Source organism: Dolichospermum compactum NIES-806, assembly GCF_002368115.1.
GTDB classification, from domain to species: Bacteria; Cyanobacteriota; Cyanobacteriia; order Cyanobacteriales; family Nostocaceae; genus Dolichospermum; species Dolichospermum compactum.
This window is the reverse complement of the sequence record NZ_AP018316.1, coordinates 1,519,136-1,576,806: the sequence shown is the minus strand read 5'-3', so window position 1 is coordinate 1,576,806 and position 57,671 is coordinate 1,519,136. Positions and strand designations below refer to the sequence as shown.

Annotated in this window: 51 protein-coding genes, 2 tRNA genes and 3 pseudogenes (1 of these 56 cut by a window edge); 27 read left to right on the top strand and 29 right to left on the bottom strand. The window is 39.0% G+C overall.

Annotation, left to right across the window (positions count from 1 at the left end; translation table 11 throughout):
* From CA730_RS07720 to CA730_RS07695, 6 genes and pseudogenes are all read left to right on the top strand, one after another.
* Window positions 1-721: the 3' portion of a sugar kinase gene (locus CA730_RS07720; RefSeq protein ID WP_096665892.1), read on the top strand. It extends 143 nt beyond the left edge of the window; only the last 721 of its 864 coding nucleotides appear in the window; the start codon falls outside the window, past its left edge; the stop codon is at window positions 719-721.
* A gap of 9 nt (window positions 722-730) precedes the next feature.
* Window positions 731-931, top strand: coding sequence for a hypothetical protein (locus tag CA730_RS07715; RefSeq protein WP_197705506.1), 201 nt, complete (start codon window positions 731-733; stop codon window positions 929-931).
* Between the two features lie 49 nt (window positions 932-980).
* Window positions 981-1,835 (top strand): 3'(2'),5'-bisphosphate nucleotidase CysQ family protein, encoded by an 855-nt coding sequence (locus CA730_RS07710; protein ID WP_096665889.1) that lies wholly within the window; start codon window positions 981-983, stop codon window positions 1,833-1,835.
* A gap of 205 nt (window positions 1,836-2,040) precedes the next feature.
* Window positions 2,041-2,355, top strand: a complete 315-nt coding sequence (locus CA730_RS07705) for an RNA recognition motif domain-containing protein (protein ID WP_096665886.1) — start codon at window positions 2,041-2,043, stop codon at window positions 2,353-2,355.
* A 121-nt stretch (window positions 2,356-2,476) separates the two neighbouring features.
* Window positions 2,477-2,674, top strand: coding sequence for a 30S ribosomal protein S21 (gene rpsU, locus CA730_RS07700; protein WP_015078697.1), 198 nt, complete (start codon window positions 2,477-2,479; stop codon window positions 2,672-2,674).
* A 290-nt stretch (window positions 2,675-2,964) separates the two neighbouring features.
* Window positions 2,965-3,327 (top strand): annotated as a pseudogene (locus CA730_RS07695) (transposase); the annotation flags it as partial.
* A 225-nt stretch (window positions 3,328-3,552) separates the two neighbouring features.
* On the opposite strand, the gene CA730_RS07690 reads toward CA730_RS07695, so the two are convergent.
* Both CA730_RS07690 and CA730_RS07685 read right to left on the bottom strand, forming a co-directional pair.
* A tRNA-Pro gene (locus tag CA730_RS07690) sits at window positions 3,553-3,626 on the bottom strand.
* A gap of 164 nt (window positions 3,627-3,790) precedes the next feature.
* Window positions 3,791-4,318, bottom strand: a complete 528-nt coding sequence (locus tag CA730_RS07685) for a GNAT family N-acetyltransferase (protein WP_096665883.1) — start codon at window positions 4,316-4,318, stop codon at window positions 3,791-3,793.
* A gap of 567 nt (window positions 4,319-4,885) precedes the next feature.
* Here CA730_RS07685 and CA730_RS07680 point away from each other — a divergent pair.
* Window positions 4,886-5,125, top strand: a pseudogene (locus CA730_RS07680) (hypothetical protein); the annotation flags it as partial.
* A gap of 110 nt (window positions 5,126-5,235) precedes the next feature.
* Window positions 5,236-6,126 carry an alpha/beta fold hydrolase gene (locus tag CA730_RS07675; RefSeq protein ID WP_096665881.1) on the top strand — a complete coding sequence of 297 codons (891 nt, stop codon included), beginning with the start codon at window positions 5,236-5,238 and terminating at the stop codon, window positions 6,124-6,126.
* 78 nt (window positions 6,127-6,204) lie between these two features.
* Here the strand turns inward: CA730_RS07675 and tsaD are convergent, their stop codons facing one another.
* Window positions 6,205-7,248 (bottom strand): tRNA (adenosine(37)-N6)-threonylcarbamoyltransferase complex transferase subunit TsaD, encoded by a 1,044-nt coding sequence (gene tsaD / locus CA730_RS07670; protein ID WP_096671356.1) that lies wholly within the window; start codon window positions 7,246-7,248, stop codon window positions 6,205-6,207.
* Window positions 7,249-7,499: 251 nt separating this feature from the next.
* Between tsaD and CA730_RS07665 the strand changes: the two genes are divergently transcribed.
* The 3 genes from CA730_RS07665 (at window position 7,500) to CA730_RS07655 (ending at window position 8,820) form a co-directional block, all read left to right on the top strand.
* Window positions 7,500-7,994 carry a Photosystem I reaction center subunit III gene (locus CA730_RS07665; protein ID WP_096665878.1) on the top strand — a complete coding sequence of 165 codons (495 nt, stop codon included), beginning with the start codon at window positions 7,500-7,502 and terminating at the stop codon, window positions 7,992-7,994.
* A gap of 40 nt (window positions 7,995-8,034) precedes the next feature.
* On the top strand, window positions 8,035-8,181 hold the full coding sequence (psaJ, locus tag CA730_RS07660; protein WP_039203682.1) for a photosystem I reaction center subunit IX: 147 nt from the start codon (window positions 8,035-8,037) through the stop codon (window positions 8,179-8,181).
* 174 nt (window positions 8,182-8,355) lie between these two features.
* Window positions 8,356-8,820 (top strand): photosystem I reaction center subunit XI, encoded by a 465-nt coding sequence (locus CA730_RS07655; RefSeq protein ID WP_039203683.1) that lies wholly within the window; start codon window positions 8,356-8,358, stop codon window positions 8,818-8,820.
* A 103-nt stretch (window positions 8,821-8,923) separates the two neighbouring features.
* On the opposite strand, the gene gmk is transcribed toward CA730_RS07655, so the two are convergent.
* The 7 genes and pseudogenes from gmk to hetZ form a co-directional block, all read right to left on the bottom strand.
* Window positions 8,924-9,520: a guanylate kinase gene (gene gmk, locus CA730_RS07650; protein ID WP_096665875.1), complete on the bottom strand. Its 597-nt coding sequence runs from the start codon at window positions 9,518-9,520 to the stop codon at window positions 8,924-8,926.
* Window positions 9,521-9,790: 270 nt separating this feature from the next.
* Window positions 9,791-10,057 carry an extracellular matrix/biofilm regulator RemA gene (gene remA, locus CA730_RS07645; RefSeq protein ID WP_015080662.1) on the bottom strand — a complete coding sequence of 89 codons (267 nt, stop codon included), beginning with the start codon at window positions 10,055-10,057 and terminating at the stop codon, window positions 9,791-9,793.
* Between the two features lie 237 nt (window positions 10,058-10,294).
* Window positions 10,295-10,450 (bottom strand): annotated as a pseudogene (locus tag CA730_RS26420) (DUF4129 domain-containing protein); the annotation flags it as partial.
* On the bottom strand, window positions 10,417-10,554 hold the full coding sequence (locus tag CA730_RS24200; protein WP_157749929.1) for a hypothetical protein: 138 nt from the start codon (window positions 10,552-10,554) through the stop codon (window positions 10,417-10,419). The pseudogene CA730_RS26420 and the gene CA730_RS24200, both read right to left, overlap by 34 nt.
* On the bottom strand, window positions 10,548-10,772 hold the full coding sequence (locus CA730_RS07640) for a hypothetical protein (protein WP_231940025.1): 225 nt from the start codon (window positions 10,770-10,772) through the stop codon (window positions 10,548-10,550). The genes CA730_RS24200 and CA730_RS07640 overlap by 7 nt, the downstream gene beginning before the upstream one ends.
* A gap of 231 nt (window positions 10,773-11,003) precedes the next feature.
* Entirely contained in the window at window positions 11,004-11,780 is a 777-nt protein-coding gene (locus tag CA730_RS07635; RefSeq protein WP_330221287.1) for a PatU, read from the bottom strand.
* Between the two features lie 194 nt (window positions 11,781-11,974).
* Window positions 11,975-13,162: a heterocyst differentiation protein HetZ gene (gene hetZ, locus CA730_RS07630; RefSeq protein WP_096665869.1), complete on the bottom strand. Its 1,188-nt coding sequence runs from the start codon at window positions 13,160-13,162 to the stop codon at window positions 11,975-11,977.
* Between the two features lie 212 nt (window positions 13,163-13,374).
* Between hetZ and CA730_RS07625 the strand changes: the two genes are divergently transcribed.
* Window positions 13,375-13,848 carry a hypothetical protein gene (locus tag CA730_RS07625; protein WP_096665866.1) on the top strand — a complete coding sequence of 158 codons (474 nt, stop codon included), beginning with the start codon at window positions 13,375-13,377 and terminating at the stop codon, window positions 13,846-13,848.
* A gap of 65 nt (window positions 13,849-13,913) precedes the next feature.
* Here the strand turns inward: CA730_RS07625 and sds are convergent, their stop codons facing one another.
* Window positions 13,914-14,885: a solanesyl diphosphate synthase gene (gene sds / locus CA730_RS07620; RefSeq protein ID WP_096665863.1), complete on the bottom strand. Its 972-nt coding sequence runs from the start codon at window positions 14,883-14,885 to the stop codon at window positions 13,914-13,916.
* 833 nt (window positions 14,886-15,718) lie between these two features.
* On the opposite strand from sds, the gene CA730_RS07615 reads away from it, so the two are divergent.
* Window positions 15,719-15,916, top strand: coding sequence for a hypothetical protein (locus CA730_RS07615; RefSeq protein WP_096671352.1), 198 nt, complete (start codon window positions 15,719-15,721; stop codon window positions 15,914-15,916).
* A gap of 193 nt (window positions 15,917-16,109) precedes the next feature.
* On the opposite strand, the gene murI is transcribed toward CA730_RS07615, so the two are convergent.
* The 4 genes from murI to CA730_RS07595 form a co-directional block, all read right to left on the bottom strand.
* Window positions 16,110-16,955 carry a glutamate racemase gene (gene murI, locus CA730_RS07610; protein ID WP_096665860.1) on the bottom strand — a complete coding sequence of 282 codons (846 nt, stop codon included), beginning with the start codon at window positions 16,953-16,955 and terminating at the stop codon, window positions 16,110-16,112.
* A gap of 90 nt (window positions 16,956-17,045) precedes the next feature.
* The gene (locus CA730_RS07605; RefSeq protein WP_096665857.1) at window positions 17,046-18,911 is read right to left on the bottom strand and encodes an N-acetylmuramoyl-L-alanine amidase; all 1,866 of its coding nucleotides are present in this window, start codon (window positions 18,909-18,911) and stop codon (window positions 17,046-17,048) included.
* Between the two features lie 241 nt (window positions 18,912-19,152).
* Window positions 19,153-20,997, bottom strand: a complete 1,845-nt coding sequence (locus CA730_RS07600; RefSeq protein ID WP_096665854.1) for an N-acetylmuramoyl-L-alanine amidase — start codon at window positions 20,995-20,997, stop codon at window positions 19,153-19,155.
* 572 nt (window positions 20,998-21,569) lie between these two features.
* A complete protein-coding gene (locus tag CA730_RS07595) occupies window positions 21,570-22,982 on the bottom strand; it encodes a cation:proton antiporter (protein ID WP_096665851.1) in 1,413 nt (470 codons plus the stop codon).
* Between the two features lie 321 nt (window positions 22,983-23,303).
* On the opposite strand from CA730_RS07595, the gene CA730_RS07590 reads away from it, so the two are divergent.
* Entirely contained in the window at window positions 23,304-23,696 is a 393-nt protein-coding gene (locus CA730_RS07590; protein ID WP_096665847.1) for a DUF29 family protein, read from the top strand.
* 246 nt (window positions 23,697-23,942) lie between these two features.
* Here CA730_RS07590 and CA730_RS07585 read toward each other — a convergent pair whose 3' ends face one another.
* The 4 genes from CA730_RS07585 to CA730_RS07570 all read right to left on the bottom strand — a co-directional run bounded on the left by CA730_RS07585 (window position 23,943) and on the right by CA730_RS07570 (window position 28,912).
* Window positions 23,943-25,535 carry a 2-isopropylmalate synthase gene (locus CA730_RS07585; protein ID WP_096665844.1) on the bottom strand — a complete coding sequence of 531 codons (1,593 nt, stop codon included), beginning with the start codon at window positions 25,533-25,535 and terminating at the stop codon, window positions 23,943-23,945.
* Window positions 25,536-25,742: 207 nt separating this feature from the next.
* Entirely contained in the window at window positions 25,743-26,264 is a 522-nt protein-coding gene (locus CA730_RS07580; RefSeq protein WP_027402274.1) for a LabA-like NYN domain-containing protein, read from the bottom strand.
* Window positions 26,265-26,907: 643 nt separating this feature from the next.
* Window positions 26,908-27,696 (bottom strand): rod shape-determining protein MreC, encoded by a 789-nt coding sequence (gene mreC, locus CA730_RS07575; protein ID WP_096665841.1) that lies wholly within the window; start codon window positions 27,694-27,696, stop codon window positions 26,908-26,910.
* 208 nt (window positions 27,697-27,904) lie between these two features.
* The gene (locus tag CA730_RS07570) at window positions 27,905-28,912 is read right to left on the bottom strand and encodes a rod shape-determining protein (RefSeq protein WP_096665838.1); all 1,008 of its coding nucleotides are present in this window, start codon (window positions 28,910-28,912) and stop codon (window positions 27,905-27,907) included.
* A 368-nt stretch (window positions 28,913-29,280) separates the two neighbouring features.
* On the opposite strand from CA730_RS07570, the gene CA730_RS07565 reads away from it, so the two are divergent.
* Window positions 29,281-29,643 carry a single-stranded DNA-binding protein gene (locus tag CA730_RS07565; protein ID WP_096665835.1) on the top strand — a complete coding sequence of 121 codons (363 nt, stop codon included), beginning with the start codon at window positions 29,281-29,283 and terminating at the stop codon, window positions 29,641-29,643.
* A gap of 66 nt (window positions 29,644-29,709) precedes the next feature.
* Here CA730_RS07565 and CA730_RS07560 read toward each other — a convergent pair whose 3' ends face one another.
* Window positions 29,710-30,450 (bottom strand): SIMPL domain-containing protein, encoded by a 741-nt coding sequence (locus tag CA730_RS07560; RefSeq protein ID WP_407919799.1) that lies wholly within the window; start codon window positions 30,448-30,450, stop codon window positions 29,710-29,712.
* A 156-nt stretch (window positions 30,451-30,606) separates the two neighbouring features.
* Window positions 30,607-31,914, bottom strand: a complete 1,308-nt coding sequence (locus tag CA730_RS07555) for an aminopeptidase P N-terminal domain-containing protein (protein ID WP_096665828.1) — start codon at window positions 31,912-31,914, stop codon at window positions 30,607-30,609.
* Between the two features lie 491 nt (window positions 31,915-32,405).
* On the opposite strand from CA730_RS07555, the gene CA730_RS07550 reads away from it, so the two are divergent.
* The 8 genes from CA730_RS07550 (at window position 32,406) to purU (ending at window position 41,153) form a co-directional block, all read left to right on the top strand.
* Complete coding sequence (locus CA730_RS07550) at window positions 32,406-33,650, top strand: FG-GAP repeat domain-containing protein (RefSeq protein WP_096665825.1); 1,245 nt, start codon at window positions 32,406-32,408, stop codon at window positions 33,648-33,650.
* 117 nt (window positions 33,651-33,767) lie between these two features.
* On the top strand, window positions 33,768-33,905 hold the full coding sequence (locus CA730_RS24195) for a hypothetical protein (protein ID WP_157749928.1): 138 nt from the start codon (window positions 33,768-33,770) through the stop codon (window positions 33,903-33,905).
* A 37-nt stretch (window positions 33,906-33,942) separates the two neighbouring features.
* Window positions 33,943-34,938, top strand: coding sequence for an ABC transporter ATP-binding protein (locus CA730_RS07545; protein WP_096665822.1), 996 nt, complete (start codon window positions 33,943-33,945; stop codon window positions 34,936-34,938).
* Window positions 34,939-35,751, top strand: a complete 813-nt coding sequence (locus tag CA730_RS07540; RefSeq protein ID WP_096665819.1) for an ABC transporter permease — start codon at window positions 34,939-34,941, stop codon at window positions 35,749-35,751.
* A gap of 86 nt (window positions 35,752-35,837) precedes the next feature.
* Entirely contained in the window at window positions 35,838-37,418 is a 1,581-nt protein-coding gene (locus CA730_RS07535; RefSeq protein ID WP_096665816.1) for a GldG family protein, read from the top strand.
* Window positions 37,415-39,154, top strand: coding sequence for an aminodeoxychorismate synthase component I (gene pabB / locus CA730_RS07530; protein ID WP_096665812.1), 1,740 nt, complete (start codon window positions 37,415-37,417; stop codon window positions 39,152-39,154). Before CA730_RS07535 ends, pabB begins: the two co-directional genes overlap by 4 nt.
* Window positions 39,155-39,292: 138 nt before the next feature.
* Window positions 39,293-39,922 (top strand): DUF4340 domain-containing protein, encoded by a 630-nt coding sequence (locus CA730_RS07525; RefSeq protein WP_096665809.1) that lies wholly within the window; start codon window positions 39,293-39,295, stop codon window positions 39,920-39,922.
* A gap of 355 nt (window positions 39,923-40,277) precedes the next feature.
* Window positions 40,278-41,153: a formyltetrahydrofolate deformylase gene (gene purU, locus CA730_RS07520; protein WP_096665806.1), complete on the top strand. Its 876-nt coding sequence runs from the start codon at window positions 40,278-40,280 to the stop codon at window positions 41,151-41,153.
* 827 nt (window positions 41,154-41,980) lie between these two features.
* Here the strand turns inward: purU and moaC are convergent.
* Window positions 41,981-42,475 (bottom strand): cyclic pyranopterin monophosphate synthase MoaC, encoded by a 495-nt coding sequence (gene moaC / locus CA730_RS07515; protein ID WP_096665803.1) that lies wholly within the window; start codon window positions 42,473-42,475, stop codon window positions 41,981-41,983.
* A 37-nt stretch (window positions 42,476-42,512) separates the two neighbouring features.
* Here moaC and CA730_RS07510 point away from each other — a divergent pair.
* Window positions 42,513-42,586 (top strand) — tRNA-Arg (locus tag CA730_RS07510).
* 91 nt (window positions 42,587-42,677) lie between these two features.
* Here CA730_RS07510 and CA730_RS07505 read toward each other — a convergent pair.
* From CA730_RS07505 to CA730_RS07485, 5 genes are all read right to left on the bottom strand, one after another.
* On the bottom strand, window positions 42,678-43,901 hold the full coding sequence (locus CA730_RS07505) for an MFS transporter (protein ID WP_096665800.1): 1,224 nt from the start codon (window positions 43,899-43,901) through the stop codon (window positions 42,678-42,680).
* Window positions 43,902-43,945: 44 nt separating this feature from the next.
* A complete protein-coding gene (locus CA730_RS07500; protein WP_096665797.1) occupies window positions 43,946-44,968 on the bottom strand; it encodes a glycosyltransferase family 2 protein in 1,023 nt (340 codons plus the stop codon).
* Window positions 44,969-45,342: 374 nt separating this feature from the next.
* Complete coding sequence (locus CA730_RS07495; protein ID WP_096671350.1) at window positions 45,343-46,038, bottom strand: C40 family peptidase; 696 nt, start codon at window positions 46,036-46,038, stop codon at window positions 45,343-45,345.
* 470 nt (window positions 46,039-46,508) lie between these two features.
* The gene (locus tag CA730_RS07490; protein ID WP_096665794.1) at window positions 46,509-50,369 is read right to left on the bottom strand and encodes an nSTAND1 domain-containing NTPase; all 3,861 of its coding nucleotides are present in this window, start codon (window positions 50,367-50,369) and stop codon (window positions 46,509-46,511) included.
* Window positions 50,370-50,499: 130 nt separating this feature from the next.
* Window positions 50,500-51,801: a P-loop NTPase fold protein gene (locus tag CA730_RS07485; RefSeq protein WP_096665791.1), complete on the bottom strand. Its 1,302-nt coding sequence runs from the start codon at window positions 51,799-51,801 to the stop codon at window positions 50,500-50,502.
* 113 nt (window positions 51,802-51,914) lie between these two features.
* Here CA730_RS07485 and CA730_RS07480 point away from each other — a divergent pair, with 113 nt between their 5' ends.
* The 3 genes from CA730_RS07480 to CA730_RS07470 all read left to right on the top strand — a co-directional run bounded on the left by CA730_RS07480 (window position 51,915) and on the right by CA730_RS07470 (window position 55,112).
* Window positions 51,915-52,853: a serine hydrolase gene (locus CA730_RS07480; RefSeq protein ID WP_096665789.1), complete on the top strand. Its 939-nt coding sequence runs from the start codon at window positions 51,915-51,917 to the stop codon at window positions 52,851-52,853.
* A gap of 40 nt (window positions 52,854-52,893) precedes the next feature.
* Window positions 52,894-54,240, top strand: a complete 1,347-nt coding sequence (gene tftA / locus CA730_RS07475; protein WP_096665786.1) for a hormogonium tapered terminus morphoprotein TftA — start codon at window positions 52,894-52,896, stop codon at window positions 54,238-54,240.
* Between the two features lie 212 nt (window positions 54,241-54,452).
* Window positions 54,453-55,112: a rhomboid family intramembrane serine protease gene (locus CA730_RS07470; RefSeq protein WP_096665783.1), complete on the top strand. Its 660-nt coding sequence runs from the start codon at window positions 54,453-54,455 to the stop codon at window positions 55,110-55,112.
* Window positions 55,113-55,206: 94 nt separating this feature from the next.
* On the opposite strand, the gene CA730_RS07465 is transcribed toward CA730_RS07470, so the two are convergent.
* A complete protein-coding gene (locus tag CA730_RS07465; protein WP_096665780.1) occupies window positions 55,207-55,683 on the bottom strand; it encodes a DUF1499 domain-containing protein in 477 nt (158 codons plus the stop codon).
* Window positions 55,684-55,818: 135 nt separating this feature from the next.
* Entirely contained in the window at window positions 55,819-57,327 is a 1,509-nt protein-coding gene (locus CA730_RS07460) for a UbiD family decarboxylase (protein WP_096665777.1), read from the bottom strand.
* Window positions 57,328-57,671 lie beyond the last annotated feature (344 nt).

Below are 57,671 nucleotides of genomic sequence, written 5' to 3'. Positions count from 1 at the left end.
TTTCAGTCATTTAGGTAACCAATCTACAGTTTTAGGTGTATTGGGTTCGCACCATATCACACAGTTAATATGTAGCGATTTAGAGAATTACCAAATTGCAATTATTGACTTATACCCCTACGGGAAAAGACCACCACCTGTTTCTTCAATTGTTGTTACGCAAGGTACAGGTGAAAGAGCGGTAATTTCTATTAATGCCGTTAAAACTCAGGCAAATATTACTTCTATCCCTGCAAATATTTTACAGGATATTGATATTGTATTAATTGATGGGCATCAAATGGAAGTAAGCAAAATCATTGCCCAAAGTGCTAATATTCAGAATATTCCAGTTGTCATTGATGGTGGTAGCTGGAAACCAGGATTTGCAGAAATATTACCCTTTGTAAATTATGCTATTTGTTCTGCTAATTTCTATCCGCCTAACTGCGAAAATCAGGAAGACGTTTTTGCCTATTTACAAAATTTTAACATTCCTTATATTGCCATTACTCAAGGGGAAAACCCCATCCAATACTTAACTCCTGATCAGTCAGGTGTAGTTAATGTGCCAAAAATACAGCCCGTTGATACACTAGGAGCAGGAGATATTTTTCACGGTGCTTTCTGTCACTATATCCTGGAGACAAATTTTATAGAAGCATTAGCATTAGCTGGGAATATTGCTGCGGAGGCGTGCAAACACTTCGGTACGCGCCCTTGGTTGAATTTAAATGTTTGATACTTAATTATGTTTATTGATTTCCGTCCTCAACTGGATATATTTAACTTGCGTCGGGTTACTTGGTGGAAACAGGTAATAGTGGCGATCGCCTACTACATCGCATCCCAATTATCTTATTTTGTGATCTATGGCTGTTTTTTTAGTCATTTACCTGTAGCTATTTTCTGTCCATTACTATTATGTATATTTGCGAAAGCTCACACTTGACTCCTGCTATAGTATTTAATTTTCCTATTCCACCCAAATTTGTCTCCAAATGAAAGACTTATCTGAAATATTAACAATTGCACGGAAGGTAGGTTGGGGTGCAGCCAGTCTCCTGAGTTCTTATTATCACGGTACTGCTGCCGCACCAAATTTAGATATTCAGTATAAAGACAGCGAACCCGTTACAGTGGCAGATTTAGCCGTCAGTGAATATGTCTTGTCACAGTTACAAGCCGCTTTAGGTGATGAAGACTTTGGATATATCAGCGAAGAAACTTATAAATCACAACAGGGAAAAAATCCTGCCGAGTGGGTATGGATTATTGATCCATTAGATGGGACAAGGGACTTTATCAACAAAACTGGAGAATATGCAATTCATATTGCCTTAGTTCAAGGAACACAGACAATGTTAGCCGTTGTGGCAGTTCCAGAGACACAAAAGTTATATTATGCTACTAGAGGTGGTGGGACTTTTATCGAAACTGCAACAGGTTCTTTACCTGTACGACTGAACTCCCATAAAAATATCCAAGATCTAATTTTGGTGGTCAGTCGCTCACACCGCAATGATAGGTTAGAATATCTGCTACAGCACCTGCCTTGTCAAAATCAAAAAGCAATTGGTAGCGTCGGTTGCAAAATTGCCGCGATAGTTGAACAGCAAGCAGATGTTTACATTTCCCTTTCCGGTAAATCCGCACCTAAAGACTGGGATATGGCTGCTCCTGAACTAATCTTGACAGAAGCAGGTGGCAACTTTACACATTTTGACTGCACACCATTAAAATATAACACCGGCGACATTCATCAATGGGGGGAATTACTGGCGAGTAATTATCAAAATCATGAGGTACTGTGTCAAGAAGCGCAAAGCATTCTCACACGGGTTACTTCCCACTAGAACAGTGTTTGTCATGAAGAATTTCTTGACAATGCTGGTAATTTTGTTGGGAAAATTTGTTCATTATGGGTTAATATTCTCATGTAGTGCTATACTTGGGGATATAAAAGATTATTTTCGGTTGAGTAAGTCGTTTTAAGATTTTTTTAAATACGTCTCTCCGAATCTAACTCTCTACACTCTCTGGTTTGGGAGACCCTCTTCTATGTCGATTTACGTTGGTAATTTGTCCTATCAGGTAACAGAAGAAGACCTGAAACAGGCTTTTGCGGAGTACGGAACAGTTAATCGTGTGCAGCTACCTACAGACCGGGAAACTGGTCGCCCACGAGGTTTTGCCTTTGTGGAAATGGGATCAGAAGCGGACGAGGCAAAAGCGATTGAAGCGCTAGATAGTGCTGAATGGATGGGACGTTCTCTGCGCGTAAACAAGGCCAAGCCCAAGGAGGACAGAGGTTCTTCTCGTGGTGGCGGCGGAAGTTGGGGCAATCGTGGTGGCGGTGGAGACCGTCGCTACTAAGTCCAGAAAAAAAATTAAAATCTAGAGTATCCAGCAGATACAGTTTCATGCTAAGTGCTGCTGGAGTATTTTATTTTGACTTTAGTTCTCAAATATTGATTTAAACTACGGAGGAACAGGAATGACACAAGTGGTCTTAGGTGAAAATGAGGGGATTGAATCAGCACTACGAAGATTTAAGCGGGAAGTTTCCAAAGCGGGAATTTTCCAAGATATGCGGAAAAAGCGCCACTTTGAAACACCTTTAGAAAAAGAAAAGCGTAAAGCCATAGCTAGACACAAGCAACGTCGTCAACAACGTTCTCGCTTCAAGCGCTAGATTTTTAGTCATATTGGCTAAAACTGGGAAATCCTGACAGGATTTCCTTTTAGAGAACTCCACAGAAAAGATGATTCAATCTTGTAGGATGGGCATCCTGCCCGTCTTTGTATTATAGCGGTATGCACTTGCATGATGAAATCCAGTCAGCGAATCGTAAAGCCTGTAGGGGCGGGGTTTACCCCCCTCAATTATATTGAATCAGTTAGGTCGAGGGGGAGTATGATCTGCCTGACAAGTGTAGGTTTTTAACTTGGATGTGAGTTAACACTCTCAACCAAAATTTTAACCAAACGGGTAAAGAAATCGGGTTAGACGTTGGTATTAAGTCATTTTATACCGACTCTAGCGGGCATCATGAAGCCAATCCTAAGTTTTTGAGAAAGGCTGAAAAATCAATTAAGCATTCTCAAAGACGGATTTACAAAAAGCGGAAAGGTTCTAGCTGTAGAAAAAAAGCTAGAAAACTTTATGCCAAAAAACACTTAAAAGTAAGTAGGCAAAGGATTGAACATACTAAAAGAATAGCGCGTAACGTATGCAAGTCTAACGACTTAGTAGCCTATGAATATCTAAGGGTTTCAAATATGGTAAAAAACCATTGTCTAGCACTAAAAAGTTATTATACGGTAGGTTGGGTTGTGGAACGTAAACGTTTACGGAGCAATCGGAACGTTTACGAAGTGTGGCGTATCTCTGCAGGATTCGGAGGCATCGGCCATAAACCAACCTTATCAAGGATTTTGTTGGGTTTCGCTGTCGCTCAACCCAACCTACATTTCCTTAACCGACAAGTATTGGAGCAGTAATAAAATAAATCATACCCAGCTACCCGCTTGCGAGGAGAGGGTTGGGTCTGGGGTCTTTATTCTCAAAAATCGGGATGACAGGATTCGAACCTGCGGCATCCTGCTCCCAAAGCAGGCGCGCTACCAAGCTGCGCTACATCCCGTAAAGTCATAGAAAGCGAAATCCACATAAATCAAATTATGTTTTTTTGGCTCATCCCGACTATCATATCACAAAAAAGAATAAATGCAAACCCAATAATCCAGAAAAAATCAGATTGAAGGAAATATCCTCAATTCCCTAATCCCCAAAACCCAGCCACCTTAATCACTGAGGATACCAGAACATTCCTTTTATACCTTCAGGATCTGACATAAATCCCATAGTTTTATAGAAATCTACAACATGAGAGTCAGCAAAAAGAGTGACATTACTAATTTCTTCACTTCTGAGTTTTTTGAGAACATATTTCATTAATGCCTTACCAAGTCCTCTACTTTGAAAATCAGGATGAACGACTACATCCCAAATAGTGGCATTAAAAGCATGATCTGAGGTAGCACGGGCAAAACCAATCAAACGCTTTTTGTTTCCTCGCACTTGCCACATAGAGGCCACGAGAAAACTATGCTCAATAGCTTTTTTTACTTTTCTGAGAGGGCGACGTGACCAGCCAACTGCATCACAGAGTTCTTCAAGTTCATAAAGGTCAATATCTCTTTCCGTACTGAAAATGATTTGATCCTTACCTACACTAGAATTACCATCAACTTCCGCTGTATGCTCATTAACAGCAGTGTTTTTATTTGTCGCTAAAGATTCAGGAGTGCTAAACCAAGTTTTCCAAAAACCCATGCCAATGCAGTTCGGGTAGTATGACTAAAATTGGTTTCCACTTTTAAAAAGTGTTGATTCACATCTAACATCACTATGATCATTGCTGGCTAATTCACTAGAAACATTCTACGCGGTTTAGCGATTTGCAATACTCACAGCTAGTTATCAAGTGTTTCTTCCCAATCAATCTCAACTTTAGCATTTTGTTTTGACCGAAAAATTTTAGATTTTGGATTTTAGATTTTGGATTGGGAATTTTCGGTACAAGCCCCGCCCCTTCAGGGCGGAATTAATCAAAAATGTTCTTAAGAGTTCTCCAATTAAAAAATATCCCAAAATTTCTTGTGGTGCGGGCTGAAAAGCCGGCTAATAATACAAGGACGGACGAAGATGCCCATCCCACAAGATTGGATAGCGTTCGCGGAGCGTCCCGGAGGGAACTAGCACTGCTGCAAGCAGTTCATCTTTTTTGTGGAGTTCTCTAAGCTTCCCCCTGTTACCTGTCCCCTGCCCCAGTTTGTACAAAACAAGCAAGTCTTACCCGCAAAAATGGCTTCTGGTTTAAAATCTTCAACTCTATAACTCCTGAAATGCTTTAATCGAGCGTTTCCCCAATTCTATGGGCAATTTGTTAGCAGTGAGATTCAACTTCAAAATTTACGCCTAGCATACCGTCTTTATAAAACTAAACGGGCTGTTATTGAGATGAAGCCAGAAGGTAGCAAAAGCGCCCTGCATTTTGCCTACCGCAATCAATCTTTCCTCTTGAGCGATATTTTTGGTGTCCTAGCAGCTTATGGTTTAACTATTCACGGTCTGAATTTAACGTCCATCTGCTTAATTCAAAATTTGAATTTTTGAATTTTTGGTTCTCTGTTCGTTTCGTATTGAGTTGTATTGAGTCGCACCCACTCTTAAGGGTACGATATTTAATTATGGCAACAATAGAAATCTTAGGTGTTCCACATACTTATGAGCTAACGGCTCCCACATCATGCCCCCATACTTTAGTATTTATCCACGGTTGGCTAAATAGTAGCGTATATTGGCAACCTGTAATTTCTCGTTTATCGGTAGATTTACAGTGTTTATCTTATGATTTACGAGGTTTTGGTGAATCACAGTCTCAGGTGACATCAGATATAGAACTGACTGCTACAGACTCCAGTATAGATAGTTTGTCTTTGGATTCTCTATACTCTCCATCTGCTTATGCTCAGGATTTGGCTGTGCTTCTCCAACACCTGAATATTTCTAGTGCTTGGTTAGTTGGTCATTCCTTGGGTGGTACTATTGCTCTATGGACGGCTGCTCAACTACCTGATTGTGTTCAAGGTGTGATTTGTATTAATGCCGGTGGTGGGATTTATCTGAAGGAAGCTTTTGAGCAATTTCGTGCCGCTGGACAAAAGTTTTTACAAGTCCGTCCCCGTTGGCTTTCACAAATGCCTTTGATTGATTTGTTGTTTACTAAAGCTAGTGTGTTGCGTCCATTAGACCGATATTGGGCGCGTCAACGACTGATTGATTTTATTGTTGCTGACCCTGAAGCTGCTTTGGGAACTCTTTTCGACTCTACTACGGAAGCAGAAATTAATTCTTTACCCCAGTTAGTATCCAAGTTAAAGCAGCCTGTGTATTTTTTAGCCGGTGCTGACGATAAGGTGATGGAACCTAAGTATGTCCGCCATTTAGCGAGTTTTCATTGGCTTTTTCAATATGTGGGCGATAATGTGATTGAAATTTCTGATTGTGGCCATTTGGCTATGTTAGAGCAACCAAAAGCTGTGGCTGAAAATATTCGGTCATTAGTCATTGATCATTAGTCATTTTCTTTTTCCTTCTTCTTTCTTCTTTCTTCTTTCTTCATCCTGACTCCTGACTCCTGACTCCTGACTTCCGAACTAATTTTCATACAACTGCATGACTTGGTTCAGTGAGAGCCGGGAATGGACTCCTAATGTGAGGGGGGATGTTCTACCAAGGGATAGGTGTTCGGCTGCGGCACAGCCAATCATGGCGGCGTTGTCGGTGCAAAATTTTAAGGGGGGGAATAGAACCCGGATGTTATGTTTACTGGCTGCTGTTTGTAAATGCTTTCTCAGTCCACTATTGGCTGCTACACCACCACCTACAGTAATGGTACTTAGTCCATAATTACGAGCGCAGGCGATCGCTCTTTTGGTCAGCGATCGCGCTATAGTATCCTGGAAACTGGCCACCACATCGGCAATTGGTACTTCCTTACCCTCCCTCTCCAACTGCTGCACTAAACGTAATACGGCTGTCTTTAAGCCGCTAAAACTACAATCATAAGGATGATAACCCCCACCCGGTAAAGAAATTTTGCCCTCCGGTAATCCAAAAGCCTGGGAATTACCAGTTTGTGCCAGTTTATCAATTATCGGTCCACCAGGATAACCCAATTTTAATAACCGTGCCACCTTATCAAAAGCCTCACCCGCCGCATCATCACGGGTTTCTCCCAAGGTTTCGTACATACCATAATCTTTCACATAAATCAAGCTTGTATGACCTCCAGAAACAAGTAAGCTAAGAAAAGGAGGATTTAAACTTAGCTCACTCAAGTAAGTCGCATAAATATGACCTTCCAGATGATGCACCCCTAAAAAAGGCAAATCATGGACAATTGCCAGAGTCTTCGCAGCCGTTAATCCTACCAGCAGCGCTCCTACCAGTCCAGGCGCACAGGTGGCAGCTATCCCATCAATCTGACTCCAATCTAAATGACTAGATTCTAAAGCCTGCTCTATTTCATAATTCAGCGTTTCTAAATGCTGACGTGAAGCCACCTCTGGCACTACGCCACCATATTGTTGATGAACAGAAATTTGTGAAGCAACAATACTGCTACACACTTCACGATTCTTAACAATTGCCACAGCAGTTTCATCACAACTGGTTTCAATAGCCAAAACGGTTGTCATAGAATGAGTAATTGGTAATTGGTAATGGGCAACATACATTCTCTCATATCTCCTCTGCCCCTGCCCCTGACCCTACTTTCTCCTCTTTTCCCTATCTTTTGATTGAGAAGCTTTAACTTTTATTGACTTCAACTTTACTCAGTCCCCAGCCAAGAGTATGATAACTTCCTAGTTATCTAAAATAAAGACTGTACAAGCCGCTTCGTTTTGTACAAGAAACTTCCCGTTTTGTAATAAAAGGAAACAACTCCATGAGACGATTGTTTGCTTTGCTTTTGGTGATGACTCTTTGGTTCAATTTTGCTCCTGAAGCTAAAGCGCTAGGCGCAAACCTTGTTCCTTGTAAAGACTCTCCCGCCTTTCAAGAGCTAGCACGAAATGCCCGTAACACCACCCCTGACCCCGAATCAGGTAAAAAGCGGTTTGAACGTTATTCTCAAGCGCTCTGTGGACCAGAAGGTTATCCCCACTTGATTGTAGATGGCCGTCTTGATCATGCTGGTGATTTTTTAATCCCTAGTATTCTCTTCCTCTACATTGCTGGTTGGATTGGTTGGGTAGGCCGTGCTTATCTCCAAGCAATCCAAAAAGAATCAAATGCGGAGCAAAAAGAAATCCAAATTGATTTGGGTATTGCTCTACCTATCATCACCTCCGGTTTTGCTTGGCCAGCAGCAGCAATCAAGGAATTGCTCTCCGGCGAATTAACAGCGAAGGATTCAGAAATTACCGTTTCACCACGTTAATTCATTTGTTTTCACTCACTCATTACTGGAGACTAAATTCATGGCTGAAAAAGGCGACGAAACCAACTACTTGCTGACATTTATCTCTACTGCTCCTGTTGCAGCTACAATCTGGCTGACAATCACAGCCGGGATTTTGATTGAATTTAACCGCTTCTTCCCTGACCTACTTTTCCACCCCCTATAGGTTGAAAACACGGTTAGGAAAAGCTAAGTAAATTAGCTTTTTCTTCTGGATTGTTTAGCAATAAACAATCTTAAATAATGTATGAAACTCGTAATCTCACCTATGATTTATGGGTTTCATGCCTTGAAAAAGAACAACAGTAATTCAAGGAATTCAAGGAATCGAAAAATAGTTATGGCAATAGCAGCAGGACGTGATCCACAAAAAGGCGACCTAGAAACCCCTATCAATTCCGCTCCTTTGGTGAAGTGGTTTATTAGCAATTTACCAGCTTATCGCCCCGGTCTAAATCCTTTTAGACGTGGGCTGGAAGTTGGTATGGCTCATGGCTATTTGTTATTTGGACCTTTTGATAAATTAGGTCCCTTACGTAATGCCCCTAATGCTAACTTAGCTGGTTTACTGGGCAGCATTGGTTTGGTTGTAATTTTAACCGCTTGCCTATCTTTATACGCTAACAGCAATCCTGATAAAGCACTTGCTAGTGTTGCTGTACCTAATCCTCCAGTTGATGCTTTCAACTCTAAGGAAAGCTGGAATAATTTCGCCAGTGCTTTCTTGATTGGTGGTATCGGTGGCGCAGTAGTCGCGTTCTTCTTGACAGGTAATTCTGGATTAATCCAAGGTTTATTGGGTTAATTTGATGATTGGTAATGGGTAATAGTTGCTAATTTGGGCTATTACCCATTCAGGGAATAGGGAACAGGGAATAGGGAGAATTTGTTTCCCAATTACCAGATACTTATTCAAAAATCGCCTTCTCTATTTCCTTTACAGCTTGCTCAAAATCATCATTGATAATTTTTACATCAAATTCGTTAGCAGCGGCAATTTCCTCTTCAGCACGTTGCAAACGACGAGAAATATCCTTTTCCGCATCTTGTCCACGCCCGCGTATCCGCTTTTCTAATTCTGCAAATGAAGGTGGTAAAATGAAAATACTGAGAGTGCTAGGAAAAGTGTGACGAATTTGTCTTGCTCCTGCTAACTCAATTTCTAGCACCACCAACTGACCAGCTTGAACATGATTAAGCACAGCCGCCCGGAGCGTACCATAACAGTTACCAGCAAATTCTGCCCATTCTAAAAATTCGCCTTGAGTAACTAACTTTTCAAACTGACCCCGACTAATAAAGTTATAGTTTTTACCATTGATTTCTCCCGGACGAGGAGAACGAGTCGTTGCAGATACTGAATAATGCAATTCTGGATAACGCCGGAGAATTTCATTCATTAATGTACCTTTGCCGACTCCACTCGGGCCGGTTAAAACAATTAGTTTGCCCAGAGGCGGACATTCTTTCGTATTTGCACCATTATGGGTAGGTAAAACTTGCATTATCCGTGAGAAGAGTGAATTAATAAATACAAATGATTCCTTAGTCTTGTGTTAGCGACTAAAATAACTAATACCATTTTGAATTTGGGATTTGAGATGGTTAAATACCTATGGTATAAGCTTTTGCAGCAGTATTTCTCATCCTCACTCTTCAAAATAGCATCAAGACTAAAGAATTTGTAGCACTGGTGACAGAAATCCAGTCTAATTCACATGGTACAGCCGATATGGTACAAATAGAATTGGGTTGATAATTAATTATGCCAATGATTAATTATCTACAACATGATGATCACGAGAAATCACAAACCGATTGGCTACTGTTTCTGGCTGAATCGCCGAGAGAATAACATGACTAGAATCAGTAATAATCACTGCCCTAGTCCGTCTTCCATAGGTAGCATCAACTAATTGACCTCTATCCCTAGCATCGGTAATAATCCGTTTAATGGGAGCAGATTCTGGACTAACTATGGCAACGACTCTGTTGGCAGAGACGATATTACCAAAACCGATATTGATTAATTGAATTTCCATAAAAAAAATTTCAGCTAAACGAAAAATGAAAAGCTCGTAGTAAACTTATTTCCATGTTATCGCTAAAGAATGGGAGTTACAACGATTTAAACCACGTTAGCCTGAGTTTTTTCATAATTAATGCTTTTTTTAGCTGTTTTATCCACAAAATCTCCTAAAAATATTCCTTACGATATATGCAAAATTATATCCATACAAGCTAGTACCGCAGGGCGGAAGTTAAAACGAATACAGTATATGGTATTGGTATGAAACCTGGGCATATTCTAGAGGTGTTTGACTAGGATGCTTACTTAAACCTTTCTGAGAATTCCATTGCAACATTTGTTGGTACAGTCTTTCCATAGGCGGTAATTTCTTTAACCAACGCAAGTTAAGCCACTTCCGCCATTGGTAACTTGATCATTACGGGAAATCTTCCAACCTTTGCCTGTGTAATTGTCAAAGGACAGGACGCGCCAAAAACCTTCAGCTTGCGATCGCACCCGCATCACCACCAGGTTCCAGCCATAGTCAGTGGAACAGTCCACAGACTAAATTGAGTTTCACCAGCAATATCCGTAGCCACAATCCCCAAAATGACCAGTACCATCACTAGCACTCGCAAAGGAATCGAATCTTCCACTTCTTTGACTGGCGATTTTCCTCTAGTTGGTTGCCACTGATTACCTAACGGTAAACGCCAAAACCGATTGATCCTAGACAAATTAAACATTTTCAAATAAGCAAAGCTATGATGTAGACGCTGCGGATACTATACTAGGTAGAAAACTATCATCTTGTTTTCAACTTCCCCCCTATCCTAGCTTCAGACTCCCTGAGAGTACAAGTATCCCGCTCATAGCTAAGGTAATTAGATACGCCCTTAATAATTGATCTTGTTGATGATTATGATACATTCGTTGCCATTTTCTCCCATCTAACTCCTAGATATGGCAATATTACCTTAGATTTTCACCTGAATAGCCAACAATAAAGGCTGTTGATCTAATCCAGGGAACTCCACTGCCAAAGTATAAATTGGCTGATTTCTATCAATTTGTAACTCTATAACTGGTATTTCTGAAGTCTCAGATTTCACAAATTCTTGAGTATCATTACCCCGGAGTTGTAAAATCCCCGGCGTAGGTAATTCACCCTGAACCGTCAACTTCATGAACTTACCTAAATCCCGTAATTCTACTCGAATACTCAAAGTCCCCACCGTAGTGAGCCATTGTCTTTCTACCAGTGGCTGAGTAAATGAAATTGGCAAAGTTAAATTTTCCAACAACTGCTTGGCTGCCATTAAAGACAAAGCCATTTGTTGCCGTGGTAATAAATCAAAATAATCGCTCTCAACATCAGCCGTAGCCGTCAAAGTATCAGCAGAACGATAAGAGCTTCTCAGGACTAACCCAGCCAAATCATTAATAGCTTGAGCATCCGTAGGAAACATACTTTCTACCACCTGAACTAACTTAGCTCCCAGAGGTAAAGAAGATGTCAATAACACCTGACATTTCTCCAGCAATTGCCAAAAAACTTTTTCAGGCAAAGGAATAGGCAAATTAAGCTTAGATTGGTGGACAGTCCACCCCCAAACAGGAACTAAACCCAGAGATTGTTCTTCTACACAGTCGGGATACTCCATTGATTGTGTTTCCCAGGGGAACAACGGCGGATTTTTTTCTACTTGGTCTTGTAAACGACGCTTAAGAATAGCTTGAAAACGTTCTTGCACAGTAGGAATTTCTCCCAATTGAAAGGTTTGGGGCTTTTCTTATCAATTTGAGTTCACCAATAATTTGGCTACTATCTGGAGATAAATATCTACCCCGTCAATTTCCTCACATTATAACAAGCTATACCCGTAAGTGTTGAAGTTATAATTTTTCAATACCCAAGCAAGTTGATCATTTTGTGAAGATTCACAAGTCACCATTCATGGGTAGATGCACTAGATCCGGACACTAAAGAATTCCGAATTTCCCAAGCTTGTTCTAAAATCTTAAACCAACGTTTTTGTAATTGTGCCATTGACAAGCCTAATGTCTTCGATATTTGCTCATCAGGTTTTCCTTGCTGCTTCAAATCTAAGATAGACTTTTGTTTCTCATCTAGTTGTGCTAAGTAAGTTTCCCATTGAATTGGAGTTAAACCCAAATTAGTTGGCAAAGAAACTTCCAACCACTCATGAACCAATTCCCAACGATGTAAAAGAGCAAACCGAATTAAATGATATTTAAACCGTTGCTGTAAGTAATCACGCTGCCGAGATGTTAAACCTAAAATTGACTCAATCTCTGGTGCTGATAAATCTTGAAGACGCAAAGCAAAGTAATCAGCACAGTCAGATTGTTCTTTTTCTTCTAAATAATCTATTAATTCAGTAATCACAACCGAGCGCAGGGTATCTTCTTCTGGTTCGGGCTGCATAGCCATAGCCGAGCGCAATTGATGGATAGCTGGCTCTTCCCAAGAACCGTCAAACTCACCACTACCACCCTCTGATGCCTGTTCTATATCTACACTTGTTTCTAAAGGCTGTTGTTTGGAAAAGGTTTGCGCCCGCAAAATAATTAGCTGTTGCTGCCTTCCAGGGAGTGGAATCCGACGTTTACCATATCGTTCGGTAAATGCCATGTATTCTCCCAATTCCAACAGAGTCTGGGGGCGATAGGTCGGACCTAATTGGTTCTCCCTTCTAAAAGCATTTAAAGCCTCCAGATAAAAACTCTGGAGAAAATCTTCAATGATAGTCAATCGCCCTTGATAGCTTAATTGCTTGTGAGGGGGATTAATATAACGATAAACAATAGCACTCAGTGTGCTGTGTAATTCTACCCTTCCACGACTTGAACCTAACTGATAGTATCGAATACACTGTTGTAACCGATGTTTAGCTAGGCTCATGGCTGAACTTTCTACAGACCCGGAAGTTTGAATGCGTTTACTTTCATTGCAAATCCGCAGAACTTCGTTAGTAATTCTCACCGACACATCGTGACAATTTTGCTCCGAAGCCTTAGTTGACTGTTGAAGTTCCCTAAATAGGAATTGAAAGATGACCTCCACGCTGATAGAAATTTTCCCCTGATTAGTTGCGATTGCTGTTGAATTCATAGTCCCAGTTCTCAAAAAGACCCTAACATACTTTGGACACGACTTGTTAGACTTTGGATAATAGTTTCATGGTTGTTGTATACAAGTCAAACGCAAACCAATTTACAGTGAGGATATGTGGCATAAGCCGATTGAACTTGTGAATCCCAATTTGGTGGAATATTTTCTTGCTCATGTTTTAGCCATTATCCAAAAGTCATTTACAACTCATGATGGATTTAGAAGCACAAATTCAATTGCTGATAGACAATGCACCCCAGGATGGCGTGACACCACAGATTATGGTATCAATCGCCCCTGTATTAATCGCCATTGCCCAAAAGTTAAACCACTACCAATACTTTATTCTCCAAAATTCTGAGCAAGATTGGGTTCTAACTACATTGAGCAATCGCGCAAATCCAGGAATAGAAAAGCAAGTTATTTACGCTTTCCCTACCATACAAGATGTTTCCCTAATCTCAGATGCTGGGCGTGACCCTCACTTGCTGCCAACCCTCATGGATGTTACTCAAATTTTATTCCAATTGGTAGCCCTGAAACCATTACACAGCATAGTTTTTATGGAAACATCAGGAAATTTAACCAATACTGTAGAGGTACGGCGTTCTGAGCTAGAAAAGCTTATCCAGCAACAATTACAGCAACTTACAACCCAAAAAAAAGTTCCTCCTAATATTGCCTAACTAAATTTGGGATTTAGGAAATTTAATGTCCACAATCCCAAATCTTAAATCGCCTTAACTTTTTTTTAGTAGAGCCGACTTAGTACATAGTCGGTCAAATTCATCAGCGCTTCACGTGATGCTGATGGTTCTAAAACACCGATAGACTCGGTGGCTAACTTAGCATGGTGAGCAGCTAATTCTCTAGCTCTTTGGATACCTCGACTATCATGGATTAGTGCCAGTGCTTGCTCTAAATCCCCTGCCTGGGAAAACTCTCGTTCAATCAGGACTTCTAAGTAGGGTTTTTCTTCTAAAGCAAATAAAACTGGTGCTGTCAGGTTGCCACTTTTGAGGTCAGAACCCGCTGGTTTACCCAGGGTGTCTGTTGAACTGGTGAAATCAAGAATATCATCTACTATTTGAAAGGAAAGACCTAAATTGCGACCATAGCTGTACAAGTGTTCGGCAGTTTCTAGGGATGTTTCACTAATCAATCCAGCAGCCTTAGAACTGTTAGCAATTAATGAGGCTGTTTTGTAATAGCTTTTTTGCAGGTAGGTTTCCGTAGAAAGACTAGCATCAAAGCGATTTAGCCCTTGTTGGATTTCTCCAGCGGCTAAGTCCATAATTACTTCAGAAAGCAGTTTAACAACATCCAAATTATTTAGATTTGCTAAATACCAAGACGATTGTGCAAAGAGAAAATCCCCTGCAAGCACAGCAATGCGATTACCAAACAAACTATGTACAGTCGGTACACCGCGACGAACATTTGATTCATCTACTACATCATCATGGACTAGACTGGCTGTGTGAATCATTTCTGTAATTTCTGCCAGTCGTCGGTGACGCGGGGTAATATCTTCTTCGAGCATGGTTGCCCGCGATATAAGTAGCACTATTGCAGGTCTGATTCGCTTCCCCCCAGCACCGAATAAGTGTTCGGCTGCGGCATAGAGAATGGGGTGGCGATTTCCAACTAGCTGTTTAAGGTTATCTGCTAGTATTTGCAGGTCTGCTTCCACAGGGGTAAACAGGGAGGTGGCTGGGGTCATGGATGGGCGGACTCTGACTTAGGTTACGAAAGTTTACATATTCTTTAATTTTAAGATAACCCAGTGTCAGCGCAAAGTTTTCCTTCAGCAATATGATTTTTAATATCTATTGCGTTATTCACACATTAGATTATGAATGTGTTACAATAGTAGGCTGTCTTAAATTTAAATTGTTTTTGCTAAAGTTAATTAATAAATTGCGTAGTAACGAGAACTTTGATGTCAATAAAATAACACGCATTGACGGCAATTTCAAGTTGGCGGTGAGCAAGAAAAAATTTTTAAATTTAGTCCAGAAATTAGCTTCAAATTCAGGTTGGCTGTGTTAGGCTAATACCTAGAGATGTTAAATTTTTCAGATTATTCACTTCCAAAGTAAAACCATCATTTGATGATTTTACGTAATAGCGTTGTGAGTCTAAAATAACTCGTCGCCAAAGCGAAAATAGGAATAATTCCTAAATTCTAGGCAATGACCGTGCCTATTTGATCTGAATTGTGCCTTTCCAGTTATGGAACTAACTCAATGCATTCAACGCACGTTGGGTATTAGCGTACATTTATTTAAATTGGTGTGAGGTCAATAACACAGGCTGGGTAGACTGCTGATGAGCGCGGTTTAAGTTTGCTGTCGAGTAAATTTGCTGCTGTCGGATGTATAGCCTGGGAAAGTTGATATTAAAGAAAATAGATTGATTGACCAGAGAAAATTAGTTTTCGACTGGAATGTTTTGTATAGCTAACTACATTTATCAAGGGTGTGCTTGATTAATTGAGTTCTGCTGGTTTTGTATGCAATTTTATATTCCCTAGTAATTAAAGATGGTGGAACAATGATTTACAGAAATATGCCTATGATGATATTTATTTTAGCTGCTGGCTATTTGTTTAGTGTATATTTGTTATTAGCTTTAGCAAAGCGAGCAAGCAGAAAGAATATTTCTCAAAGCGGCTCTGATTCTGTTCAGAATAAATATAAGCAGCAACGAGAATTAACTACAAATGTAACTCAGGCTGTCAATAGTCAATGAAAGCAACTTGTAGGGAGCAGTACCGCAAGGCGGAAGTCAAAAGTCAAAAGTCAAAACGAAGACAGTATAGGCTTTTTGGTGATTTAGAATGGTTGGTTTGTTTACGCCGTGTTGTAGTAGGGGAAAGAGGAGATAAATACCTTTGCTGCTGACTAGTTTTTGGGCGCAGGCCCTGCGCCCCTACTTCTGGACTTTAAGAGAGGACAGTATCAGCAAAACATACTTGTTCTACCATTGGGGTATAGCCCAACCATTGTAAGCTAGATTGGGTAAATTGCTGGGAACAACCGCTGACAGCGAAGCGTGTAGGCATTGGTGGATGAATATTCCTAATCCCTAGTATATCTAATTCTTGAGAGCAAGCGGCGGCGACATGAACTGCTGGGTCAATGAGCTTGACTTGCTGGGGAAGGAGCGATCGCAAGATGGGCGACAAAAGGGGATAATGGGTACAACCATAAACTAAAGTATCTATTTCTTTCTGAATCAAAGGTTCTAGATAAGTTTTGGCTATTTCTATAGTATAAGGATCGTGGATGCGATTTTGTTCAATGAGTGGGACAAATTCTGGGCAACTGACTTGCCAGACTTGGACATTAGATTGAATTTCTAAAATAGCTTGACGATAGGCATTGCTTTGAGCCGTAGCTGGAGTAGCAATCACACCAATCCGTTGTCCTTGTTGGACTGCTGCCTTTGCACCAGGTAGAATCACCCCTAAAATGGGGAAATTAAATTCTTGACGGACTATATCTAATGCCAGAGCCGAACTGGTGTTACAGGCCATAATTGCCATTTTCACCCGTTGCTGCTGCATCCAATGGAGGATTTCTCGGACGAATTGGAGTATTTCTGTTTGGGAACGAATACCATAGGGAAGACGGGCTGTATCCCCTACATAAATAATGGATTCATTAGGAAGTTGTTGATAGATTTGTCGCAGTACAGTTAGTCCGCCAACTCCACTGTCAAATACCCCAATCGGAGCGCGTTGAGGTTCTTGGGGGGAAAAAGTATCAAAAATAGAAGATGAATACACAGCAAATATTAATTTGGATTGTGGTTAGTAGTCAGTGGTCAGTAGTCAAGAAAAAACAAAGAACAACTGACAAAAAATAACTGACGATAATTATCTTTGTTTTAAATAATTCAGAATACCACTAGCTATGCCCTCAGCCATACGACTTTGATATTCAGGTGATCCTAAGCGAGGATTATCTTCCCGACCGGTCATGTAGCCTGTTTCTACTAAAATAGCAGGCATAGTATTTTTTCTCAGCACATAAAATCTAGCTTTACGAGTGCCTCGATTCTTGAGGGTACTAATATTTTGGAGAATGGCTTGTCGGACAGTATCCGCTAAAGTATAGCCGCTGTCGTAATAATAAACTTCTAAACCATTGACATCAGGTCTATTATTCACAGCATTAGCATGAATACTGACAAATAAAGTTGCATTAACACGCTTGGCTATATCCACCCTTCCTTGCAGTTCCACAAAAAAGTCAGCATCTCGCGTGAGGACAACTTGGATACCATTTTGTTCTAAAATTGTTGCCAGTTTGGTACTAATGGGTAGAACAACATCCTTTTCTAGCAAACCACCTAGCCCAGGAGCGCCAGAATCTTTACCGCCATGTCCAGGATCAATAACTACTAAAACTTTGCTATTAGGAACTGGTAGACGAGGCTGAGGTCTTGTTTGCGGAGGTGGTGTACTAGAACCTGGAGGATCTTGTGATCCAGGAAATCCAGGTGGTGTAATTGGAGGACGTTGAGTACGGAGATTAGTTTGTAATTGTAGTGCTAATAATTGGGATGTAATTTGATTCAATGCGCCAAAGCTAACGCCAGATGCAGGTTGAACAAGAATAATTACAGTATTGTCAGATTGGGGTTGGAGACGAACTCTCAGAATCGGGCTATTGTTAGTAAAATCCGGACCCTTGACCTGATTAGCTAATTTAGCATTGGGAATAGTAATACGAAATAGACCTGAGCTTCTATCCCAGCCGTTGGTGGCTGATATGGCTTGGTCGGCTCTAATTAGTAATTGTGTGCCATTGCCACTGAGTTCTACAGATTGAATAATTGCGGGGGAATCACTCAGTGATGGTGCGGACAATTGGTTATTTTCAGGTAATTTGGCGAAAGGATCTGGAATGACGACAAAACCACTGTTACCACTAGCTAATGCTTGCCAATTGCGACTGGTGTTATCTAATTGTAAGGTCATGCGAACAGCCGATGGACTGCTGGATATTTGGCTAAATTGGACACGACGGACTCCATAGCGATTAATCAATAGATCCCGTTGTCCCATATTTGGTGATAGGGCTGCGCCAATGATATCAATATTGACAGAGCGATTATCTTGAGTGCGATTGATTTGCAGTTGAGGATTGCCACCAGTGGTGCTAATGAAAAATCCATCACCTGTAACTCGCAATTTATCAATTTGGACGACCCCTGGGGTGGTTTCTCGATTAGATGGGGTAATTCGGTTGGTGGTAACTACGTTGTAAATACTTCTGGGGTCTAGTGTTGGTTCAGATGATTTATCGGATGTTGGGGGTAATGATGGTTCTCCAGTTTGCCCAGAAGCAACCTCCGGTTGTGGTAATTCTACTATCCAACGTTTGCCATTGGTGGGAACAAATTTAACTTGCTTAGGGTTGAAGGTGTAACCAGGGGCTAGTTCGATCACTAAGCGTGTTGTTTGGTCATCAAATTGACCGACGCGAATGGTGCGAATTTTGCTGCCAATTTGTTGGGTTACGGACGGACGACCAAGTTCTGTTCCTGGTAAGTCAATTACTAAGCGTGTGGGGTTAAAAATGAGTTGGGCTTGGGGTTGGACAGGGCTAGATGTGTTAATTTCTAAGTGGTTTTGATTAGTATCAAACCGCCAAGATTCTAATTTCGCGGCAAAAGCGGGCGAAGATAGGATGAAGACAGTTCCAAAAGTGCTAGGTATTAACCAATGTAGTTTCACAATCCTTTCTCCTGATTCCTATTGATGGGATTTGTCAATATCTCGACTTATGGGGTAATCTTCAGACCATCACCGCTGCAAATTTAACTTTGTGCAAGTAAAAGATTTTGGTGTTGGTAGTAAGACACGGCTAATGGCGTAAGATTGTAGCATACAGTCGGTTTAGTATTACCATTTGGTCAACAAGTTCATTTTTCTAGTATTGGTAATGAATCAGATAACAGGTGATATAAATTACTATTTATCTAGATTTTAAATACTGAAGTATGCCTTGGGCGATCGCATCGGCCATTTGATTTTGATAAGCTGAAGTTCTCAGTTTGGCAGCATCGTCTCTACCAGTTAAGAAACCGGTTTCTACTAAAATTGAGGGCATAGAAGTTTTGCGAAGAACATAAAATCTAGCTTTCCGCACTTTCCTATCTCTGACATTAAGACTTTGCAGAATTTTACTGTGGACAATTTGAGCGAGTGTTAAACCACTATCGTAATGATAAGTCTCTAAGCCACTAACTTCTGGACGACTCTCACCGGCTGAATTAGCGTGGATACTGACAAACACATCAGCATTGGCCCGTTGTGCCATTGTCACTCGTCCTGGTAGAGTTACAAAATAGTCAGAGTCTCGCGTCATAATTACTTGGATACCGTTTCGTTCCAAAACTTCTGCAATCCTTTTCCCAATTGGTAAAATAACATTTTTTTCCTGGACTCCACCGATACCAATTGCCCCTGAGTCTTTACCACCATGTCCGGGGTCAATTATAACTACTATTTTGCCTTTACGAACGGAGCGCCTTTGGTTAATTCGTGGTTGTCTGGGTTTGAGGTCAGGTAGTTGTTGTCTGGGTGGTAATAGGGGAGGTAAATTCATGGGTGGTCTAATCTGACGATATCGTTGCAGTTTTAGACCCAGAAGTTTATCTCCTACCTGATTGGGTACACCTAGTGTTACACCTGATGCAGGTTGAACCAAGATAACTACAGTATTTGGCGGTTGTGGTTGCAGACGGAGTTTGATGATAGGACTATTAGCATCAAAGGTAGGGCCTTTGACTTCGTTGGCTAATTTGGCATTGGGAATGGTAATACGGAAAAAACCAGAACTTTTATCCCAACCTGTGGTAGCGGATATAACTTGGTCGGCTTTAATTAATAATTGTGTGCCGTTGTCAGTAAGTTCTATAGATTCTATTGTCGCAATTGAGCCGTTATTGTTTCTGGTCGGGGGAAAATTCTCATTTTCAGGTGTATTGATAATTCCCCTGTTGGGAAGGATGATTAAACCGCTGCTACTGGAGGTGACTCGCCAGTCAGGACTATTTGCGGCGATTTTTAGGGTCATGCGGACAGATGTTGGTGTTATTTGTGATTGGGTAAATTCAATATTGTCCACACCGTGTTTATTAACTGCCAAATTTCCTTGTGTTAGGTTGGGTGATAAAGTTGCACTAAGAATGTCAATAAATACTGTGTCTTTATCCCGGCTTCTTATGATTCTAGTTTGAGGATTACCACCATTAGTGCGGATAAAAAAGCCATCCCCAGTAATTTGCAAACTTTCAAGTTGAGTTATGCCTCTATTGTTGCGGGCAATTTTAGTAATTGGTGAGAACTCAGGTTTCGGCGGGGAGTCTATGCCGACTAGATTGTAATTATTAGTATTATTAGTATTAGTATTAGTTGAGTTGGTATTAAGTTCTAATTTTGGTAATTTTACTGTCCAGCGATTGGCACTTTTACCGACAAATTTTACTTGTTGAGGATCTAGGGTGTAACCAGGATTTATTTCTAAAACTATTCGTGTCGTTTGTTCATCAAATTGACCAATGCGAATTTCCCGAATGCCTCCGCCTATTTGTTGAGTTAATTGGGAACGTCCAAATTTAACACCTGGTAAATCAATTACTAAGCGAGTGGGATTAAAAATTACTTGTGCTTGTGGTTTGACAGCACCATTTGTGTTAATTTCTAAGATATTTTGATTACGATCAAATCGCCAAGATTCTAATTTTGCGGCTAAAGTTGGCGATGATAGCATGAGTACAGTACCAAAAGTAGTAGGTATTAACCATTGTAGTTTCACGGTTTTTTCTCCTTAGCTGAATTAATAATTAATCATGAATATAGATACATACAAAAAACACCCACCACTGTCAATTTCTGACATAGATTGGCGGGTTGTTCTCCATGATTACTAAAAAAATCCTCAAGCTGTAAAAACTGTTCTGAAAAAAAATAGGAATACAAAACATTATCAAGGCTAATAGAATGGGAAACAAGGAAAGTTTTTAAGCATTCAGCTATCAGTGGTCAGCAGTCAGCTAAAACTGGATTTTAGTGGTTTTGAAGTAGGGAGACTGACATCAGTAATTAATATTAGAATGCTTATCAATTCAATTCTTGCTGATGACTGATTGCTGATGGCTGAATGCTTACGTTATAAAACCAAAAAAACCAAAAGTAAATTTAATTAAAGGTAGAAATAATAAGTAAGCATTTTAAAATTAGAGGGTTTCAAGATTACAGAAGACGGAGATTGGATGAGAGAAGTTTCTTCCAACCTCCTTGTATAGTAAATGTAGAAACCACAGACAAGAAAATTTTCAACTATTTTCTGTGAGGTTCACAAAAGAATTTGTGATGACATTCAAATTACTAATCGTCTTTTGTGGTGATGAGAGATTGTGGTGTTTCTACTGCTAATGTTGTGCCAGAGTTGTTGTCTAAATTTGTGGCGGTATTTGATTCTGGAAATACAAATCTCAACAGGGGAGGAGCGATGAATGTGGTAATAATAACCATCATAATAATTGCTGCTCCTAATGGCTTGGAAAGAACACCACTAGCTGCACCGACACCAGCAAATACTAAGCCGACTTCACCTCTGGGAATCATCCCCACACCAATAGCCAAGCGGTTAATTCCCGGTTGACCAAATACTGTTAAGCCTGTCACTACTTTACCGATGATGGCAACTGTAATCAGGAAAGTTGCCATGATTAAGGCTTCTTGATTGGTGGGAATGGCTGGATTTAAGACTCCTAAATCAGTTTTTGCACCAACTGCGACGAAGAAGACGGGAACTAACATATCAGCTATGGGGATAACTTGCTTTTGGAGTTCTTTGCGTTTGTCGGTTTCTTCGAGAACTAAACCGGCGGCAAAAGCACCAAGAATTGCCTCTAAATGGATGATGGAGGCTAGGTAAGCCATCATGAAGGCAAAAATGAAAGCAGGGATGACTAGTTCCCCTCTAGTCTTCAGTTTATCGGCGATCGCCACAAATGATTTATTAAAGACATTACCAAAAACTATCGCCCCAATTAGAAAAGCGCTCGCACTAACGATGAGATAAATAACGTTACCCACGTCTACTGCACCATCTTTGGCTAAACTGGCAACTACCGCCAGGACAATAATTCCCAAAACATCATCAATAACCGCTGCACCAAGAATAATTTGTCCTTCTTTGGAGTTCAACTTTCCCAATTCGGAAAGCACTTTGGACGTAATTCCAATACTGGTTGCTGTCAAAGCCGCACCGGCGAAAATCGCGGGAATAGCACTAATCCCAAATATGGTCATTAATCCCACTGTCCCCGCTGCAAAGGGGACTACTACCCCCACAGTAGCCACAACGACGGCTTGAACACCAACAGCCATGAGGTCTTTGAGGTTAGACTCTAAACCAATTTCAAACAGAAGGATGATTACACCCAATTCTGATAAAACTGAAACCACCTCAGACTGCGCTGCAAACACCGCTGGTGTGGCTTCTGGGGTTAACCCAGCCGTGAGTTGCAAGAAGGACATGATTAAGGAATTAGAAGCGTCTGTACCACCTTCTGGAAATACTAACAGATGGAGTACAGAGACACCGATAACTACACCACCGAGAAGTTCACCTAAAACTGATGGTAACCCCACTTTGTTACATAATTCTCCCCCAACTTTACTGGCAAAGTAAATTACGACTAAGCTTAATAGCACAGCGGCTAATACCATAGAACTGTCTGCGGTTTCTGTGGCTGTGGCTAATATGGGAACGGTTGCACTGATAAGCTGCATTGGTTATCTGAATAACAATTTCTTTATTTTTACCTTTTTTTGGCAGAAATTTATAATTAACTAATGTAGGGGTTTTTCTTTTAGATAGTCTTAAGCTTAGAATTTAGAGGGTACTAGCAAAGAAGATCAGCTAAAACAGAAATATAGGACTCCTATTTGATTTTTGATAGCTTGCGTGGCGTAGCCATACAAGACTCAGTAGGTATCAATTCTGTCTTTCCTGTTCCCAGTTAAGAGTTCTCTGTTCCCTGACCACACAAGTAAATTCACAGAATCAAACCGGATTCCTATAAATGATTCATATACAGCGAAAAATCTAATATGGAAGAACTCTTAGAAATTAGACAACTCCTAGAACAAGGAAAAATCAATGAAGCTTTACTATTAGTGGATGAATTAGAAGAAATGAGCCTCAGTGATAAAATCAATAAAATTGATAGTTATGGCGTAATTCTACTGATTCATCTAATCAAACAAAAAGCCGAAAAACGTTCTACCCGTTATTGGGAAATTTCCATAGAAAATGCAGTGCGGGAAATCAATAAAATTAACAAGCGCCGCAAATCTGGTGGTGCTTACTTGAATCAAAGAGAATTAATGGAAATTCTCCAACAAGGATATCAAGTAGCACTAAAAAGAGCGGCGCTAGAAGCTTATGAGGGACGTTATGAAACAAAAGAATTAGCAGCTATATTGACATACTCACCGACCTGAAGGTGCGGTGATTCTTGACACTTCACCAGAACACGCCACAAGTGGTCTTATCGTCCCTCCATGTCCGTTTAAAGTCTCCCAATGCCCTATGGCGACTATAACCATATTTTAGCATAAAGCCGTCCTGGAAGGACGGGGCTTCTGTCCCGTCTTTTTGGTCAATGAACAAGAAGTTTTATCTCAGTCGCTGGAATCAATTCAACAGTAGAGACGTTCCCTGGGTAGGGATTCTCGTCTCTATACCTGCTATGCTGTGACTTTTTCATTCACTTCTTGCTGTAAAGATGAAAACAATCTATTTAGTGCATTTATATAAGCCTGAGCAGATGCCACAATAATATCTGTATTGGCTGCATGACCTGAAAATACAAGGGATTCATGGCGTAGGCGAATTGTTACTTCTCCTAAAGCGTCAATTCCTCCGGTGACAGATTGCACAGAAAACTCAATCAACTCATTCGGTACATTCACTACCCTATTGATGGCTTTGTACACCGCATCTACTGGACCTGTCCCAATGGCTGCATCAGTTAATTCTTCTCCGTTGGGAGTGCGGAGTGTTACTGTAGCGGTGGGTTGAGTATTACTACCACAGGAAACCTGTACCAACTCTACCCGGAATAACTCTGGTGCTTGTTGGATTTCGTCATTGACAATCGCTTCCAAATCCCAATCAGAGATTTCTTTCTTTTTGTCTGCTACGTCTTTGAATTTGACGAAGGCTTTATTCAATTCTGTTTCTGATAGTTCAAAACCCAATTCTTTCAAGCGGGTACGAAAAGCATTTCTGCCAGAATGTTTACCCAATACTATTTGATTGTCTGATAAACCAATCAATTGGGCATCCATAATCTCATAGGTGAGTTTGTTTTTCAATACCCCATCTTGGTGAATTCCAGACTCATGAGCAAAGGCATTTGCACCGACAATGGCTTTATTTGGTTGCACCAACATTCCGGTTAAATTGGAAACCAAACGGGAGGTTTTATAGAGTTGTTTGGTGTCAATATTCGTGAGTGATGCTTCAGAATTTTCAGCGCGTCCCAAGAAGGGATTAAAATATTGTCTGCGGACGTGCAAGGCCATGACTAATTCTTCTAAGGCGGCATTGCCGGCTCTTTCACCAATGCCATTGATGGTACATTCTAGTTGCCGAGCGCCGTTTTTGACAGCTTCCAAAAAGTTAGCAACTGCTAAACCTAAATCATTGTGTCCGTGAACGGAAATAATGGCTTTGTCAATGTTGGGGACATTTTCAGTAATGCCTCTAATGATTGCGCCAAATTCGCTGGGTGTGGTGTATCCTACGGTATCAGGAATATTAACAGTTGTTGCTCCGGCTGCGATCGCCCTTTCCAAAACTTCATACAAAAATTCTGGATCAGAACGTCCCGCATCTTCAGGAGAAAATTCGACATCATCGGTGAAGCTTTTAGCATAGGCTACCATTTCTTCAGCGATCGCCACCACTTCTGGTCTAGTCTTTTTCAACTTATATTGCAGGTGAATATCAGAGGTAGCAATAAAAGTATGAATTCTCCCTTTAGCAGCAGGTTTGATAGCCTCCGCAGCCGCCTTAATATCATCATGTCTGGCTCTAGCCAAACTACAAATTACCGGACCATTTTCTGTCCCCACAGTTTGGGCAATTTTGCTCACTGCTTCAAAATCCCCAGGACTAGCAAAAGCAAAACCAGCCTCAATAATATCTACTCCTAAACGTGCTAGTTGTTTAGCAATAACTAGCTTTTCGTCTATGTTGAGAGTTGCTCCAGGACACTGTTCTCCATCACGCAATGTGGTGTCAAAGATGATAATTCTATCGGTTTGGTTGCTCATTAGCTTAACCTCTGTTAGTTTTGAGAGTGGGCTGAATAAAAGAATATCAAGGAATTAGAATTAATCAAATTTGGTTTGATTTGTCAGTCCTAGAGAATTTATCATCATCACCGACTTCTAATTCCTAAATTCTTGCTTAATAAAGTAATTGAAACTGTGAAATGATAGTTTTTAACTTTGAGATTTGTAAATAAATACTAAGCTGAGTTAACCGTCAGTTTTTTCTATTCTATCTCTAATATCATTCAAATCTATATATCTATCAGTAGCATTACGTAATTCCCTGGCTATCATGCCCTCAGTGGATACTACTGTAATATGAGTATTCTTAGATCGTAATAATTCGATAGCCCTTTCAAAATCACCATCTCCGCTAAATAATACAACTCTGTCATATTGATCTACTGTATTAAACATATCAACGACAATTTCAATATCTAAATTCGCTTTTTGAGAGTAACGACCCGAAGCATCATCATAATACTCTTTGAGAATTTTCGTGCGGACTGTATATCCCAAGCTGATGAGTGCATCTCGAAAACCTCGTTGGTCTTGAGGGTCTTTTAATCCAGTGTACCAGAAAGCATTGATTAATGTAGTGTCTGACTGTTCGTATTTGAAATATTCTAAAACGCGCCGGGGGTCAAAAAACCAACCATTTTTCTGTTGAGCATAGAACATATTGTTTCCGTCTACAAAAATAGACAGACGATTCATTGGAGAACCCATAAAAATTTACACCTAATAATAGATAAGAATGTTAGAGGGAAGAATAGATTATAGCAATTATCAAGTGGTAATTTCGCTAATATCTTTGAGGTACATAATTATGTATAGCCATTATCTTACCTCTTTTAAAGCCAAAATTTGGACAAAATATCCAAGTAGAGAACCGAATTATTTAACTGGTTTCACCTCTGAGAGTTGTAAATATGTTGTCTGATCAAAATTTAGCAATAAAATTGACCTAGTAACAGGATTCTGAACTAGATAATATCCAATTTTACTCCTAAAGAGGTACGGTATAGGATTTTGGGTAGTTATATCTTCATCAATAGATTCTTTGCTCAACTGTAGGGATAATTTCAGAGGATTATCAATACTTCAAGAGAAGACCATTGAGGATACGCATCTAGGATACCCTAAATAAACCCCTATTACTGCAGGGCGTTCGTCAAAAGTCAAAAGTCAAAACGAGGATAGTATAGGCTGTTTATTGATTTAGAATGGTTGGGTTATTTACGCCGTGTTGTCCTAGTATTTGACTAATACTCTAGGATACCAGTTTGAATAAGTGAATGATTCTGAATATAAATTTTTATTACAACCAACCTAATCTGCTATGACAGGGGTAGGTTAGGTTACATATTCATCATTTGATCACATTCGGAGTTTCTAAATCTTGTTTGTCTTGTTGAGGATAAACAGTTACCCAATCTAAGTACCGAATTGGGGGGAATAACTCTACTTTGGCTATTGAGGCTGGGAGTTTCTTTAAATCCAAGGATTTAATTTTCCCTATGGCTAAACCAGCCGGGAACTTCTGACTATAAGTAGAAGTAGATACTAAGTCGCCTATTTTAACATTAGGAACTTTTTCATAAAACTCTAATACCCCTTCAGCGGAAGCATCACCTTGTAAAACTCCTTTAGCTGATGTGCGGCTTATAGTTACGCCTACTTGACTCTTTAAATCACTTACTAACAAGACACTGCTAGTATTAGTTGTTACACTATCTACTAAACCGACCAATCCACCGTCGGCTTTAACAATAGAACCTTCTTGAATGCCTGATGCAGTCCCCCGATTCAAAATCACCTGTTGCCACCAATGATCTGCACTGCGTCCTACCACCCTGGCAATAATTGGCTTTTGTGGCGAGGTTTGTTTCTCTACATAGCCCAGTAAATTTTTTAATTTCTGATTTTGGCTTTCTAACTCAACAATGCGAGTTTGTAATTCTAAAAATCTTGCATCTTTAATATTTTGTTCAGGAATTGCTCCTGACTGTAGCATCTGTAATGGACTAGTTATTCCTTGGTAAATTTCCCGTAACAATGCCCCTTTTGTCTCTCTAAGTGTCCAAGCACTACCTACAACTAAGGCTAATAATCCTATCTGTAATCCTTTGTATTCCCACCAGCGTTTTAAAGTAAACATAATAACCTGTTATATATTTTATAAATTATTTAGGAGTCAGGAGTCAGAAGGAAGAAGCAGTAAAACTGGCTTGCTGTCTGGCTTTGAATTTAGATCCTGCACTTCATTAAATTTTGAACTCAAATCTCATGTAGTTTTACTGAAAATAATGGATTCTATAGTTATGAATAAATACAGAACCCATATATTCCTAACTTACTAATTACTATTACATATTGCGAGAACGTCCGCTGAATACTCTCTCCAATTGTTTGAAGTTTTCTAATACGCGACCTGTTCCCAGAACTACACAGCTTAAAGGATCAGCGGCTATGTGGGTAACAAGACCTGTCTCATGACTAATCAATGTATCTAACCCTTTTAGCAATGCACCACCCCCTGCTAACATGATCCCACGATCAATAATGTCTGCTGCCAGTTCGGGCGGTGTCCGTTCCAGTGTTCGCCTAACTGCTTCGATAATTACCGCTAGAGGCTCTACCATACTTTCCCGAATTTCCGGGCCTTTGATGGTGACAGTTCTGGGTAAACCAGACAGTAAATGCAAGCCTCGAACTTCCATTACACTATCATTATCGTCTGCGGTCGGATAGGCAGAACCTATTTTAATCTTAATATCTTCTGCCGTGCGTTCACCAATTACCAGGTTATGAATTTTCTTCATATACTGAGTAATAGCTTCAGTTAATTCATCTCCAGCAATACGTACTGATTCGCTGATTACTGTTCCTTGAAGACTTAATACCGCTACTTCTGTTGTCCCCCCACCGATGTCAATAATCATATTACCAGTAGGTTCTGCCACTGGCAGTCCTGCACCAATTGCTGCTGCAACTGGCTCATCAATCAAATATACTTCTCTAGCACCAGCTTGGGTGGCTGCATCCATAACAGCCCGTCTTTCTACTCCAGTGACACCACTGGGGATGCCAATGACAATGCGGGGCAACATTAGGGATCTCCCTTCATTTACCCGTTGAATAAAGCTTTTTAGCATCAATTCAGCGGTATCAAAGTCAGCGATCACACCGTCACGCAGGGGACGCAGGGCAACGACGTTCCCCGGTGTGCGTCCGAGCATTTTTTTAGCCTCTTCCCCCACTGCCAGTGCCACTTTCAGATTTTGATCAATGGCAACGACGGAAGGTTCTTGCAGGACAATCCCTTTACCAGATACGTAAACTAGGGTGTTGGCTGTACCGAGGTCGATACCCATATCCCAGGATGGACGAAAATTAAAATTGAAAAGACCCACGCTTCTCCATGCCCCTATTTACACTACTTTTGACTACAAAGATAAGAGTTAATATTGATAGATGCCATGATATTTGGTTGCCTGACTCCAGTAAACTAGAGTATTTTTCTATCTAGCTTTTGTCAATCTTGAGTTTATTGTCATGAATCTTAAGTTCTATCTTCTCAAGGTCACTCAGTATAACCGTATAATTTTTTTTAACTGTCAAGTATTTTTTGAATTTTGGCGGGAGTTAACTGTTGTGATTCTAACATATTTTTAATCATTTCACAATTAGTTATTATAGAATTCGGAATAATACAATACAAAAATACTAGGAAATAAAAACCATGAGCATTAATGTTGTCACTCTTGTTGGTCGTGTCGGCGGCGACCCAGACATGAAATATTTTGAGTCGGGCAAAGTTTTATGTCAATTGACACTAGCTGTAAATAGAAGATCGCGTAACAATGATAAACCAGACTGGTTTAATCTAGAACTTTGGGGAAAAACTGCGGAAGTTGCTGGTAATTATGTCCGTAAAGGTGGTTTGATTGGAGTTAAAGGTTCTTTGCGATTTGATACTTGGAGCGATCGCCAAACTGGTGTTAATCGTTCAAAACCAGTCATTTTAGTAGACCAGCTAGATTTATTAGGTTCTAAGCGTGATAGTGAAGGTGGGATGTCTGATATGTCCCCAGATAATTTCTAATTTGTTGTCAGTGGTCAGTGGTCATTGGTAACAACTGACAACTGACCACTGACCAATGACCAATGACTAATAGCTAATTTGCAATGTTACTGATGCCTGTACTTCTTGTTCACCGGCAACTACAGGAGTAGAAGCAGCTGTGATATTGGCTTTAGCAGCTTCAGCCAGGTACAGCATGGGTGGTGGCGGTGGGGTTGCACCATTAATTTGAATACTAATAATGTCTTTTTCTTCTAACTTTAAGGTGCTAAGAACTGTTTCCGCTTGTTCTTGAGCATCCTGGATAGCTTTTTTTAGGGCTTGTTTTTGGGCGCTGGCGATCGCTTCATCACTAGCGATAAAACTTACACCATTAATTTGTGTCGCTCCAGCTTTCACCGCATCATCCAACAAAGTTCCGGCTTTATCTGTAGGAATGCGGAAGCTCACTGTATTACTAGCAGTATAACCAGTAATGCGTTGAACATTATTACTGTAGCTATAAACTGGGTTGAGGCGAATTCCTGTAGTTGTCAATTTTTCCACATTGCGTTTTTTTAGCAATGCTACCACAGCCGATGATCTGCGAGCCGCTTCTTTTTGAGCATCTTCAGCGGATTTTCCTTGAACTTCTACACCCAAATTAATTTGGGATAAGGTTGTCGAAATTGTTTCTACTCCCTTGCCAGTTACAGTTAAAGTTCGCCATAATTTTTCTTGTGCTGATGCAGGTAAAATAAAAATCGCGCTGAGAAATATACTCAAAGATAATACTTTCCCAAAATTCCGGGACGGAAACCGATAATTAGATAAAACAGTGATAGTGATAGACATTTTCCTTAACACTCCTCTAACAACCTATCAATTTTGGGGTAACTGTTATTAACAGCCACCAAAACATTTTCACACCGAAGGTGTAATTTGCATATTTATAGTTTCACACTGCTTAAATTTTGGAATATTTTTTTATTTGCAAGTCTCCTACTATTTTTCTAAATCCTTGATTTCCTTGGGAACTCCCGCTGTTAAAACCTCATTTCCTTCTGCGGTAACTAATACGTCATCTTCAATCCGAATCCCAATTCCTACCCAACGGGGGTCAATTTCCGGTTGGTCTTCCGCGGGTTTTGTGTCGGGGACTATATAAAGTCCTGGTTCTATGGTTAGCACTTGACCAGGTTGTAAGGTTTGGGGATTTTCTCCATGTTGATAAACTCCCACATCATGGACATCTAAACCTAACCAATGACTGGTGCGGTGCATATAAAAGGGTTTATATTTTTCCTCTGCGATTAATTTATCAATTTCTCCCTTGAGTAAACCCAGTTCGACTAATCCTTCTGTCAATATCCGCACGGCTGCATTATGAGGTGCGTGGAAGGAATTACCCGGTTTTACTTCTGCTATTGCCTGTTTTTGTGCTGCTAATACTATTTCATATAATGCTTTTTGTTCTGGTGTGAACTTACCATTAATAGGAAATGTGCGGGTAATATCAGAATTGTAATAACTATAAGCGCAACCAGCATCAATCAAGAGTAAATCATTTTCTTGCATTTGACATTTGTTTTCGATGTAATGCAGTACGCAAGCATTCTTACCTGATGCGACTATGGAAGGATAAGCTGGACCCATGCCACCCCGTAAACGGAAAATATGTTCTATTTCGGCTTGGATTTCATATTCATAACGTCCTGGTGCGGTGGTTTGTAAAGCATAATTATGAGCTTCTACGGCAATTTCTACAGCTTGACGCATTAAGTCTAATTCTATCTTGCTTTTATATAGCCTCATATTGTTGAGGACAGTACTAGGATCAGTAATGGATGTAGGTCCTGTACCGCGTTTGGGATAGGTTCGCAGTAAACTTTGATAATGTTTAAGAATTTTGTCGTTAAAATTGCGATCGCGTCCTAAATGATAATAAATACAATTGGCTTTTTCTAAATATTGGGGTAACTTCTCATCTAACTCCGCAATGGGATAAGCTACGTCTGCACCATAAAACTCTTTCGCTGCATCTATTCCACAACGATAACCACTCCAAACTTCCTTTTCCCGATCTTTGGGTTGCACAAATAATATAAACCGATGTTCTGGATGATGGGGTGCTAAGACTGCGACTGCTTGAGCTTCATTAAAGCCAGTTAAGTAAAAGAAATCACTATCTTGACGATAAATATACTCAACATCGTTGTGCATGACTGCTGTTGGCGCACTTCTGAAAATCGCTGTACCGCTGCCTATTTTCGCCATTAACTGCTCACGACGTTGCCGATATTCTGTTTGCATAGTTGATTTATTGATAGTGTTGTTTTTGGCTTTAACAATTATAGACTACTGATAAATGTTGTCAGGAAAATTGCTAATTTCAGTTATTTTAACCAATTTTTAATTTCCTTGACAATCCATGAGGACTTTTCGGGATGAGATGGTTACAGGACTTACGCAACTGGCACATTGGTAAGGTGCGTCAGATATCAATAATCTGTTTATTTGCAAAATTTATGCGTCTGACGCACCCTACGACAGATTTTTAGTAATTCCTATGTCAGGAAAATAGGATTTCATTTTTAAATGATGACATTGATAAACAGAATATAAAATATTTTTTGATTGTTTAGATATTACTTTCAAAATTAAAAGTTAGTGTTGATGAACATTATGTAAATGTCTATAAATAATGACATTGAATAAAAATAATTAAACAAATGTTTGTTGTTTACAGAATCTTTATATAAATCAAATTAAAAATGGATATTAATAAGTCATAAAAACAAGTCATGCCTGATCAATTATCTTTAGATACAAGAAATTACGGTTTACAAGCTCAAAATAAAATCGAGCAAGCATCACCACTAAGCACAGATTTAAATGCTCCACCTTTTGGCGGTAGAAGTTCTTCTATTACAGCACAAGAAGACCCATTAATACCAACAAATCCATTAGCTCAAATTCCCATTGGAGGCAGTGCTAACCCTAATCCTAATCCTTATTTAACCAGTGCAGCAATTGTTCCTGATTTCAATGGTGATGGGAAAACAGATAAACTTTGGGTAAATGCTCAAACTGGTGAAATTTTAGTTCGCTTGATGAACGGAACTCAAGTTTTAGAACAGGCTTCTTTGGGTAATTATGACTTAAATACCTGGGAATATAAAACTGCTGATTTTAATAGCGATAATAAGACTGATTTCTTATTACGCAATAAGACAACTGGTGATAATGTGATTGTGCTGATGGATGGCGCAAAAGTTTCCAGTTACTTGGCTTTAGATCGAGTTGATCCAGGTTGGAGTGCTAATATTGGCGATTTCAATGGCGATCGCAAAACTGATATTTTCTGGAATAATGCTACTACCGGTGAAAATGCTATTTGGCAAATGGATGGGACAACAGTAGTTAGTGCGAATGTTCTAGAAACTACAGCACCAGGATTGACTGCTACCATTGTTGATTTTGATGGTAATGGTAAGAGTGACATCTTCTGGCGCAATTCCACCACAGGTGCAAATACCGCTTGGTTTATGGATGGTAGCCAAGCCACTAAGTATGATCTCCAATCTCAAGATGCTTCTTGGACTTCTACTCTGGGTGATTTTAACGGCGACTTCAAAACTGATGTTCTGTGGCGCAATACCGCTACAGGCGAGAATAAGATTTGGACAATGAATGGCGTTTTTGTGACTGAAGGTGTTGTCAGCACATTGGGTACAGATTGGAGTGCGAGAATTGGCGATTTCAATGGCGATGGTAAAACTGATATCTTCTGGCACAATGCAGCTAGTGGTGCAAATACTGCTTGGTTGATGGATGGTACAGCGGTAAGTTCTGAAGCTTTCCTACCTAGCAATACTCCTGGTTTGACAGCATCTTTGGGCGATTTCAATGGTGATGGTAAGACTGATATTTACTGGCGTGATCAACAAACATCCGCAGATAAAACCTGGACTATGAATGGAACTCTAGCTACTGAAACTCCTGTTGCTGATACAGAGAAGCTGACTCCAGAATGGTATACAGGTTGATTTGGTAATTGATCTATGATCAATTTATAAGTACCACGACAGAATTAATTACATATTGGTTATTTACCAATTCTTTGCCAGTTAAGGATTTCAGCCCAGATTTTTGTGTAATTAATTTTGTCCAATTACTTATTAGGCGATCGCTCTTTTGATTTTACGAGTCAGATCCCCGACTTCTCTCAGAAGTCGGGGATTTTATTTATTGCTCATCGCTTTTTTGTTGCTGTCGAAGCTAATTACCCATTCTTTCGCTAAGATTGTGTGGGTATTCTCATGATTAGTAATTTGACAAATGATTGAAGTTGAACATCTGAGTAAAATTTACGGTTCTACAACGGCAATTACGGATGTTACCTTTAGTGTTGAACCAGGGGAAATTTTAGGTTTTTTGGGACCCAACGGGGCTGGTAAAACCACAACTATGCGAATTTTAGCTGGTTATTTACCTGCTACAAGTGGGACAGCCAAGATTGCAGGTTATGATGTTCATGATCATTCTCTATTGGTGCGACAGCGGATTGGTTACTTACCAGAAACTCCTCCATTATATCCAGAGATGACTGTGGAGGGTTTTTTACACTTTGTCGCTCGGATTAAGGGAGTTTCTTCAGGCGATCGCCGGACAAAGGTAACAGCAGCTATTAACCGTTGTAACTTAGAAGACAAGCGCAAAGTTATTATTCGTAAACTTTCTAAAGGTTATCGGCAAAGAGTGGGGATTGCCCAGGCGATCGTTCATGATCCTCCAGCTATTATACTTGATGAACCTACAGTTGGCCTTGACCCTCGGCAAATTATCGAAGTGCGGAACTTAATTAAAAGTTTAGCAGGAACACACACCATTATTTTGTCTACCCATATTCTCCCAGAAGTGAGCATGACCTGTAGCCGAGTTGCCATTATTAATCGAGGGCAAATAGTCGCAACTAATACTCCAGAAAATTTGATGACACAGTTAACAGGTGGGGCAGGATATGAAATAGAAATCGGTGGAGATGCCGCTTTAGCTAAACAAATGCTGCAAAATATAGCCGATGTCAGTTCAGTAGAATTAATGCCTAACCATCAGCAATTGTCAGAAGATCATACTTGCCTCAGAATAATATTGCAGCCAGGAACAGAACCAGGAAAAGAAATTACTGCTGCTTTAATTCGGGCTGAATTTGACTTATATGAAATGCGCCGGATCAATGCCACACTAGAAGATGTTTTCTTAGAATTAACTACAGCAGAAAAGAATTTACCAATGGAAATAACCCCAGAAATTGAAGAAGGAGAAGCTGCGTAAATGGGTATAGTTATCGCCAACATTATTGCTATTTATCGTCGAGAACTACAAAGTTATTTTGTTTCGCCATTAGCCTATGGAGTAGCTAGTGCATTTTGGTTTTTAGCTGGGTTATTTTTCGTGATGATTTTGTTAGGACCAGAAGGAATTTTAGTCACGGTTTCTGCTTATGATTTACAAGGACAACAAATGGGAGTTCCCGCCCCAACAATAGATGTTCCCTACGAATTTGTGCGGGCATTTTTAGATAGAATGGGGTGGTTAATGTTATTTGTATTACCGATTCTCTCCATGGGACTCTATGCCGAAGAACGTAAACGGGGAACTTTAGAACTACTAGCGACATCACCAATTACCAACTGGGCTGTAGCTGTGGGTAAATTATTAGCCGTATTGACCTTTTTCTTAACCATGATTTTACCCTTAATGGGATTAGAGGCGATCGCATTATCCAATTCTAATCCTCCCATATCCCCCATAATTCCTCTACTTGGTCATTTAGGACTACTCCTACTAGCAGCAGCAATTTTATCTTTAGGAATGTTTATTTCTTCCTTAACAGACAGCACAATATTATCGGCTGTCCTCACCTTTGCCCTCGTCATTTTGCTATTATTTATTGATTTAATTGCCAAAGCCATTCCCGGACAAATAGGTGAAGCCGTGAGTCATTTATCCATTCTCAAACATTATAATGCCCTAATTCAAGGCATTTTTGATACTAGCGGCTTGATTTTATTTGCCAGTTACATTGTCTTAGGTATTTTTCTCACCGCCCAATCAATTGATGCACTCCGGTTTCAACGTCAGTAGGCGTTTCCCCGCACTTGTAAGTTTCCCTGGTCTTGTATGTTTCCTCCAAATTGTATTTATTTCATCCGACTATTTCCCGTTCTCTAATGAATAAAAATAAACTTTGGCAACTTGTATTTTGGCTAGGACCATTCTTTTTAGCTGCCGGCTTAACCATTGGTTTAATATCAGAAAAATGGGGAATAATCCCTTTATTATTAACAATACTAGGTTTAGTAATTTGTAGCCTCTGGATAATCATCCAAAGCCAACAAAGTAAATGGTGGCAAAAACGTTCCACCCAATCTGGTACTAACGCCCTTATCGCCACCTTATCAGTATTAGTTATCTTAGGATTAATTAACTTTTTAGGTATTCGCTATCACCTGCGCCTAGATTTAACAGATAGTCAATTATTTACCCTATCCCCTCAATCAAGAGAATTAGTCAGTAACTTACCCGAAACCATGAAAGTTTGGTTATTTAGTAAAGAACAAAATCTCCAAGATCGAGAATTATTAGATAACTATCATCGTCAAAGTGACAAATTCAAATTTGAGTATCTTGACCCTCAATTAAAGCCAGGAATAGCCGAAAAATTTGGTGTCAAAGATTATGGCGAAGTTTATCTAGAATTTCAAAACAAACGGCAATTAGTCCAGATAATTAATGAAAATGAACGTTTATCAGAAATAAAATTAACTAATCGGTTACAACAAATCACCAGTTCTACAACTGCTAAAGTTTATTTTCTTCAAGGTCATGGTGAACATCCACTTACAGCTAGTAAAGGGGCAATTTCCCAAGCAATTAAAGCATTAACCGATAAAAACTTTACCACATCAGCTTTGAATTTAGCAGAACAGCCACAAGTTCCTGATGATGCTGCTGTTATCGTTGTCGCTGGACCTAAAAAAGAATTATTGATAGGGGAAGTTACAGCTTTACAAAATTATCTCAATCGTGGTGGTAACTTATTATTGATGATTAATCCCAATACTAACCCGAAAATAGACAATATTTTAAAAGATTGGGGTGTACGCTTAGATAATCGTTTGGCTATTGACACTTCTGGCGCAAATTTACAACTAGGACCCGCTGCTATTCTGGTGACAGAATATGGACAACATCCTATTACTAAAGATTTTGCTAAAAATATTTCTGTATATCCCTTAACTCGTCCTTTGGAAATTGATCCTGTTTCTGGTATCGAATCTATGGCTTTATTAAAAACTAAACCCTATCCCAACAGTTGGGCAGAAAGTGATCAAAAAAGTGAAAAATTAGAGTTTAATGAAGGTCAAGATCTAAAAGGACCTTTAACTTTAGGAGTAGCATTAACCAGAAAGTTATCAACACCAATTCCCACAAATTCACCAACACCAGTTCCAGTTCCTATAAATTCTCAACCTACTACTAAAGAATCCAGATTAGTAGTATTTGGAAATTCAAATTTTGCCGTTGATGGTTTATTTGAACAACAATTAAATGGAGATGTATTTTTAAACTCAGTTAGTTGGTTAAGTCAACAAGATCAACAACTTCTCTCAATTCGTCCTAAAGAACCGAAAAATCGCCGCATTGTTATATCAACCCTTCAAGCTAATTGGTTAACAATAGTTGCTGTGTTTTTATTGCCTTTAATTGGATTAATCACAGGATTTATTATTTGGTGGAAGCGCCGATGAAAAATAAATTAGTAATTCATGATGCTAAATTAAAACATTGGCTTTGTTTTCAAAATCCCGATGAAATTATCAAAGCTGATAGTATTGATCAAGTTGTTCCTAAATTGAAACTTGTAAATGATTTAATAGCCAAACATCAAATGTATGCAGCAGGTTTCATTAGTTATGAAGCTTCCACAGCTTTTGATTCCGTCCTAGAAACCCATTCTCCCGGTTCATTTCCCCTACTTTGGTTTGGATTATATAAAAAACCAGAAATTATTGAATTACCAAAACCAACCTTACCGACAGAATATCAACTCAATTGGGAACCTTCAGTTAGTGAAGCCGAATATCATCAGTCCATTAGTAAAATCAAAGAATATATTGCTTTGGGGGAAACATATCAAGTTAATTATACCTTACGACTAAATGCGCCCTTTAGTGGCGATAGTTGGGAATTATTTCTCAAATTAGTACAAGCACAAAACGCAGACTATGGGGCTTATATTGACATTGATAACTTTGCTATTTGTTCCGCTTCCCCCGAACTATTTTTTGATCTTGACGGTAATAATTTAACTTCTCGTCCCATGAAAGGAACAGCAGCTAGAGGTTTAACATTAGCAACAGATCATGATATTGCTAATCAACTACATTTTTCTGAAAAAAATCGCGCTGAAAATGTGATGATTGTGGATATGATTCGCAATGATATGGGACGAATAGCTAATATTAATACTGTCAAAGTTCCCAATTTATTCCATGTTGAAAAATATCCCACAGTTTGGCAAATGACATCCACCGTCACAGCCAAAACTACAGCTTCCATAAGTGAAATTATGGAGGCGTTGTTTCCCTGCGCGTCTATTACTGGCGCACCTAAAGCCCGGACTATGCAAATTATTCAGAAGTTGGAAAATACACCGCGCCGCATTTATACTGGATGTATTGGATTTATTAGCCCTCACCGTCAAGCGCAATTTAATGTGGCGATTCGGACTGTATTAATTGATAAGGAAAATAGTCAAGCTGAGTATGGAGTCGGAGGAGGAATTGTTTGGGATTCTGTAAGTAGTGATGAATATCAAGAATGTCAAATTAAAGCCCAAGTTCTCACCTTAAATCAACCAGATTTTTCACTTTTAGAAACGATATTATGGCAACCAAATCATGGTTATTTTATTTTAGATTATCATTTACAACGGTTGCAAGCATCAGCAATGTACTTTAATTTTAATGTTGATCTTAATAAGTTGAAAAAACAATTAGATGAATTAACAAAAACATTTGCAAATCAAGCTTATAAAGTACGGTTATTGTTAGATTATCATGGTGAGATTACACATCAAACTATACCTTTATATCCTGTGAATAATCTGGAGGTTGTTAAACTAGGTATGTGTTGCTTACCCGTTGACTCTAATAATCTATTTTTGTATCATAAAACGACTAATCGCCAAGTTTATGAAACAGCAAAAGCTGCTTTTCCTGATTGCGATGATGTTTTGTTGTGGAATGAAAGAGGTGAAATCACAGAAACTTGTATTGGTAACATTGTGGTAGAGTTGAATGGAGAATTACTAACACCTTCGGTAAAATGCGGTTTGTTAGCAGGGACTTTTCGCGCTGATTTACTTGCAAAAGGTAAAATCAGAGAAGAAATTATTGCGGTGGAACAGTTACAATATATCAATCGCATTTATATAATTAACTCAGTGCAAAAATGGCGAGAAGCGGTTTTAATTTCTAACTAATTAGATAATTTAAGTAGGTGAACAGAAAAATTTAAAGGTATGTGAAGAAAAGTAAAATCACTCAAAACTCTCTTCCTGTTCCCTGTTCCCTTGCCCCAACGACAATTTTTAACGCCCACCTACTTAGTAATATTCAACATGAAATTACCAAAAACGACTTTAATTTTAATACTTTTAGCCTTGGGATTAGGTAGTTTTGTCTACTTTCATGAAATCAAAGGTAAAAATCAGCAAACAGAAATAAAAACCCAAAAACAGAAAATTTTCGCTTTTAATGCTGATGATGTGCAATCTTTAACAATTAATTTTAAAGAAACAACATTACAAATAGAGAAAAGAAATACAACTGAAAAACCTCAATGGGAAATAAAATCTCCCATATCAACACTAGCAAATGATGCAATTGTTTCTTATTTAATGGATTTATTAGTTAAGGGCAAAAGTGAAAGAACAGTATCAGTTTCACCCACTGAATTGTCAGAGTTCGGTTTGGATAAACCTGTAGCTACTATTGATGTTAAACTAAAAAATCAACAAAGCCATCAATTGATTTTAGGTAAAGGTGATTTTAATAATCAATTTTTATATGCTCAAGCTGATGGTAACAAAAATATGAATTTATTGTTAGTGTCTAAAGATTTTGTGAATGCAGTTAATCGAGATATATCTGAATGGAAACAACGAGCGGAAAAGACTGATATACAGCCATTGCCTAGCCTTACTTCGCCAACTCCTACAAATAGTGTCAATAACCCGACTGGGAATTAATTCCCAGTCTCATAGCAAAAGTTGTCTTTTGATGACTAAAAATTCTAAAAAATCCCCAGTTTACTAAAGTAAACTTTGACTATTAGCCTAGAACTTAAGTGGGTGTAGAAACCAACAAATAAACCTGAAATATAACTAGGATTTACGCATTGACAAGATTCCCCAAATATGTGACGTAAATTTTATCCCTTGTAGGGTGCGTCAGACACGATATTTTGACAAAAAACAGATTCCCTCTATCTGACGCACCCTACTCAATAAGTTATTCCCAAAGCCGAAAACGACGCAATTTCGTTCATTCATATCATGGTAAATTAGTGAGCGTGCCTAAGTCCTAATAACTTTCAAAAATTCCATGACAAAACAAACAGCAACTTTATTAATTTCTTGTCCAGATCAAAGAGGATTGGTAGCGAAATTTGCCAATTTCATTTATGCTAATGGTGGTAATATTACTCATGCAGATCAACATACAGATTTTGAAGCTGGACTATTTCTAACGCGGATAGAATGGCAATTAAAAGGGTTTAATTTACCCAAAGATGTAATTACTCCTGCTTTTAATGCGTTCGCGAAGCGTCACGAAGTGTTCGCTCAACCCTTAAATGCAAAATGGGAATTACACTTTTCTGATACTCTTCCCCGCATTGCTATTTGGGTAAGTCGTCAAGATCATTGTTTATTTGATTTAATTTGGAGACATCGCGCTAAGGAATTTCATGCGGAGATTCCTTTAATTATGAGTAATCACCCTGATTTACAACCAATAGCTGCACAATTTGGTATTGATTACCATTACTTACCTATTACTAAGGACAATAAACAAGAACAGGAAGCTAAACAACTAGAATTACTGCATGAATACAAAATTGATTTAGTAGTTTTAGCCAAATATATGCAAATAGTTAGCGCAGATTTTATTGAAAAATTCCCCCAAATTATTAATATTCATCATTCATTTTTACCAGCATTTATTGGTGCTAATCCCTATCATCGGGCCTTTGAAAGAGGTGTGAAAATTATTGGTGCAACAGCCCATTATGCCACTGCTGACTTAGATGCAGGACCGATTATTGAACAGGATGTGGTGCGGGTAAGTCATCGAGATGAGGTGAATGATTTAATTAGAAAAGGGAAAGATTTAGAGAGAATTGTGTTAGCAAGGGCGGTAAGATTGCATTTACAAAATCGCGTTTTAGTTTATGGAAATAGAACTGTAGTTTTTGAGTAAATTTATTTAATAGGATTTACGCATTGACAAGATTCCCTAAATATGTGACGTAAATTTTATCCCTTGTAGGGTGCGTCAGACACGATATTTTGACAAAAAAACAGATTCCCTCTATCTGACGCACCCTACTCAATAAGTTATTCCCAAAGCCGAAAACGACGCAATTTCCTTCATTCATATCATGGTAAATTAGTGAGCGTGCGTAAGTCCTATTTAATCTGAATTATCTTAGTTTGAAAAGGCGATTAAAAATCGCAAGTTTTTGAGTTTGAAAAGGCGATTAGAAATCGCAGCTACACAGGCAAAACCCACCTACGTGGGTTAAAAATATCAATTTTTTATGAGTCCACGTAGTAGTGAATTATATTCGCCCAAAACTTTTAAAATATCATCTTCGCTATCGTTTCCATCATCAAAAAAAGCCGATGAGAATAATCAGGAAAGCAAATAAATTGATAATGCTCTTGACACTCTCCGGTCTAAAGACGCGGAGATTCTATAGAGAGTTTCAGTCTATATCCCTCAGTTATCCCAGTTTCAGGCACTGCCTTAAATATTTGGGTTCTTGCCCTGATTTCGTTGGACTTGGCGGGCGAAATCATATCTGACAAGCGTAACTTTCCGAGAGTCCCTCGGTAGCTTTTTAAGTCTTTAGTGACAATATAGTTGTATCACGAATATGGATTAAAATCAATGCAGGATAAATCCTGCCTCTAGCCTTCATCCCTTGTCTAAAGCACAGATGTAGCTTCCTAAGTCAGCTACATCTCCAAGGGTTTTCGGCATTTCCCTTGTAATAGTGTACTGATTTATTCAACAAATGTCAACTATCCCCAATCTCCAGACTTTCCACCTGTCTTACTGACTAAATGAATTCCTTCAATCTGAATTGATTTTTCTAAGGCTTTAGCCATATCATATAAAGTTAAAGCGGCAATAGATACCGCTGTTAAAGCTTCCATTTCCACACCTGTTTCTGCTTTGGTTTTGACGGTGGCATCAATTTGATAACCGGGTAGTTGGGCATCGGGGATAATCTCAACGGTAATTTTTTGCAACGGTAAGGGGTGACAAAGAGGAATTAAATTTGCTGTCTGTTTAGCAGCTATGATGCCGGCCAATCTCGCGGTGGCTAAAACGTCGCCTTTGGGAGTGTTTCCGGCTTGAATAGCGGCGAATGTCTCAGGTAACATTCGTACCTTACCAGTGGCTACAGCTTGGCGAATTGTGGCGATTTTGCCTGATACATCAACCATTTGAGCTTGTCCTTGGGCATCCAAATGGGTTAGTGGAAAAGAATTTGGAAAATTAGCTTGCGTCATTGGGAAAGTGTGTGCTATTATGAAATTCGTGAGTCAAGGGTGTGTAGCTCAGTGGACTAGAGCACGTGGCTACGAACCACGGTGTCGGGGGTTCGAATCCCTCCTCGCCCATTATCTGATTTTAAATGCACAAGTTCCTTTTTTGGAATTTGTGCATTTTTAATGGTTTCTGAATATGGGCGCAAGCCCTGCGCTCCTACGGTTATTTTACGGCATAGATATCTTCTGTGCGACCAAGGGCAAAACGCAGAGATTGAGGAATATTGCGGCTAGACTGGGTAATGAAGATGATCATGGCGATGACGGTTAAACTTGTAGTCAAACCAAACATATCTCGATAACCTAGTGTTTCGGCAAATGTACCAAGAATTGGACCGGCGATCGCTAAACCGATATCAAATCCCATTAAGGAAGCACCAAATATTCTCCCGCGTTCGTGGGGTAACGCCCTATCTGTCATCAATACAGAAATCATGGGAATAAGTGTACCAGAAGCAGCGCCTTCCATCAATGCTCCCAATAAAAACATGAAAGAGTTATTTGCTTGCCAAATGCAGATGACAGAGAATGTATAAGCTATCAAACTCATGGTGACAAATAAACCCCTTCCATATCTATCAGAAGCTTTACCAGTAAATAATCTACAACTAAAACTGGAGACAGCCGCCGCAGTAAAAAATAAACCTGGATTTAAATCAACTCCGGTTGATTTGATAAATAGGGAGATGAAAGTATGCAAACTACCTAAAGTCAAACCACTCAGGAGTAAGACGATAGCGGGAATCCGCACCCGATGACTAGTTAATATTTGCCAGAAATTATAATTTTTACTGTTAGTTGGTTTGGTGACAATTGGTGGATTAATAATGGGGATGATACATAATAAACCCAAGGAACATAAAGCCGCAGATGAGAGAAATAATGGTGTATAACCAGCAGTTGCTTGTAAAAATCCACCTATAGCCGGACCTATTCCCATACCTAAAGGATTCACCAAACTCATGTAACCAACGACTTCACCGCGACGGTGTTCTGGTGCTAAATCGCTGACTAAGGCAATGTAAGCTGTGGCAAAAGCGGCGATACTAATGCCATGAAAGGCACGAATTACCATGAGGGGGATAATTGATTTTACACATAAATATCCCAAAGGAGCGATCGCCGCCACAGACATTCCAATCAATAATACTATTTTACGACCCCGATTATCTGCTAAAGCACCCATTGACGGGCGACATAGTAACATCCCAATGGCAAAGCTACCCATGACAATGCCAATTTCTTGTTTGCTTGCACCAATATGTTCAATATATAAGGGTAAGGTAGGCAATAATGAAGCCAAACCTGACCAGAAAGACAGACCCGCTGCAAATAACATGAGCAGGTTTTTTCGCAGATTAGCGTCAAAAGTATCAAAGGCTTTCACGGCAGATGCAATAATGCAAAAAGTATTATTTCTCTATTGTTACGTTACTTAACATTTTTTGCCACAACTTCTCGCACCCGATAGATTGGTCGTCCTTGAGATTCATGATAAGTTCGCATCAGTAATTCTGCCAAAAGACCGAAGCAAAATAACTGGACTCCTGTTACCAACAGTAACACTGCCAAAATCAACAAAGGACGGCTACCAATATCTACATGAAAGGCCAATTTAATGAAAGTTAAATATATACCTATTCCCCCACCAGTAATCATGGAAATTAATCCCAACAAGCCAAAAACGTGCATAGGACGGGTGAGAAACTTCTTCATAAATAGAATAGTTAATAAATCCATCAATACCCGGAACGTCCGCGATATCCCATACTTACTTTGTCCAAACCGTCGCGCATGATGACGCACAGGTACTTCTGTAATTCTTGCCCCTTCGATATATGCCAAAGCAGGTAAAAAGCGGTGTAGTTCCCCATAAAGATTCATATCTGCCACCAATTCAGACCGATAAGCTTTCAGAGAACAACCATAATCATGAATATAGACGCTTGTAGCCCCACGAATTAACCAATTGGCAATTTTAGAAGGAAGCAACCGATTGACCGCCCCATCTTGGCGATTTTGCCGCCAACCACTAACTAAATCATAACCTTCATCTAACTTGGCTAATAACATTGGAATATCAGCGGGGTCATTTTGCAAATCAGCGTCTAAAGTCACAATTACTTTAGCTGTAGCATAATTAAAGCCCGCAGACATAGCCGCAGTTTGTCCATAGTTACGTCGCAAAATCACCGCTTTTAAATCAGTGCGAATTTGCGCTTGTGCTTTGAGAAATTCTGCTGTACCATCACTAGAACCATCATCTACACAAATAATTTCATAATTCAATTCACTAGCTGTGAGAGTCGTAGAAATGGCTTTTAGTAATAAAGGTAAACTTTCGACCTCATCTTTTATGGGGACAACTACAGATACATCTAAAATTGGTGATTGGCTTCCGCCGTGAGCGTCAGTCGAACGGTGATTAGTAATTGGTAATTGGTGATTGATCATTACTGATAAGTGATAACTGATAGTTAATTTTACATGGTTGGGAAGTTGATATAGGTAGCTCAAAAACCCCAACCCCAACCCCCCTGACAGGTGTAGGTTTTTTACATTCTGGTGAGGGCAAGACTTGGGCGACAAGGTGGACAAGGTGACAAGGGAGGAAAACCCTACAGGATGATGTTTTTTTTGGCAACAATAACACACCGTTAAAAGACTATTGTGCGGATAAAATCTTCCTTGTCTACGTTCCCTCCAAGTCTTCCCAGTCTTGCCTTCACAGACAATATTAAAAACCTACCCTTGTGAGCCCCCAACCCCCTCCTTGCTTGCGGGGAGGGGGCTATGATCTACTTTTATACATCCAACTTCTTTAAGAATTACGAATTACCAACATAACTTTTCACAACTCTACCAGCGCCGCGTAATTGTTGATAATAAGCCTGACTAACTTTGTCTCCTTGTTCCGAAAGTTGGTCAATACCAATACCGTTGCGTCCTTGATCTTTTCCTGAACTGTGAATATAGCAATTATTACCCAAATATAATCCCACGTGGGTAGCTTTTTGAGGAGTTCCAAAAAATATTAAATCTCCTGGTTGTAATTCAGTAATATCAATTGCTTGAGAAAAAGCTTCTTGTTGATAAGCGTCTCTGGGTAGCCAAATACCGACAGATTTAAATGCTGATTGCATTAAACCAGAACAATCATAATTAGGTGCAACTGTGCCACCCCAAAGGTAATAATTATCTTGTTGTTTTGCGGCTTGGGTAAAAGCGATAACTGTGGGTATGTGTTGTTGAATTTCTGCGGCTGAGATGAATTGGGGTTGATATCTTGTTTCTGTGGGTTGCAGAAACTGCAAATCTGGAAGTGATAACCATCCTGGATAGTCATCTTCACATAAACATACTGCAATTGCTTTATCTTGATGATTTGATATTATTTGTAAATGTCTTCCTGTGGCGGCTTGGGTCGCTAAACGGACACATTCAGGGGAATCATAGATATTTAGGTTAGTGTTACAGAAATATTCCGTTGTTGGGGAATGGGGAATTAGTAAGTTTATTGACATAAGTATATTGTCTGAATCAGGATTTACAGGATTTGAGGATGTACAGGATGGTAATTTATCATTTTTTACAATACCTTGTCCAAATTGAAAAAAGTCTTGATTTGTAGGTTGGGTTGAGGCACGTTCACGTTCGCGGAGCGTGGCGTTAGCCATAGTGTGGCGATAGCCATAACCCAAAAAATGCGTCGGGTTGCGCTGTCGCTTAACCCGACCTACAAAAAATGGACAAGGTATTGTTTTTATGTGAATATTTGGATGAATTTTCTTTTTGTCTGATAGCGAAGCGTGGCGTTAGCCATATCAGGATTTACAGGATTTGAGGATGTACAGGATGGTAGTTTATTATTTTTTATGTGAATGTTTAGATTAATTTTCTTATCATTAAAAAATCCTCACATCCCACCAAAAATAAAATCCTGTCAATCCTATCATCCTGGACATCCTGATTCTGACAAAAAATTCTGACAATTTCACACACCATCACACAACCGCCTATCCTTATCACTCAAATTAATCTGCGGATTGTGTAAATAATCCTTTAACCAATCACAACCATCCTTAATTACCCGATCTAAATCCCGCACAGGCCACAACCGCGCTGTTTTGTCATCGGATGCCGTAGCAATGGTTTTACCGTCGGGGCTGAAACTCACACTCCTTACCCAATCCTGATGCCCTTTAAATTCCTGGAGGAGTTGCCCCTGCAAGTTCCACAACCGCGCTGTATTGTCATTGGATGCCGTAGCAATGGTTTTACCGTCGGGGCTGAAACTCACACTCCTTACCCAATCCTGATGCCCTTTAAATTCCTGGAGGAGTTGCCCCTGCAAGTTCCACAACCGCGCTGTATTGTCATTGGATGCCGTAGCAATGGTTTTACCGTCGGGGCTGAAACTCACACTCCTTACCCAATCCTGATGCCCTTTAAATTGGATACGTTCTTTTATGTTGTCGAGGATATTATTTAAGGCATAAATAGGGCTAATGGTGGGATATTGATCCAAAGTCTTATTTTTAACTAATGTTTTTAAAGTTTTGCCATTCTGTACCGCAGATACTAAAGATGGTAACTCTTCAAGTTGGAATTGTCTTAAAACATTGACTCCACCTTGTTCTAGTTTGGTAACTAGCAGGGCTTCTTTCTTAGCTGCATCTGCTTGAATAAAAGTTTTTTGAGCCTGTTGAGCTTTATTTTCTGCTTGTTGTTGTTGTATCTTTGCTTGTTGTGATTTTGTTTCCGCAGCTTTTATATTATCGTTAGCTGTTTGAATTTTTGACTCTGCTTCTATATTTTTCTGTTTTAGTGTTTCAGCTTGTTTATTTACTTCGTCTAACTTAGTTTTAGCTGCTAATAGATTTTCTTGTGCTTTTTTAGTATTCTGTGCTGCTAACTTAAATTTATTTTCTGCTTTTTGTTTATTTTTCTCTGCTTGTTGAGATTGTAGTTTTAGATATTGGGTTTGACTTGCTAATTTTTGCGTTTGTGCTTGTAATTCAGTTTGTTTTTCTTTAGCAACATTAGTTTCTCTCAACTGATTCATCCCATAAACAGAAGCCATACCCGCAACTATTACCAAACCCACAGCTAAACCAGAACTTAATTTTAATCTTTTTTCTCCTTCTTGAATTTTTTTATCAGCTTCAATTTTTGCATCCTCTACTAGCTGTCTAGCTTCCTGTTCCTGTTTTAATTTTTCTGCTGCTAATAACTCATTTTGTTTTGATAGTTCTAATTCTGCTTCGGCTTTAGCTAATTTCGCTAATAACTCATTTCCCTGTTGTTGACGAATAAACTCCACCAAATAATCATGAACTAATTGATATCTATCCGCAGGAGATTCTGGTAACAGTAACACCAAACCCGACGCAACGAAAATATTTAAGACTAAATCCAGGTTTTCACTTGCTTCTCTTAACTGTGTTACTAACTCAGCGCGAGTTCTTAAAGGTCTGGTAAAATTTTCATCGGTAAGTAAATATAAAACCAGTCGTGCAACTTGTTCATTTTCTGCACCACAGTCTTTAATCACATCTTCTAAAAACTTCTCTACTAATTTTTCCTTTTTACCAAAATCTTGATATTGTTTTAAAGTAGTAATTTTTTCAGTTTGTAATTGTGTTCCCACAATTTGTAATTCAATTGGTCTAATTTCTCCAATATCCCCCGCTAAATCTTTAACCAATTCATCAATTAATGCTATTTGTAAATAAAAGCGGGTTTTTTCGGTGAGAGTTTTAATTACAGTTTTAGTATCTGTGGGAGAAAAGTTACCCAAATAATAACGAATATTTTTATCCAGAATGTTATTATTAGTTACTGTTAAATCACACAAACGGTCTAATTCTAATAAATAATGTAAATAATCTTCTCGTAAAGAAAGGACAATTTTCACAAAAGGAATATCTAAACAGACTCGTAAAAAGTCATAAAACGGTTTTCTTTGTTTTTGGTCATTATTCACAAAGAAAAATTCTTCAAATTGGTCAAATATCAAAACGGTCAATAAATTTCTATCGGCATTTTTTCGCAATTGTTGAATAATTGTAACCGTAGAGTGTAGAGACGTTCTATGGGTAGGGATTCTCGTCTCTACATTTAATTTGGATAATGTTTGTACATTTGATTTTAAGGATTCTCCTAAAATTTCTACCCAATTTGTATAAACCCTTAAAAGTATCGGTAAAGCGTCACGTTCTCCAATAGGTTCTTGTTGTAATGCGGGAATTAAACCACCTTGTAAAATCGAACTTTTACCAACTCCAGATTGTCCATGAATTACAGTTAATTTATCTTGAGTTCCCGCAATTCTTTCTCGCAACCTTTTAACATCTTGTTCTCTTCCAGAAGCAGAAATTTCTGGTGCTATTGTTCCTATATTGTCAATTTCTGCATTTGCAGAATTAATAACTTTGCGTTGGGGGTTTAAATAAGAAGCACCAACAAAAGCGCGAAAACCATATTGTTGTTCAGTTTGGAGTTGTTCTTGTTTCAGATTAAATGATTTTAAATATTCTTTTTCTTGAAAATATAGCGAACTTAATTTTTTTAATATATCAATATATAATTTAGGGTCATATTGAGGAAGACTTTCATTTTTAGTAAATTCTAAAATTTCAATTGCTATATATATCTCCCCTAAACCTATATGAGAAAGTGCCATAAATAAGCGATATAAACTGCGTTCATGAGATGGTACATGAGGAAGATTGCTTAAAATTTCTAGGGCTTTTTCGGCATTTTGATTTGCTTTTAGCCATTCTTTATTTTCTAAAGCTACTTCTGCGAGAAAACCATAATTTTTACCTAACCCCCTAACCCCCTTCCCTACCAGGAAAGGGGGAATTAAAGCCTCTCTCCTACAAGGAGAGAGGTTTTCATATAATTTCAATGATTTTTGAGCAAGTTTTTCTAAATCATTCCATGCTTTTTGCTGTCGTAATATTTCTCCTAAACAGTTGATATATTCAACAATTAAATCTAACCTTACTGCTTGTTCAAAAATATCTAAAGCTTGCTGTAAATTGTCTCTAGCATTTTGCCAATCTTCCTGATCTTCGGTATTACTAATTTCTGCTTTTCGAGTATAAGCTAAAGATATTTTAACCAATGTTATCCCGTGACTTTCTAAATTATGATGACTTTGCCAAAATTGCAAACTTCGTTGATAATAAATTAAAGCATCATCTAAATGATCTTGTTGATATTCCCGTAAACCAAAAGCCAAATTTAAACCTGCTTGTATTTCTGGGTTTATATCTTCTCCTCTATTTTGTAAATCCTGACGTGCAGATTCTATTTCTTGGTAAACTTGAGGACTGGGAATAACATCATTAGTAAATATTTCTTGTGTTGTTTCTTGCAATAAATTAACTAAATCATCAGTATCATTTTCAAAATCTAGAATACTCCCCCAATTTTCTAAATCTGGTGCAACTCTAATAATTTTTCTGAGAATTTGATCATCTATCCAAATCAAAATCGGAAAAGGACAGTTTTTTCTAAATTCCTCTCGACTTTGGTTAGATAAACTCAAAACTGCATTAATGTTTTTCACACAATCTAAACCAGAAATCATTAAAGCTTGTGGTTGTTCATTTCCCAATTCTTGAGAGATTTGATTATACAAACTTTTAACTGATTCTGTTAAGGTTATTTCTCTAATTGGTATAGAAGAAACTTGGTGAAGTTGTGCTGATATTTCTTGACGTAATTTTGCATAATTGCAACGCAGGAAAATCAGTGATAATTGACCTTGGGAGAAATTAATTGCCCTTAATATAGTTCGTAACGATTGATTATTATTCTCAGGAGGACTTTCTGAATTATTCATGGTGTTGATTTTATCATTTTAGTTAATATGTTTCACCCCCCTTAATCCCCCCTTCACAAAGGGGGGAAACCGGAATCTAGTTCCTTCCCCTTCACAAAGGGGAGGGTTAAGGTGGGGTAAAACCCAGACATTACATTAATTCCTTTGATTCTATCAAAATTGGATTAATATCAAACCAAGAACCATCTTCATCTCGATATTCAAATACAAACATACTCCGGAGTAAGATATCATATTTTTCATCACCATTATAGGTTTTTGTTGTCCATACTTCTTTGAGTAATTCCCATTCGTCAGGTGTAATTGCTAAATTTAACTCATTACAACGTTTTTTAATGACTGTTTCTAAACATTTTCGAGAAATTGGGGTATCTTCCATTTGCAAACAACGAAATAATAACATTAACAAGTTACGCAAATGACCACCACTAACTTTACAAAGTCTTTCCAATGTTTCGGGACTATCAAATATTTCTATAATTAAATTTTGACCTTCTGACCAATTTACATCAGGAAAAGCTCTTTTCATGATCATTTCTTGCAGTAGTGTAATTCCTGCTAGATAATCCGCACCTGTTCTTTGTTTAATCGCTACCATTGGTAACACTTTAGGATCTACTCCAAAGCGATTTGTTAATCTTCCTAATGCGTTAGAAAATATAAGAACTAGGGGAATTGTATAAACAACATGACATTTTAATTGATTTAATTGTTCACCCCGTTCTACAAATAGATATTCTGGTTGATATTGACCATTGGGTTTAAGTGCATTATCTATCCTATCTAGGTTATCAATAATTACTGCTAAACCTGATTTACCTTGTTTTTTCAATCTTTCTTGTGCAGGTACAAGTAATTCTTTATTAATTGATTCTAAAATTCCATTAGTTCGCGGTTCTAAATAATGTCGTAGTTGACTCCGCAGTTTCGGACTATCTTTAGTTTTGGCGGTAATTTTGGCAATACCTACTGATAATTCTGCTTCTACACCAATATCCAAGGGTGTTTGTAATAGTTCAGCTATTTCTGTAAATAGATTTTGAAAATATCCTGGTTTGAGTTTAATTTGTGCCGCTTCTAAACTTTGACTAACTTCTCTAGCTATTGCTAGTAAAATATCTGTAATATCAATATCTCCTAAATCTAAACTTTGACTAGATTCAAAATAAACTACATGAAATCCCTCTTTTTGTAACTCGTCTTTTAACCGCAACAATTCGGTGGATTTTCCACAACCAATATGTCCTGTAAATAATTGACAAGTTGGTGTTTCTGGAGAAAGCAGGGTAATAGTTCTTTTTAATTCTCTAATTATTTCCGCACCCCGCACCTCGGAAAAATCAATATAATATTGTCTATCTTCAGCTTTGCTTTTATCAAGGGTTTTATTTGGATTGCAAGCTTGATAAAATCTTGTTAAATCAAATGTCATGACAAATTACCTGAAATCAGCCTAATCATAGTTATTGCTTCAGTAATTATACAGGTAATGATAGGATTAAGCCAGAACCTAGACTCTTAATACCATAAGGACATTATTTACAAATGGTTTTTTTTAATCAAGACCAACAACTAGAAAATATCGGTAATCAAATTTTAGAGGCAACTTGGGCGAAATTCTCCACTTTAGCGCCCAATCAAATTGGACTCACTTGGGTTGTATATGATCATCCTGCACCTGTGAATACGGGTGGTGCGCTGACTCCTAATGCTTTTTGGGAACATCCGGTGCGGGGTTTTAGCTATCGGGGGGGAGAACGGATTTATCCGGCCAGTGTGGTGAAGTTATTTTATCTGGTGGTGGTGCAAGAATGGCTAGAGAAAGGAATGAGTCATGCTTCGGGAGAGTTAGACCGAGCTTTGAGGGATATGATAGTTGATTCTAGCAATGATGCGACTAGTTTAATTGTGGATATTGTCAGTGGAACTACTTCAGGTCCACAATTATCTCCTGGTCCTTTTGAAACTTGGAAATATCAACGCAATATTATTAATCGTTATTACCAGTCTTTGGGCTGGGAGGAGATGAAGGCGGTTAATGTCTGTCAAAAGACTTGGGGTGATGGTCCCTATGGACGGGAAAGGGCTTTTTATGGGGAGATGTTTGAAAATCGGAATATGCTGACGACGGATGCAACGGCGAGATTGTTACATAGTATCGTGGGTGGGGTGACGGTTTCGAGTGAGCGATCGCAATCTATGATGAATTTACTCAAACGCAGTATTAAGCCAGAAGAGTTAACTCAAGATGGGGACGAGAACCAAGTTACAGGCTTTTTAGGCGGTGGATTACCTGAAAATAGTCAAATCTGGTCAAAAGCAGGTTGGACAAGCACAATCCGTCATGATGCGGCTTATATTGAATTACCGGATCAGCGTCCTTATCTGTTGGTGGTGTTTACGGAAGGGAAAGAACAAGCTAAGAGTCGGGAAATTTTGCCTTTTGTGTCTAGAAGAATTGCAGAAGCGATCACTAATTTATAGAATTGCAATTGCTGGGACTTAACAACGGAAATAGGTGAAAATGGGACGGATTTTTATTTCTGCGGCACATGGTGGCACAGAAGCGGGTAAAAATGACCCCGGTGCGATCGCTGGTGGCACAACGGAAGCAAAGGAAATGATACTTTTGCGGGATTTGGTGGTGATAGAACTGCGGACTCGTAATTTAGAAGTTTTAGCTGTTCCTGACGATTTAAGTGCGGCTCAAACTATTGCCTGGATTAATTCTCGTGCTAATGCCAAAGATGTAGCCTTAGAAATTCACGCCAATGCGGCTAATAATCCAACTGTGCGCGGCGCAAGTGCATTTTATATTGCCAAAAATGATCAGCGCAAGCAAAATGCAGAAATGTTATTGATGGCACTTTTGCGTCGTATCCCCCAATTACCCAATCGCGGAGTAAAACCAGATACAGATAGTGGCTTGGGTAACTTGCAATTTTGTCGTCAAACAGCGATCGCCGCCATATTACTAGAAGTTGGTTTCCTTAGCAGTCCCGAAGATCGGGCTTTATTACAAAATCGTCGTCGTGATTTTGCCATCGGAATTGCCGAAGGACTAACTACTTGGAGTCAAGCAAATAATCCTCAACAACCAACAACCGAAAATTATCCCAGTATTAACATTAATATCAATGGACAAAATTACTCAGAACAAGGACTATTAATTAATGGTAATGCTTACATCCCCATTGATTTAGTAGATCGGTTACGGATTAATATCTCAAAAACAATTAATTTACGCCGAATTACCTATCGGCAAATAGTTTATATCAAAGCCGTAGAACTTCGAGAATCGAATATTTCTATTGGTTGGGATAGCACCTCACGCACAGTAGAACTACGCTCAATTTTAGCAGTTTGTCCCGGACAATTTGAACAACTTATCTCCAATGGCAATACATCAGAAGGACAATTACAAGCATTTCTAAAAATCAATAATGAAAGTGCCATTACCCAATTTCCTGATCTTCCCAAACTATATCGAGAAGAAGCAAGCATTGAAGGCATAAATCATGACATTGCTTTTTGTCAAATGTGTTTAGAAACTGGATTTTTACGTTTTGGGACTGACATTAAACCCCAACAAAATAACTTTGCCGGCTTGGGTGGAGTTGGAGGTGGTGCTGAAGGAGCATCATTTCCCAGCGCCAGAATTGGTGTTAGAGCGCATATTCAACATTTAAAAGCCTATGCTAGTTTAGAACCTTTAGTCCAGCCAGAAGTAGATCCTCGATTCCGTTTTGTTACCAGAGGTATTGCTCCCTCAGTTAATCAATTATCAGGGCGCTGGTCTGCGGATTTAGACTACGGCATCAAAATTATAGCTATTATCAGAAGACTCTATGAATCAGCAAATCTTTTGTAATTAGGTAACAGGGATTAGGTAATATAGGATCACTTGAATAAGATACATCTTAGCCCCCTCATCGCTTGCGGGTTGGGGGTGGGGTTCTTATATCTCACTCAACCGATAAGCACTATAGGATAAAAATATTCTTTATTCTTCATTTTTCCTTCCTGACTCCCAACTACTGACTCCTGTTATAGTGATATTAATAATGATTAGGAACAATATTTGTGTTTCCCCTCTACGATGAAAACCCGACCCGAATTACGCCATATTTTACCTATGGTTTAATTGGCATGAATATTCTAGTTTTTTTCCATGAAATAAGTTTGTCGAATTTACAACTAGAACAATTTTTTCAATTGTATGCGGTAATACCGCAAGAATTAACAATCAACTGGAGTGGAGAGTGGACAACCTTGTTTACCTCACAGTTTTTGCATGGAGGTTGGTGGCACTTAATATCCAATATGGTCTATCTGTGGGTATTTGGTAACAATATTGAAGACCGCTTAGGGCATTTTAAATATCTATTGTTTTATTTAACCTGTGGTGCTATAGCTGCTTTATGTCAATGGTTTATTGGTATGTACTCCACTATTCCTTCCTTGGGTGCAAGTGGGGCAATTTCTGGAGTTTTAGGTGCATACTTAATCTGGTTTCCCCACGCAAGAATTACCACATTAGTCTTCCTCGGTTTTTTCATCACCACAATTAATATTCCTGCATTAGTAGTTATTGGTATTTTCTTTATACAAAATCTTATCGCTGGTTTTGCCAGTCTCCAAGCAGCAGCTAAAATGAGTGTAGAAACGGGAGGAGTCGCTTATTGGGCGCATCTTGGAGGTTTTGTTGTGGGAAGTATTTTCGCCCTGGGAAATAGAGAATAGAGAATTGGTCATTGGTCATTAGTAATAAAATCTCTATTCTCATCCTGTTAATCCTTAAATCCTGGAAATCCTGATTCAGACAAATTAAATTACATTAAATATTCAAATCCCGTAAAGCTAACCGAATTTGTTCTAAGCGTGTGCGGTTGACACCAAAATCAGAATCTCCTACACGAGATGCAGAACGGATATGAATAACTGACTTATCGCTAGGAAAATAAAACTCCACATCATCAACAAACTTGAAAATACGACTTTTAGAAATTGCATGAATATAATTATCTGTTTGTGATACAATTGTGGTGCGGGGAACAACAGTCAGAACTTTGAGTAAAGTTTCTCTCGCTTTATCTCGTTCTATATGATAGGTAATCGGTTCAATAGCGTGTTTAGCATCAGCATTTTGACTGACAACACAATTAGGAGAACTTGGACAAGAACTAAGATTACCTGACTCAATTCCTAAGCTAGAAGCTGAAGCAGTTGCAGGAATTATGAAACTCAGAATTAAAGTTAGGAATATCGAGAAGATAATCCTTTGTAGTTGAGTGATTGTTGTTAAATTGGACATAATTCAGTTAATTGTTATATTCTGTGATTTTCTGTATATTATCAGCTTTCTATACATTATCATCAAATTAGGTTTTTCAAGTTTCTGATCTTCAAATCACACTCCCCTCCTGATAAAGAAGGGAAAGCGTGAGTGTTACCTCATATCGTAACCAAATAAATTAGGGTCAACTTCTCCTAATTGTAAATCGGCTAAACCATATTCTTGCCAACGTCTTTCTACCATTTCCGCAACATCGGGATCTGATTTTAATGGTTCACCCCATTCATGTTCTGTTTCTGGAGGAATTTTTGTAGTGGCATCTATGCCCATTCTCCCACCTAAACCAAGTTTTTCACTAGCAAAATCTAACGTATCAAAGGGAGTATTTGGTAATATAAATACATCTCTGGTAGGATCAACTTTGGAACTAATTGCCCAAACTACTTGACGGGGATCACGAACATTGATATCTTTATCAACGACAATCACAAATTTTGTGTAGGTGAATTGTGGTAACGCACTCCAAAACGCTAAAGCTGCTCGTCGTGCTTGTCCAGGATAGGCTTTATCTATGGAAATAATCGCAGCTTTGTAACTTAACGCTTCCATTGGTAGGAAAAAATCAACTATTTCTGATACTTGTTGCCGTAAAATAGGGGTGTAAATGCGGTTAAGAGCGATCGCCATCATGGCTTCTTCTTTCGGTGGCAACCCGCTAAATGTGGTAAGATAAATTGGATCTTTGCGGTGTGTCATACACTGAAACCGCACCAAAGGCGAATCTTCCACACCGCCATAATATCCCATGTGGTCGCCGAAAGGTCCGTCCGGTAAAACTTCCCCCGGTGTAATTGTGCCTTCTAAAACAAATTCGGAATCTGCGGGGACTTCTAAATCTACGGTTTTACATTTGGCTAAGTTAACTCCAGAACCGCCATACAATCCAGCAAATAACCATTCTGATAAATCTACAGGAATGGGTGTGGCTGCTGCCATAATGATTAAAGGATCTACACCCAGAGCGATCGCAACTTCTAACTTTTTACCACGTTCTGCCGCTTTGCGTAAATGTCTTGCACCACCTCGCACCGATAGCCAATGTACAGTCATAGTATTATTAGACTGTAACTGTAAACGATACACGCCTACATTAGGGATTCCCGTCTCACAATCCTTAGTAATTACCAATCCTAGCGTAATAATCTTTCCGGCATCTCCCGGATAAGGACGTATTAAAGGTAACTTATTTAAATCTAGATCATTCCCTTCAATTACCACCTGTTGACAAGGCGGAAAAAAGTCCCTTCCCGGTTTAGCTTTCACCACGTCAAACAGCACTTTACCAAAATCTATAGCTTGGGAAATCTTTTTCGGTGGTTTGGGTTGCTGAAGCATACTTAGCTTCTTTCCCAAGGTTTCCAACTCCTCTGGTTTTTCCATGTTCATCGCCCAGCATATCCTTTCCACAGTCCCCATTAAGTTAACTGCGACGGGAAAAGATGCACCTTTGACATTCTCAAATAGTAAGCCTGGACCACCTTTTTGCAGCATTCGGTTGGAAATCTCCGCAATTTCCATATCTGGATCAACCAAAGCTGAAATTCGCTTCAATTGCCCTCTTTCTTCTAGAATTTTAATGAATCCCCGTAAATCTCGCGCCATTGTTTTGTTTTAATTATGAAGAATTGTAAAGCTATTTTTATTTTAGTCTTGATTTGGATAAGTTGACTTTTTAGTACAAATATACTATCTTGAGGAAGAGAGGGATTTTTCTCACGCAGAGACGCAGAGGCGCAGAGAGGGAAATCCGGTTTTTAATTGATAAAAGTTAGGGGGTTTTATGTCGAAGTTAAATCACCAAATTTCTCTGTTAGAACTTATCCAAATTTTATCTGAATATCGTCAACATATCATTTTGAATTTATATAAGTTAAAGGAAGATTACCAGCGAACTGGGATTAAACTTGTGAGAGGTGTTAGAGATAGGACTTACGCAAGTGTCACAC

Bases quoted from the DNA above. Each gene is read 5' to 3' on its own strand.
- CA730_RS07715 (WP_197705506.1), top strand. From the start codon at position 731: ATGTTTATTGATTTCCGTCCTCAACTGGATATATTTAACTTGCGTCGG.
- CA730_RS07710 (WP_096665889.1), top strand. From the start codon at position 981: ATGAAAGACTTATCTGAAATATTAACAATTGCACGGAAGGTAGGTTGG.
- CA730_RS07705 (WP_096665886.1), top strand. From the start codon at position 2,041: ATGTCGATTTACGTTGGTAATTTGTCCTATCAGGTAACAGAAGAAGAC.
- rpsU (WP_015078697.1), top strand. From the start codon at position 2,477: ATGACACAAGTGGTCTTAGGTGAAAATGAGGGGATTGAATCAGCACTA.
- CA730_RS07685 (WP_096665883.1), bottom strand. From the start codon at position 4,318: ATGGGTTTTTGGAAAACTTGGTTTAGCACTCCTGAATCTTTAGCGACA.
- CA730_RS07675 (WP_096665881.1), top strand. From the start codon at position 5,236: ATGGCAACAATAGAAATCTTAGGTGTTCCACATACTTATGAGCTAACG.
- tsaD (WP_096671356.1), bottom strand. From the start codon at position 7,248: ATGACAACCGTTTTGGCTATTGAAACCAGTTGTGATGAAACTGCTGTG.
- CA730_RS07665 (WP_096665878.1), top strand. From the start codon at position 7,500: ATGAGACGATTGTTTGCTTTGCTTTTGGTGATGACTCTTTGGTTCAAT.
- psaJ (WP_039203682.1), top strand. From the start codon at position 8,035: ATGGCTGAAAAAGGCGACGAAACCAACTACTTGCTGACATTTATCTCT.
- CA730_RS07655 (WP_039203683.1), top strand. From the start codon at position 8,356: ATGGCAATAGCAGCAGGACGTGATCCACAAAAAGGCGACCTAGAAACC.
- gmk (WP_096665875.1), bottom strand. From the start codon at position 9,520: ATGCAAGTTTTACCTACCCATAATGGTGCAAATACGAAAGAATGTCCG.
- remA (WP_015080662.1), bottom strand. From the start codon at position 10,057: ATGGAAATTCAATTAATCAATATCGGTTTTGGTAATATCGTCTCTGCC.
- CA730_RS07640 (WP_231940025.1), bottom strand. From the start codon at position 10,772: ATGTTTAATTTGTCTAGGATCAATCGGTTTTGGCGTTTACCGTTAGGT.
- hetZ (WP_096665869.1), bottom strand. From the start codon at position 13,162: ATGAATTCAACAGCAATCGCAACTAATCAGGGGAAAATTTCTATCAGC.
- CA730_RS07625 (WP_096665866.1), top strand. From the start codon at position 13,375: ATGGATTTAGAAGCACAAATTCAATTGCTGATAGACAATGCACCCCAG.
- sds (WP_096665863.1), bottom strand. From the start codon at position 14,885: ATGACCCCAGCCACCTCCCTGTTTACCCCTGTGGAAGCAGACCTGCAA.
- CA730_RS07615 (WP_096671352.1), top strand. From the start codon at position 15,719: ATGATTTACAGAAATATGCCTATGATGATATTTATTTTAGCTGCTGGC.
- CA730_RS07595 (WP_096665851.1), bottom strand. From the start codon at position 22,982: ATGCAGCTTATCAGTGCAACCGTTCCCATATTAGCCACAGCCACAGAA.
- CA730_RS07590 (WP_096665847.1), top strand. From the start codon at position 23,304: ATGGAAGAACTCTTAGAAATTAGACAACTCCTAGAACAAGGAAAAATC.
- CA730_RS07585 (WP_096665844.1), bottom strand. From the start codon at position 25,535: ATGAGCAACCAAACCGATAGAATTATCATCTTTGACACCACATTGCGT.
- CA730_RS07580 (WP_027402274.1), bottom strand. From the start codon at position 26,264: ATGGGTTCTCCAATGAATCGTCTGTCTATTTTTGTAGACGGAAACAAT.
- mreC (WP_096665841.1), bottom strand. From the start codon at position 27,696: ATGTTTACTTTAAAACGCTGGTGGGAATACAAAGGATTACAGATAGGA.
- CA730_RS07570 (WP_096665838.1), bottom strand. From the start codon at position 28,912: ATGGGTATCGACCTCGGTACAGCCAACACCCTAGTTTACGTATCTGGT.
- CA730_RS07565 (WP_096665835.1), top strand. From the start codon at position 29,281: ATGAGCATTAATGTTGTCACTCTTGTTGGTCGTGTCGGCGGCGACCCA.
- CA730_RS07555 (WP_096665828.1), bottom strand. From the start codon at position 31,914: ATGCAAACAGAATATCGGCAACGTCGTGAGCAGTTAATGGCGAAAATA.
- CA730_RS07550 (WP_096665825.1), top strand. From the start codon at position 32,406: ATGCCTGATCAATTATCTTTAGATACAAGAAATTACGGTTTACAAGCT.
- CA730_RS07545 (WP_096665822.1), top strand. From the start codon at position 33,943: ATGATTGAAGTTGAACATCTGAGTAAAATTTACGGTTCTACAACGGCA.
- CA730_RS07540 (WP_096665819.1), top strand. From the start codon at position 34,939: ATGGGTATAGTTATCGCCAACATTATTGCTATTTATCGTCGAGAACTA.
- CA730_RS07535 (WP_096665816.1), top strand. From the start codon at position 35,838: ATGAATAAAAATAAACTTTGGCAACTTGTATTTTGGCTAGGACCATTC.
- pabB (WP_096665812.1), top strand. From the start codon at position 37,415: ATGAAAAATAAATTAGTAATTCATGATGCTAAATTAAAACATTGGCTT.
- CA730_RS07525 (WP_096665809.1), top strand. From the start codon at position 39,293: ATGAAATTACCAAAAACGACTTTAATTTTAATACTTTTAGCCTTGGGA.
- purU (WP_096665806.1), top strand. From the start codon at position 40,278: ATGACAAAACAAACAGCAACTTTATTAATTTCTTGTCCAGATCAAAGA.
- moaC (WP_096665803.1), bottom strand. From the start codon at position 42,475: ATGACGCAAGCTAATTTTCCAAATTCTTTTCCACTAACCCATTTGGAT.
- CA730_RS07500 (WP_096665797.1), bottom strand. From the start codon at position 44,968: ATGATCAATCACCAATTACCAATTACTAATCACCGTTCGACTGACGCT.
- CA730_RS07495 (WP_096671350.1), bottom strand. From the start codon at position 46,038: ATGTCAATAAACTTACTAATTCCCCATTCCCCAACAACGGAATATTTC.
- CA730_RS07490 (WP_096665794.1), bottom strand. From the start codon at position 50,369: ATGAATAATTCAGAAAGTCCTCCTGAGAATAATAATCAATCGTTACGA.
- CA730_RS07485 (WP_096665791.1), bottom strand. From the start codon at position 51,801: ATGACATTTGATTTAACAAGATTTTATCAAGCTTGCAATCCAAATAAA.
- CA730_RS07480 (WP_096665789.1), top strand. From the start codon at position 51,915: ATGGTTTTTTTTAATCAAGACCAACAACTAGAAAATATCGGTAATCAA.
- tftA (WP_096665786.1), top strand. From the start codon at position 52,894: ATGGGACGGATTTTTATTTCTGCGGCACATGGTGGCACAGAAGCGGGT.
- CA730_RS07465 (WP_096665780.1), bottom strand. From the start codon at position 55,683: ATGTCCAATTTAACAACAATCACTCAACTACAAAGGATTATCTTCTCG.
- CA730_RS07460 (WP_096665777.1), bottom strand. From the start codon at position 57,327: ATGGCGCGAGATTTACGGGGATTCATTAAAATTCTAGAAGAAAGAGGG.